The 57,671-nt window shown below is 51.0% G+C and carries 56 protein-coding genes and 2 pseudogenes (2 of these 58 only partly in view); 35 read left to right on the top strand and 23 right to left on the bottom strand.

Annotated features, from left to right (window positions below; genetic code table 11):
• Both OGY15_RS19020 and OGY15_RS19015 read right to left on the bottom strand, forming a co-directional pair.
• On the bottom strand, nt 1–213 hold the 5' end (the start) of the coding sequence (locus OGY15_RS19020; protein WP_151225443.1) for a dihydrodipicolinate synthase family protein. The gene continues 672 nt to the left of window position 1, outside the view; only the first 213 of its 885 coding nucleotides appear in the window; its start codon is at nt 211–213; the stop codon falls past the left edge of the window.
• The gene (locus OGY15_RS19015; RefSeq protein ID WP_286540653.1) at nt 206–1,375 is read right to left on the bottom strand and encodes an iron-containing alcohol dehydrogenase; all 1,170 of its coding nucleotides are present in this window, start codon (nt 1,373–1,375) and stop codon (nt 206–208) included. The genes OGY15_RS19020 and OGY15_RS19015 overlap by 8 nt, the downstream gene beginning before the upstream one ends.
• A 170-nt stretch (nt 1,376–1,545) precedes the next feature.
• Here OGY15_RS19015 and dtnK point away from each other — a divergent pair, with 170 nt between their 5' ends.
• The 3 genes from dtnK to OGY15_RS19000 are packed head-to-tail and all read left to right on the top strand — an operon-like array spanning nt 1,546 to nt 4,532.
• Nucleotides 1,546–2,790, top strand: coding sequence for a D-threonate kinase (gene dtnK, locus OGY15_RS19010; protein WP_286540652.1), 1,245 nt, complete (start codon nt 1,546–1,548; stop codon nt 2,788–2,790).
• Nucleotides 2,783–3,769 carry a D-threonate 4-phosphate dehydrogenase gene (locus OGY15_RS19005; protein WP_151219178.1) on the top strand — a complete coding sequence of 329 codons (987 nt, stop codon included), beginning with the start codon at nt 2,783–2,785 and terminating at the stop codon, nt 3,767–3,769. Before dtnK ends, OGY15_RS19005 begins: the two co-directional genes overlap by 8 nt.
• A gap of 1 nt (nt 3,770) precedes the next feature.
• Nucleotides 3,771–4,532, top strand: coding sequence for a DeoR/GlpR family DNA-binding transcription regulator (locus OGY15_RS19000; protein WP_151219179.1), 762 nt, complete (start codon nt 3,771–3,773; stop codon nt 4,530–4,532).
• On the opposite strand, the gene ptrR is transcribed toward OGY15_RS19000, so the two are convergent.
• Nucleotides 4,529–5,404 (bottom strand): putrescine utilization regulator PtrR, encoded by an 876-nt coding sequence (gene ptrR, locus OGY15_RS18995; RefSeq protein WP_151219180.1) that lies wholly within the window; start codon nt 5,402–5,404, stop codon nt 4,529–4,531. The two genes, OGY15_RS19000 and ptrR, sit on opposite strands and share 4 nt — an antisense overlap.
• A 102-nt stretch (nt 5,405–5,506) precedes the next feature.
• On the opposite strand from ptrR, the gene sad reads away from it, so the two are divergent.
• The 11 genes from sad (at nt 5,507) to OGY15_RS18940 (ending at nt 17,512) form a co-directional block, all read left to right on the top strand.
• Nucleotides 5,507–6,895, top strand: a complete 1,389-nt coding sequence (gene sad / locus OGY15_RS18990; RefSeq protein ID WP_210905067.1) for a succinate-semialdehyde dehydrogenase — start codon at nt 5,507–5,509, stop codon at nt 6,893–6,895.
• 159 nt (nt 6,896–7,054) lie between these two features.
• Nucleotides 7,055–7,981, top strand: coding sequence for a glutaminase B (glsB, locus tag OGY15_RS18985; protein WP_151219181.1), 927 nt, complete (start codon nt 7,055–7,057; stop codon nt 7,979–7,981).
• Nucleotides 7,981–8,340: a DUF4186 domain-containing protein gene (locus tag OGY15_RS18980; protein WP_151219182.1), complete on the top strand. Its 360-nt coding sequence runs from the start codon at nt 7,981–7,983 to the stop codon at nt 8,338–8,340. Before glsB ends, OGY15_RS18980 begins: the two co-directional genes overlap by 1 nt.
• 80 nt (nt 8,341–8,420) lie before the next feature.
• Nucleotides 8,421–8,948, top strand: coding sequence for a GNAT family N-acetyltransferase (locus OGY15_RS18975; RefSeq protein WP_286540646.1), 528 nt, complete (start codon nt 8,421–8,423; stop codon nt 8,946–8,948).
• A 106-nt stretch (nt 8,949–9,054) separates the two neighbouring features.
• Nucleotides 9,055–10,506, top strand: coding sequence for a tagaturonate reductase (locus tag OGY15_RS18970; RefSeq protein WP_286540644.1), 1,452 nt, complete (start codon nt 9,055–9,057; stop codon nt 10,504–10,506).
• A 601-nt stretch (nt 10,507–11,107) separates the two neighbouring features.
• The gene (locus OGY15_RS18965; protein ID WP_003843639.1) at nt 11,108–11,659 is read left to right on the top strand and encodes a fimbrial protein; all 552 of its coding nucleotides are present in this window, start codon (nt 11,108–11,110) and stop codon (nt 11,657–11,659) included.
• Nucleotides 11,660–11,864: 205 nt separating this feature from the next.
• Nucleotides 11,865–12,569 (top strand): fimbrial biogenesis chaperone, encoded by a 705-nt coding sequence (locus OGY15_RS18960; RefSeq protein WP_053088687.1) that lies wholly within the window; start codon nt 11,865–11,867, stop codon nt 12,567–12,569.
• Nucleotides 12,570–12,584: 15 nt separating this feature from the next.
• Nucleotides 12,585–15,083, top strand: a complete 2,499-nt coding sequence (locus OGY15_RS18955) for a fimbria/pilus outer membrane usher protein (RefSeq protein WP_286540641.1) — start codon at nt 12,585–12,587, stop codon at nt 15,081–15,083.
• Between the two features lie 37 nt (nt 15,084–15,120).
• On the top strand, nt 15,121–16,200 hold the full coding sequence (locus tag OGY15_RS18950) for a fimbrial protein (protein ID WP_286540639.1): 1,080 nt from the start codon (nt 15,121–15,123) through the stop codon (nt 16,198–16,200).
• Nucleotides 16,201–16,207: 7 nt separating this feature from the next.
• On the top strand, nt 16,208–16,930 hold the full coding sequence (locus tag OGY15_RS18945) for an EAL domain-containing protein (protein ID WP_286540637.1): 723 nt from the start codon (nt 16,208–16,210) through the stop codon (nt 16,928–16,930).
• A gap of 18 nt (nt 16,931–16,948) precedes the next feature.
• Entirely contained in the window at nt 16,949–17,512 is a 564-nt protein-coding gene (locus OGY15_RS18940) for a helix-turn-helix domain-containing protein (RefSeq protein ID WP_151219187.1), read from the top strand.
• Nucleotides 17,513–17,526: 14 nt separating this feature from the next.
• Here the strand turns inward: OGY15_RS18940 and OGY15_RS18935 are convergent, their stop codons facing one another.
• Nucleotides 17,527–18,414 carry an AraC family transcriptional regulator gene (locus tag OGY15_RS18935; RefSeq protein WP_151219188.1) on the bottom strand — a complete coding sequence of 296 codons (888 nt, stop codon included), beginning with the start codon at nt 18,412–18,414 and terminating at the stop codon, nt 17,527–17,529.
• A gap of 321 nt (nt 18,415–18,735) precedes the next feature.
• Between OGY15_RS18935 and OGY15_RS18930 the strand changes: the two genes are divergently transcribed.
• Nucleotides 18,736–19,650, top strand: coding sequence for a bestrophin family protein (locus tag OGY15_RS18930; protein ID WP_286540634.1), 915 nt, complete (start codon nt 18,736–18,738; stop codon nt 19,648–19,650).
• Here the strand turns inward: OGY15_RS18930 and OGY15_RS18925 are convergent.
• Nucleotides 19,647–20,024, bottom strand: a complete 378-nt coding sequence (locus tag OGY15_RS18925) for a GFA family protein (protein WP_286540631.1) — start codon at nt 20,022–20,024, stop codon at nt 19,647–19,649. The two genes, OGY15_RS18930 and OGY15_RS18925, sit on opposite strands and share 4 nt — an antisense overlap.
• 131 nt (nt 20,025–20,155) lie before the next feature.
• Entirely contained in the window at nt 20,156–20,914 is a 759-nt protein-coding gene (gene tam / locus OGY15_RS18920; protein ID WP_151219191.1) for a trans-aconitate 2-methyltransferase, read from the bottom strand.
• A gap of 110 nt (nt 20,915–21,024) precedes the next feature.
• On the opposite strand from tam, the gene OGY15_RS18915 reads away from it, so the two are divergent.
• The gene (locus tag OGY15_RS18915) at nt 21,025–21,558 is read left to right on the top strand and encodes a GNAT family N-acetyltransferase (protein WP_286540756.1); all 534 of its coding nucleotides are present in this window, start codon (nt 21,025–21,027) and stop codon (nt 21,556–21,558) included.
• 259 nt (nt 21,559–21,817) lie between these two features.
• On the opposite strand, the gene OGY15_RS18910 is transcribed toward OGY15_RS18915, so the two are convergent.
• The 7 genes from OGY15_RS18910 to OGY15_RS18880 are packed head-to-tail and all read right to left on the bottom strand — an operon-like array spanning nt 21,818 to nt 28,845.
• Entirely contained in the window at nt 21,818–22,288 is a 471-nt protein-coding gene (locus OGY15_RS18910; protein WP_279574369.1) for a YqeJ family protein, read from the bottom strand.
• Entirely contained in the window at nt 22,275–23,039 is a 765-nt protein-coding gene (locus tag OGY15_RS18905; RefSeq protein WP_151219224.1) for a winged helix-turn-helix domain-containing protein, read from the bottom strand. Before OGY15_RS18905 ends, OGY15_RS18910 begins: the two co-directional genes overlap by 14 nt.
• Before the next feature lie 55 nt (nt 23,040–23,094).
• Nucleotides 23,095–23,751 carry a fimbrial biogenesis chaperone gene (locus OGY15_RS18900; protein WP_151219225.1) on the bottom strand — a complete coding sequence of 219 codons (657 nt, stop codon included), beginning with the start codon at nt 23,749–23,751 and terminating at the stop codon, nt 23,095–23,097.
• A gap of 7 nt (nt 23,752–23,758) precedes the next feature.
• Complete coding sequence (locus OGY15_RS18895; RefSeq protein WP_151219226.1) at nt 23,759–25,102, bottom strand: fimbrial protein; 1,344 nt, start codon at nt 25,100–25,102, stop codon at nt 23,759–23,761.
• Nucleotides 25,099–27,576, bottom strand: coding sequence for a fimbria/pilus outer membrane usher protein (locus tag OGY15_RS18890; RefSeq protein WP_278237949.1), 2,478 nt, complete (start codon nt 27,574–27,576; stop codon nt 25,099–25,101). Before OGY15_RS18890 ends, OGY15_RS18895 begins: the two co-directional genes overlap by 4 nt.
• Nucleotides 27,563–28,276 carry a fimbrial biogenesis chaperone gene (locus tag OGY15_RS18885; RefSeq protein WP_247604998.1) on the bottom strand — a complete coding sequence of 238 codons (714 nt, stop codon included), beginning with the start codon at nt 28,274–28,276 and terminating at the stop codon, nt 27,563–27,565. Before OGY15_RS18885 ends, OGY15_RS18890 begins: the two co-directional genes overlap by 14 nt.
• A 14-nt stretch (nt 28,277–28,290) precedes the next feature.
• Nucleotides 28,291–28,845 carry a fimbrial protein gene (locus OGY15_RS18880; RefSeq protein WP_151219228.1) on the bottom strand — a complete coding sequence of 185 codons (555 nt, stop codon included), beginning with the start codon at nt 28,843–28,845 and terminating at the stop codon, nt 28,291–28,293.
• 698 nt (nt 28,846–29,543) lie between these two features.
• Here OGY15_RS18880 and OGY15_RS18875 point away from each other — a divergent pair.
• On the top strand, nt 29,544–29,831 hold the full coding sequence (locus tag OGY15_RS18875) for a VF530 family protein (RefSeq protein WP_151219229.1): 288 nt from the start codon (nt 29,544–29,546) through the stop codon (nt 29,829–29,831).
• 12 nt (nt 29,832–29,843) lie between these two features.
• On the top strand, nt 29,844–31,211 hold the full coding sequence (locus tag OGY15_RS18870; RefSeq protein ID WP_187259659.1) for a glycoside hydrolase family 10-like protein: 1,368 nt from the start codon (nt 29,844–29,846) through the stop codon (nt 31,209–31,211).
• Between the two features lie 96 nt (nt 31,212–31,307).
• Here the strand turns inward: OGY15_RS18870 and OGY15_RS18865 are convergent, their stop codons facing one another.
• From OGY15_RS18865 to hdeB, 4 genes are all read right to left on the bottom strand, one after another.
• Nucleotides 31,308–32,579, bottom strand: coding sequence for a type II toxin-antitoxin system HipA family toxin (locus tag OGY15_RS18865; protein ID WP_252838781.1), 1,272 nt, complete (start codon nt 32,577–32,579; stop codon nt 31,308–31,310).
• Nucleotides 32,572–32,886: a helix-turn-helix domain-containing protein gene (locus OGY15_RS18860; RefSeq protein WP_151219231.1), complete on the bottom strand. Its 315-nt coding sequence runs from the start codon at nt 32,884–32,886 to the stop codon at nt 32,572–32,574. Before OGY15_RS18860 ends, OGY15_RS18865 begins: the two co-directional genes overlap by 8 nt.
• A gap of 179 nt (nt 32,887–33,065) precedes the next feature.
• On the bottom strand, nt 33,066–35,009 hold the full coding sequence (locus OGY15_RS18855; RefSeq protein ID WP_151219232.1) for a methyl-accepting chemotaxis protein: 1,944 nt from the start codon (nt 35,007–35,009) through the stop codon (nt 33,066–33,068).
• 155 nt (nt 35,010–35,164) lie between these two features.
• Nucleotides 35,165–35,494 carry an acid-activated periplasmic chaperone HdeB gene (hdeB, locus tag OGY15_RS18850; RefSeq protein ID WP_043016321.1) on the bottom strand — a complete coding sequence of 110 codons (330 nt, stop codon included), beginning with the start codon at nt 35,492–35,494 and terminating at the stop codon, nt 35,165–35,167.
• A gap of 399 nt (nt 35,495–35,893) precedes the next feature.
• Here hdeB and OGY15_RS18845 point away from each other — a divergent pair, with 399 nt between their 5' ends.
• From OGY15_RS18845 to OGY15_RS18815, 7 genes are read left to right on the top strand one after another with little or no spacing between them, the layout of a single operon-like run.
• The gene (locus tag OGY15_RS18845) at nt 35,894–36,760 is read left to right on the top strand and encodes a MurR/RpiR family transcriptional regulator (protein WP_252838782.1); all 867 of its coding nucleotides are present in this window, start codon (nt 35,894–35,896) and stop codon (nt 36,758–36,760) included.
• A 14-nt stretch (nt 36,761–36,774) separates the two neighbouring features.
• Nucleotides 36,775–37,362 (top strand): D-alanyl-D-alanine dipeptidase, encoded by a 588-nt coding sequence (gene ddpX, locus OGY15_RS18840; protein WP_286540622.1) that lies wholly within the window; start codon nt 36,775–36,777, stop codon nt 37,360–37,362.
• 15 nt (nt 37,363–37,377) lie between these two features.
• A complete protein-coding gene (locus OGY15_RS18835; RefSeq protein ID WP_151219235.1) occupies nt 37,378–38,940 on the top strand; it encodes an ABC transporter substrate-binding protein in 1,563 nt (520 codons plus the stop codon).
• 43 nt (nt 38,941–38,983) lie between these two features.
• The gene (locus OGY15_RS18830; RefSeq protein WP_151219236.1) at nt 38,984–40,006 is read left to right on the top strand and encodes an ABC transporter permease; all 1,023 of its coding nucleotides are present in this window, start codon (nt 38,984–38,986) and stop codon (nt 40,004–40,006) included.
• On the top strand, nt 40,003–40,899 hold the full coding sequence (gene ddpC / locus OGY15_RS18825) for a D,D-dipeptide ABC transporter permease (protein WP_151219237.1): 897 nt from the start codon (nt 40,003–40,005) through the stop codon (nt 40,897–40,899). The genes OGY15_RS18830 and ddpC overlap by 4 nt, the downstream gene beginning before the upstream one ends.
• Complete coding sequence (locus OGY15_RS18820) at nt 40,896–41,882, top strand: ABC transporter ATP-binding protein (protein WP_151219238.1); 987 nt, start codon at nt 40,896–40,898, stop codon at nt 41,880–41,882. Before ddpC ends, OGY15_RS18820 begins: the two co-directional genes overlap by 4 nt.
• Nucleotides 41,875–42,810 carry an ABC transporter ATP-binding protein gene (locus OGY15_RS18815; RefSeq protein ID WP_286540618.1) on the top strand — a complete coding sequence of 312 codons (936 nt, stop codon included), beginning with the start codon at nt 41,875–41,877 and terminating at the stop codon, nt 42,808–42,810. Before OGY15_RS18820 ends, OGY15_RS18815 begins: the two co-directional genes overlap by 8 nt.
• Nucleotides 42,811–42,829: 19 nt before the next feature.
• Here the strand turns inward: OGY15_RS18815 and OGY15_RS18810 are convergent, their stop codons facing one another.
• On the bottom strand, nt 42,830–43,720 hold the full coding sequence (locus OGY15_RS18810; protein ID WP_210905091.1) for a LysR family transcriptional regulator: 891 nt from the start codon (nt 43,718–43,720) through the stop codon (nt 42,830–42,832).
• 142 nt (nt 43,721–43,862) lie between these two features.
• Between OGY15_RS18810 and OGY15_RS18805 the strand changes: the two genes are divergently transcribed.
• From OGY15_RS18805 to OGY15_RS18780, 6 genes and pseudogenes are all read left to right on the top strand, one after another.
• Nucleotides 43,863–44,570, top strand: a complete 708-nt coding sequence (locus OGY15_RS18805) for a CoA transferase subunit A (RefSeq protein WP_187259651.1) — start codon at nt 43,863–43,865, stop codon at nt 44,568–44,570.
• 2 nt (nt 44,571–44,572) lie between these two features.
• A complete protein-coding gene (locus OGY15_RS18800; protein ID WP_151219240.1) occupies nt 44,573–45,229 on the top strand; it encodes a CoA transferase subunit B in 657 nt (218 codons plus the stop codon).
• A gap of 10 nt (nt 45,230–45,239) precedes the next feature.
• Nucleotides 45,240–46,445 (top strand): acetyl-CoA C-acetyltransferase, encoded by a 1,206-nt coding sequence (locus tag OGY15_RS18795; protein WP_286540613.1) that lies wholly within the window; start codon nt 45,240–45,242, stop codon nt 46,443–46,445.
• Nucleotides 46,435–47,344 (top strand): annotated as a pseudogene (locus OGY15_RS18790) (3-hydroxyacyl-CoA dehydrogenase family protein). Before OGY15_RS18795 ends, OGY15_RS18790 begins: the two are co-directional and overlap by 11 nt.
• Nucleotides 47,345–47,387: 43 nt before the next feature.
• Complete coding sequence (locus OGY15_RS18785; RefSeq protein ID WP_210905093.1) at nt 47,388–48,782, top strand: GntP family permease; 1,395 nt, start codon at nt 47,388–47,390, stop codon at nt 48,780–48,782.
• A gap of 11 nt (nt 48,783–48,793) precedes the next feature.
• On the top strand, nt 48,794–49,564 hold the full coding sequence (locus tag OGY15_RS18780) for a 3-hydroxybutyrate dehydrogenase (protein WP_286540608.1): 771 nt from the start codon (nt 48,794–48,796) through the stop codon (nt 49,562–49,564).
• A gap of 45 nt (nt 49,565–49,609) precedes the next feature.
• Here OGY15_RS18780 and OGY15_RS18775 read toward each other — a convergent pair whose 3' ends face one another.
• Nucleotides 49,610–50,041 carry an OsmC family protein gene (locus tag OGY15_RS18775; RefSeq protein WP_005126807.1) on the bottom strand — a complete coding sequence of 144 codons (432 nt, stop codon included), beginning with the start codon at nt 50,039–50,041 and terminating at the stop codon, nt 49,610–49,612.
• Between the two features lie 227 nt (nt 50,042–50,268).
• Between OGY15_RS18775 and sra the strand changes: the two genes are divergently transcribed.
• A complete protein-coding gene (gene sra, locus OGY15_RS18770; protein WP_079937903.1) occupies nt 50,269–50,409 on the top strand; it encodes a stationary-phase-induced ribosome-associated protein in 141 nt (46 codons plus the stop codon).
• Between the two features lie 178 nt (nt 50,410–50,587).
• Nucleotides 50,588–52,285 carry a malate dehydrogenase gene (gene maeA, locus OGY15_RS18765; RefSeq protein WP_003020042.1) on the top strand — a complete coding sequence of 566 codons (1,698 nt, stop codon included), beginning with the start codon at nt 50,588–50,590 and terminating at the stop codon, nt 52,283–52,285.
• 68 nt (nt 52,286–52,353) lie between these two features.
• Here the strand turns inward: maeA and OGY15_RS18760 are convergent, their stop codons facing one another.
• Complete coding sequence (locus OGY15_RS18760) at nt 52,354–53,256, bottom strand: endonuclease/exonuclease/phosphatase family protein (RefSeq protein WP_286540601.1); 903 nt, start codon at nt 53,254–53,256, stop codon at nt 52,354–52,356.
• A gap of 455 nt (nt 53,257–53,711) precedes the next feature.
• On the opposite strand from OGY15_RS18760, the gene OGY15_RS18755 reads away from it, so the two are divergent.
• Together OGY15_RS18755 and OGY15_RS18750 are read left to right on the top strand one after the other, a co-directional pair.
• The gene (locus OGY15_RS18755; RefSeq protein WP_286540599.1) at nt 53,712–55,427 is read left to right on the top strand and encodes an ABC-F family ATP-binding cassette domain-containing protein; all 1,716 of its coding nucleotides are present in this window, start codon (nt 53,712–53,714) and stop codon (nt 55,425–55,427) included.
• 81 nt (nt 55,428–55,508) lie between these two features.
• Nucleotides 55,509–55,725 (top strand): annotated as a pseudogene (locus OGY15_RS18750) (type II toxin-antitoxin system RelE/ParE family toxin).
• 100 nt (nt 55,726–55,825) lie between these two features.
• On the opposite strand, the gene OGY15_RS18745 reads toward OGY15_RS18750, so the two are convergent.
• From OGY15_RS18745 to fdnH, 3 genes are all read right to left on the bottom strand, one after another.
• A complete protein-coding gene (locus OGY15_RS18745) occupies nt 55,826–56,428 on the bottom strand; it encodes an inorganic diphosphatase (RefSeq protein WP_151219248.1) in 603 nt (200 codons plus the stop codon).
• A gap of 132 nt (nt 56,429–56,560) precedes the next feature.
• Nucleotides 56,561–57,217, bottom strand: a complete 657-nt coding sequence (gene fdnI / locus OGY15_RS18740) for a formate dehydrogenase-N subunit gamma (protein WP_151219249.1) — start codon at nt 57,215–57,217, stop codon at nt 56,561–56,563.
• Nucleotides 57,210–57,671: the 3' portion of a formate dehydrogenase N subunit beta gene (fdnH, locus tag OGY15_RS18735; RefSeq protein WP_151225463.1), read on the bottom strand. 423 nt of this gene lie beyond the right edge of the window; the window shows 462 of its 885 coding nt (coding positions 424–885); its start codon lies off the right edge, out of view — the gene reads right to left on this strand; the stop codon is at nt 57,210–57,212. Before fdnH ends, fdnI begins: the two co-directional genes overlap by 8 nt.

The following is a 57,671-nucleotide window of genomic DNA, read 5'->3' as shown; positions in this document are numbered from 1 at the left end:
TCCAGCGACTTCCTCAACGCAGGTGCGGGTCACTGCTATTTTTTCTTCCTCGTTAAGCACAAAAAACTCACCGTTCGTACCGCCGCAGAAAATGCCGTTGCCGGCGTTTAGCTGGCGATTAACCTGATTTTTGAGCTCGTGGAGGTTTAGCGCCCCTTCGTTGTCAAAGGGGGTGACGATTGCCGTCAGTACACCACAAATTTTCTTACTCATGATTCACTCCTTTGGTAATCAGTTCTGGAAAAAGTGTTTGATAAATAGCCTTAACATCGTCATGGCTTACCTGACAGGGGGTGTTGTTAATAAGACGTTTTACGTTGAGCGCGGCATCGGCGAGAGTGGAAATATCTGTGGGTGGTACCCCGAGCGTTGCCAGGTTATCGGGGAGGTTGAGTCGTTTCACAAGTGCGGAGAAGTATTCCACCAGCGCGAATGATTTTTCTTCGGTACTCAGGGTCCGATCGGCATCAGGCAACAGATCCCAGACCTGAGCGAACTTGTCGACCACATGAGGACGGATAGCTTTCATGCAAGGGGCTAACAGAATGGCATTGGCTATACCATGAGGCAGGTGATAGCGACCTCCGAGTGGGTAAGAGAGTGCATGGACAAGATGTGTTCCGGCATGATTAATCGCGACTCCGCCATAATATGACGCCCACAGCATTTCCAGTTTAGCCAGCAAATTGTTCGGTTCATTAACCGAGGTTTCGATGTTCTTTAGCAACTTCTGTAACCCGATGAGCGCCGCATTGTCACTGATCGGATTGGCGATGGTGGCTGTAAAGCACTCAATCAGATGACATAACGCATCTATTCCGGTTGATGACGCAATATGCGCTGGCATGCTGGTCGTCAGTTCCGGCAACAGGGCAACGTAATCGGGTAATAGCACCGGAGAAATGATGCCGACCTTGGTGTTTTGTTCCGGGATCGCCAGAATCGCATTAGGAGTTGCTTCAGAACCCGTCCCTGCAGTGGCTGGAATCAGCACTGAAGCTACGCGGTGCAACGGTTTCTCGCCTGCCAGCATGGCGTCAAGAGAAGAGGATTCAGGATGACATAAGACTGAGAGCAACTTCGCTACATCCAGTACGCTGCCACCACCAATACCTATCACCATCTCTACGTTAAGACCTTTAACGCTTTCTAACAGTGCCGCAACGTCATGATGACCCGGCTCGGCAGGCACGCTATCAATAAGTGTGACCTGGCGGCCATCGTTACTGAGCAAGGTGCGGATCTGCGCCACTGCATCCAGCCTGACGATATTGCTATCGGTCACCAGCAATAGCTGGTGCTTGCCTGTCAGTATTGGTTCCAGCGCGGGGATGGCATTTGAACCGCTAATCACGGTGCTATTGATTGTTGCCACAACATTCTCCTGTAGGTGAGTGATTGAATTCGCTCATTTCGTTTCAAAAGCGATTTCATCATGGGCTGAATTTATAATTTATCTCGGAACTGAATAACTTGAGCTTGCTCACACTTAATCAAATGTGATTGAATATAATCATTATCAAAATTCAACAACCCGGAGCATGGATGAGTAGACATGTTGTAAGACCCCAGATCCTTGTCATTGCTGATGACTTTACGGGGGGAAATGATGCGGGAGTGAGTCTGGCGATGACGGGAATGACGGTGAACGTCGCTTTCACATTGCCCTGTGCCGATGATGCAGATGTGCTGGTCATAAACAGCGATAGCCGGGCACTGGATGCTCAACAAGCCGCGGCGAGGGTAAGCGATTTGGCTCTTGCCTGTCAGGCAGAACCTCAGACGCAGTGGCTGAAGAAAATCGATTCAACATTGCGGGGTAATCCGGGGGCGGAACTGGACGCGTTGATGCGAGTAACGGGCAAAAAACGTGCCATTTTAGCGGCTGCTTATCCTGCCGCAGGCCGTACCACCGAGCAAGGGCAATGCCTGATTCACGGCGTTCCGGTAACGCATACCGAATTTGCCAGCGATCCTAAAACACCGGTGATGAGTGCTGATATCTGTGAAGTGATACAGGCGCAAACAACCATTGCGTGTCGGTCGATGTCTCTAAATGACTACACGCAGCACCTGCATGAGCCTGTTGTTGAGACGCCGCAGATTTGGGTTGTGGATGCGCGGACTGACGCTGACCTGGATGTGATTGTTACTCAAGCGCTGATGCAGGATGAGCTGCCGTTGTTGGTGGGGTCAGCCGGAATCTGTGATGCACTGGCGCGCCATGTGCAGGCACCTTCTTCCCAGCGCTTGCTGGCTGTTGTGGGATCAATGAGTGAAATCGCTCAACAACAGGTTGCCGCTGTGTACCAGAACCCGCAAGTGGGGATGGTATTCATCGATATCGAGAATATTTTCAGCGGTGGTTCAACAGCGTACGTGCAGCGCATTGTTGGAATCCTCGCCTCTGGTAAACACTGCATCGTTCACACAAGTCCCGACAGTGAAGCACGCCATCATATTCCGCAGTTGTGCGTGCGCATGGAGACGAATCGCGTTCAGCTCGGTGAAAAAATCTGCCTGTTTCTTGGACAGCTTATCCGCCAGGTTTTGCAAGAGGTATCGCCAGGCGCGCTGTATCTCTCTGGTGGCGATGTGGCGATGGCGGTTGCAGACGCCCTTAAGGCAACAGGATTTCGAATTACCGACCGTGTGGCCCAGTGCGTGCCGTACGGTCATTTTGTCGGTGGCGACTGGCAACGCCCGGTTATGACAAAGGCAGGGGGATTCGGTGACGAAACGACGTTGCGTCAGGTTTTAAATTTTATCGAGGAGAACATGAGTGAATAACATTATTGCAGTAACAATGGGCGATCCTGCCGGTATTGGACCTGAGATTATTATTAAATCGCTGGTGGAGGGAGAACTCTCTGGCGCGCCGGTTGTGGTTGTGGGATGTGCCCAAACGCTGCGTCGTATCCAGTCATTAAATGTCACACCGCCAGCGGAACTTCGGGTTATCGACAGCGTAGACCTGGCGCAATTCGCCCCAGGTGTTATCAACGTGATTGATGAACCGCTTGCCGATCCTACCGCTCTTCAGCCAGGAGTGGTGCAAGCGCAGGCGGGAGATTTGGCCTATCGCTGCATAAAACGCGCTACAGCACTGGCGCTAAGTGGTGAAGTTAAGGCTATTGCTACCGCGCCGCTGAATAAAGAAGCGTTGCATCTGGCGGGACATCATTATCCCGGACATACCGAACTGCTGGCACAACTGACCAACAGCAAAGACTACGCGATGGTACTTTATACCGATCAGCTTAAAGTCATTCACGTTACCACCCACATCGCGTTGCGCAAATTTCTTGATACGCTCAGCGAGCAACGTGTAAAAACGGTCATTCAGGTGGCGAATGATTTCCTGCGTCGGGTAGGGTTCGATAATCCACGTATTGCGGTTGCTGGCGTCAACCCCCATGCCGGCGAAAATGGCCTGTTTGGCGAGGAAGAGATAACGATTGTCGGACCTGCGGTGCGTGCAATGCAAGCGGAAGGGGTAAATGTTACGGGCCCCTGTCCACCGGATACGGTATTTATGCAGTGCCACGAAGGTATGTACGACATGGTGGTGGCGATGTATCACGATCAGGGCCATATTCCGCTAAAATTGTTGGGATTTTATGATGGGGTGAATATCACCGCCGGATTGCCGTTTATTCGCACCTCTGCGGACCACGGTACGGCGTTTGATATTGCCTGGACAGGAAAAGCCAAGTCTGAGAGCATGGCGGTGTCTATCCAGTTAGCAATGCAAATTACGCGGGAATAAAATGAAGGGATATAATCGGTTAGAACAGATTATGGATTATCTGAAAGGGCATAATCTGGCGACTGTTGAACAGCTCGTCGCTGTGACTCAGGCCTCTCCGGCGACCATTCGTCGCGATCTGATCAAGCTTGACCAGGAAGGTGTCATCAGCCGTACCCACGGAGGCGTCACGCTTAACCGGTTTATTCCTTCACAACCTACCACGCATGAGAAAATGCAGCGTAGTCTGCTGGAAAAGCAGGCTATCGCCTGTGCGGCGGCAAACCTGGTGAAAGCCGGTGATGCTATTGTTCTCGACGCGGGGACGACAATGATTGAGCTGGCTCGTCAGCTCACCCATCTGCCGCTGCGGGTTATCACCAGCGATCTGCACATTGCGCTTTTCTTCTCTGAGTTTAAACAAATTGAAGTGACCATTATTGGCGGACGTATTGATGATTCCAGTCAGTCCTGCATCGGTGAACATGGACGTAAACTGCTGCAGAACGTCTGGCCAGATATCGCGTTTTTGAGCTGCAACGGTTGGGACATAACGCGAGGGATCACCGCGCCGACTGAAGAGAAGGCCGGATTGAAAAGCGACCTGATTGCTAATGCCAAACGTCGGGTACTGCTGGCGGACAGTTCGAAATACGGCGCATGGTCACTGTTTAACGTTACACATCTGGATGCGTTGACGGATATCGTGACCGATGCGCATCTCAATGAAGACGTGCGCGAGCAACTGGAACAGCTACCCTGCCAACTGACTATTGCCAGTTAATCCCTGGTCTGCGACAACTGGGGGTTCAATACCTCAATAAACGCTTCCAGTTGCCTCGTCATTGCGCCTCTGCGCCATACCAGCCACGTATTCAGCCAGCGCCAGTTTTCGCTTAGCGCCCAGGCGTTGACCTGATGATGTCCTGGCATACTCTCCAGCATCGAACGTGGGATCAGCGCGATCCCCGCGCCGGCAATCACACAGGCCAGCATCCCGTGATACGACTCCATTTCATGAATAGTGCCGGGCATGGCGCGATCGGCATGAAACCAGCTTTCAAAATGGCGGCGGTAGGAACAGTTGGCACGAAAGGCGTAAATACTGCACCCGTTAACGTCGCTGGCCCGCTGGATAGGAGGATGACCGTACGGAGTGACAATCATCATCTCTTCACGGTAGACCGGCATTCCTTCAAGGCCTGGGTGGGTAATCGGTCCGTCAACAAAGGCAGCGTTCAGCGTCCCGTCGAGCACACCATCCAGCATTGTGCCTGAAGGACCGGTCGCCAGCGCAAACTGAATTTTGGGATAACGCTGATTATATTCAGCCAGCGTCGCAGGAATGCGCACGGCAGCGGTGCTTTCCAACGAGCCAAGCGAAAACAATCCCTGCGGTTCATCCCCGGCGACAACCATTCTCGCTTCATCAACCAGTGCGAGGATCCGCTGGCTATAGCGTAAAAAGTTGTGGCCGGACGGGGAAAGCCGCAGACGCTGGTTTTCACGAATAAACAGATCGACGCCAAGGTCGGCCTCAAGCTGGCGGATGCGGGTGGTGAGGTTGGATGGCACACGATGCACCTTCGCGGCAGCCTGGGTAATACTGCCCGTCTCCGCGACGGCATTGAACATTTCCAGTTGCGTCAGGTCCATAATATTCTCTATTCGTGAATGGAGTGGTTAATATTATTCATTTTTCAGAAAGAGTAAATATGCGCATGATATAACCATACCCTGCGATAAAGAGAGGCAACTATGACTATCACTGCAGCAACACATGCGATTTCTGTCAATCCTGCTAATGGCGAAATGTTAACGGCGATGCCGTGGGCCAGCGCGGAAGAGATTACTCATGCACTGACCCTTGCCGCGAATGGTTACAGCGAATGGAGACACACTTCCGTTGAGCACCGTGCGCAATCGCTGCGTGATATCGGGCAGGCTCTGCGTAATCGCGCGGAAGAGATGGCGCAGTGTATCTCACGTGAAATGGGGAAACCCATCAAGCAGGCGCGTGCTGAAGTGGCCAAATCAGCCGCATTGTGTGACTGGTACGCCGAACATGGACCGGAGATGCTCAATCCGGAACCCACGCTGGTGGAAAACAATCAGGCGGTGATTGAGTATCGCCCCGTAGGAACCATTCTGGCGGTCATGCCGTGGAACTTCCCACTCTGGCAGGTACTGCGTGGCGCCATTCCAATTCTGTTGGCCGGAAATGGCTATCTGTTAAAACATGCGCCTAACGTAACCGGCTGTGCTGCGATTATCGCGCAGGTTTTGGCTGATGCCGGCGTACCTGCAGGTGTGTACGGTTGGGTGAATGCCGATAACGCCGGGGTGAGTCAGATGATCAATGATCCGCGTATCGCAGCCGTAACGGTGACGGGCAGTGTTCGTGCTGGTGCGGCGATTGGTGCTCAGGCGGGCGCAGCGCTGAAAAAATGCGTGCTTGAACTGGGTGGTTCCGATCCGTTTATTGTCCTTAATGATGCCGACCTCGAGCTGGCCGTTAAAGCTGCGGTTGCCGGACGTTATCAAAATACCGGGCAGGTTTGTGCGGCAGCCAAGCGTTTTATAATCGAAGAAGGGATTGCGGCAGAATTTACCTCACGCTTTGTGGCGGCCGCGAGCGCGCTGAAAATGGGCGATCCGTTAAATGAAGAAAACGATCTGGGTCCGATGGCGCGATTTGATCTGCGTGATGAGTTGCACCAGCAGGTCGAAGCCTCCCTTGCTGAAGGGGCGCGGTTGCTTCTCGGCGGGGAAAAAATTGCCGGTAAGGGCAACTATTATGCCGTGACGGTACTGGGTAATGTCACCCCGGAGATGACGGCGTTCCGTCAGGAGTTGTTTGGTCCGGTCGCGGCGATTACCGTGGCAAAGAATGCGGAACATGCCTTAGCACTGGCTAATGACAGTGATTTCGGTTTATCAGCCACGGTATTCACGGCGGATGAAGCGTTGGCTCAGAAGATGGCGGCACGCCTGGAATGTGGGGGCGTATTCATCAATGGCTACAGCGCCAGCGATGCCCGCGTTGCGTTTGGTGGCGTTAAGAAAAGTGGGTTTGGCCGCGAGCTTTCACACTTTGGTCTGCATGAGTTCTGTAACGTGCAAACTGTCTGGAAAAACCGTCTCTGATGGTGTGGTGCCTCCGTCGGGGGCACCTTTCGAAATTGTATATTATGAATCTCACCAGCTTATGCAGGCTATAGCCAGATTCCGCCTTCCGGCCTGACGCTGCGTATTCAGCTCTGTTATACTCGCAGGCCTTTCATACCTGCGAGCAAGGAGCATGTTGTGGCCAGGGCCATGAACAATTCAATTTTAGAGACCATTGTGCAGCAGGTTCGTCCGCTGATTGGTCAAGGTAAAGTCGCTGATTACATTCCTGCATTAGCCTCCGTCGACGGTTCAAAACTGGGTATTGCCATTTGCACCGTTGATGGACAGCACTACCAGGCGGGGGATGCGCAAGAGCGCTTTTCTATTCAGTCAATTTCAAAGGTGCTCAGTCTGGTCGTGGCGATGCGTCACTATCAGGAAGATGAGATCTGGCAACGCGTCGGTAAAGATCCTTCCGGTCATCCTTTTAACTCCCTGGTGCAGCTGGAAATGGAGCAGGGGATCCCACGTAATCCCTTCATCAATGCAGGGGCGCTGGTGGTTTGCGATATGCTGCAAGGGCGTCTGAGCGCACCGCGTCAACGGATGCTGGAAGTGGTACGGGCATTAAGCGGCGTGTCGGATATCGCCTATGATGCGACGGTGGCGCGCTCTGAGTTTGAGCACTCAGCACGTAACGCGGCTATCGCCTGGCTAATGAAGTCCTTTGGCAATTTCCATCATGACGTGACCACCGTATTGCAAAATTATTTTCACTACTGCGCCCTGAAAATGAGCTGTGTGGAACTGGCGCGTACATTCGTCTTTCTGGCAAATCAAGGGCATGCTTTTCATCTTACGGAGCCGGTGGTTACACCCATGCAGGCCCGGCAGATCAACGCGTTGATGGCGACAAGTGGCATGTATCAGAACGCAGGGGAATTTGCCTGGCGGGTTGGCTTACCGGCGAAATCTGGCGTCGGTGGCGGTATTGTGGCTATCGTTCCCCACGAGATGGCGATTGCCGTCTGGAGTCCTGAGTTAGATCCGGCGGGAAACTCACTGGCCGGCATCGCGGTGCTGGAGCAATTAACGCAACAGCTGGGGCGCTCGGTTTACTGATGAATAGGCTCGATCCTCTTTTTGCACGGCTGGCGAAATCAACGTTCCGCTCGCGCTTTCGTCTTGGTCACAAAGAGAGACAATATTGTCTGGATAAAGGTGCGCCGGTTATTGAACAACACGCTGTGGATTTTATTGCTAAACGACTGGCTCCGGCGTTTCCTGCCAATGATGGCAAACAGACCCCCATGCGCGGACATCCGGTATTTATCGCTCAGCATGCCACGGCAACCTGCTGTCGGGGATGCCTGGCGAAATGGCATGATATCCCTCAGGGTGTGGCGTTAAGCAACGAACAACAACGTTACGTTGTTATGGTGATTTATCACTGGTTAGTGCTCCAAATGAATAAGCCATAGATAACATAATCCTATGATACGACTCCTTGTGTTGTGTTTTTGTTAAAAGCAGTATGAAGGCGTCAATCTAAGGAGAAAAAATGGTTTCCTCTACCCCCTGCTTTGTGCTGAGCGCGGCACAGATTCTGTCGAGAGTCGACGAGCTCAGCGATATCCTTGAAACATGCGTCAATAACGGCGCTTCCGTTAGCTTTATGTCACCTTTTAATCGTGATAAATCACGGCCATTCTGGTTGGACGTCGCACAAAGTGTTACTCGTGGTGAAAGGATTGTTCTGGGCGCGGAGGACGCTCAGGGGGCGCTTGTCGGTGCCGTCCAGCTTATTCTCAATCAACCCGAAAATCAGCCTCATCTTGCGGATGTCGCTAAACTGCTGGTGCACACCTCGGCACGGCGGGGCGGCGTTGCCAGAAAATTGATGAGCGAACTGGAAAGCTGCGCACGTGAGCAAGGTAAAACGTTGCTGGTGCTCGATACAGCGACGGGCAGTGGCGCTGAGTTGTTCTACCACAATTGCGGATGGCAAAAAGTAGGCGTGATACCCGATTATGCCAAAATGCCAGACGGGACGCTGACCGGGACCACACTTTTCTATAAATACCTCTAATTTGTTGCTGGGGATTGATCAAAACAGGGTTTCAATGTATTAAAGTTTGATAACCTATTGTACCAATTCAATCAGGTTGTATGACTAATTAAAAAGGGAACCCATTGTGCAAACACTAAATCGTCGCGATTTCCCCGGTGCTCAGTATCCTGAACGCATTATTCAGTTTGGTGAAGGTAACTTCCTGCGCGCTTTTGTTGACTGGCAGGTAGATCTGCTGAATGAACATACCGATCTGAACGCCGGTGTGGTCATTGTTCGTCCTATCGAAAGTACTTTCCCGCCATCGCTGAGTACCCAGGATGGTCTCTATACCACCATCATTCGTGGTTTGAATGAGCAGGGCGAAGCCGTGAGCGATGCCCGTTTGATTCGTTCGGTTAACCGCGAAATCAGCGTCTATAGCGAATACGATGAGTTCCTGATGCTGGCGCATAATCCGGATATCCGTTTTGTGTTTTCTAACACCACTGAAGCAGGCATTAGCTATCACGCGGGCGACAAGTTTGAGGATGCGCCAGCAGTAAGTTATCCGGCTAAACTGACCCGACTGCTGTTCGAACGCTTCCGCCATTTTAATGGCGCGTCAGATAAAGGCTGGATTATCATTCCGTGCGAACTGATTGATTACAATGGTGATGCGCTGCGTGAACTGGTTCTGCGTTACGCTCAGGAGTGGATGCTACCGGAGGCGTTTATTCAGTGGCTGGATCAGGCCAACGCATTTTGTTCCACGCTGGTGGACCGCATTGTTACCGGTTATCCGCGTGACGAGGTGGCGAAACTTGAAGCTGAGTTGGGTTACCACGATGCATTTCTTGATACGGCAGAACACTTCTATCTGTTTGTTATTCAGGGACCGAAGTCGTTAGCTGCGGAACTGCGTCTGGATAAATATCCGCTCAACGTTCTGATTGTTGATGACATCAAACCGTATAAAGAACGGAAAGTGGCGATTCTCAATGGCGCACACACCGCACTGGTTCCTGTTGCCTGGCAGGCAGGGCTCGACACCGTGGGTGAAGCAATGAATGATGCGGAAATTTGTGCCTTTGTTGAAAAAGCCATTTATGAAGAAATCATTCCGGTACTGGATTTACCGCGCGATGAGCTGGCGTCCTTTGCCAGTGCGGTGACGGGGCGTTTCTGCAACCCGTACATCAAGCATCAGTTGTTGTCGATTGCCCTGAACGGCATGACTAAATTCCGTACCCGCATATTGCCGCAACTGCTGGCCTGGCAACAGGCCAGCGGTCAATTGCCCGCACGTCTGACGTTTGCGCTGGCGGCATTGATTGCGTTCTACCGCGGGGAGCGTAACGGTGAGTCTTATCCGGTCCAGGATGATGCGCACTGGATTGAACGTTTCCAACAACTGTGGAGCCAACATCGCGATCGCCAGATAAGTACTGAGGCGTTGGTGCGTTCTGTACTGGCGGTCAAAGAACATTGGGAGCAAGACCTGACCCAGGTTTCTGGGCTGGTGGAGCAGGTTTCTGCCGATCTGGATGCCATCCTGGCAAAAGGCATGCGTGAAGCCGTGAAACCACTGTGCTAAAAAATGCTTAATATTCATTTATAAGCTTTTTATTTTAGCAGGCCGCAAAGGTGTTTAATTCAGGGAGAGGTTACTCTCCCTGAGCTATTTTATTTTGTAATACAAATTATGTTTTTTTCCGTAGTTCACCCGTGCAAACTATACTTTTTTTAATTATAAAACTATAGAATTACACCACACACCATAATAGCATCATGATGAAAGTAGTCCCCATGGGTATTATCACCACCATTATCTCTAACGACATATAAAACTAAGTGCATTTTACCTGTTTCTGCATATAACATTTTTGATCCAATCTGTAAAAAAAGTTATAAATAAAGCTATATAAAAACCATGAAAAAATGAAGGCTTTTAGTGGATGGGGATTACAAAAATTTCATTAAACGATACCAATTGAAATTTTTGATGAGATATTTGTCGCGTAAGTTATTATCAGTGAGGAAATCTTAGGAAATAATTATGTTTTCAGTTTTTTTCGTTGATTAAATAGTTGTTGATTTAATTTTTAGCCTGTTGATAATCGATTCAGCTTCTCAGAGAGACTCTGTTCTTTTTGAAATGCACAACAACTCGTTATATTTTTATCAGGAACAACATAATGAAAAAAATCGCCGCTATCGTTGCATTCAGCAGCGTATTTGCTGTCTCTGCTGTTCAGGCAGCCGGAAATGGTACTATTAATTTTACCGGTGCGGTAAATAACCAGACCTGTAGTGCTACGATTAATGGCGCAACAGGTAGTACTGCGGCGGCTGTGACGCTGCCAACTGTTCAGGCAAATATTTTAGGTACCGCAGGTAATGTCGCGGGTCAGACATCTTTTAAAATGGATGTCACTGGGTGTGCGTCGACTAACCCAGCAGGCGCGGGCACTGTTAAGGCCTTTTTTGAAAGAGGAGCAAATGTAGACAGTAATGGTCGTCTTGTTAATACCAATACAACAGGTGCGTCCAATGTTGTGCTGGAGCTTGTTGACGGTTCCGGGAATACGCCAATTAAGGCTGGCGACATTGCGCAGAACACGGGTAACTACGTGCCTATTAGTGGTGGTAATGCAACTCTGCCATATGCCGTACGCTATTATGCAACGGGGGCAGCTACTGCTGGTGCGGTTGCGTCTAGCGTAACGTATTCGTTGATCTATAACTGATATCAGAATATTACTTAAGAAAATTTGGTAAAAGTATTTCTCCGAATAATATAGATAAACATTTTCAAAGTGTTCTATAAACTCCAGTAATTTTCTTACTTCGTAACAAGCCGGAGTGGAAGGTTTTATGTCGAACCTTCCTCTCCGGATTTTATAAAAATAAAGAGCATATCGTTAAATATTCTGTTTTAAAGGCAATAATACTATGAAACTGCACCGATTCTTTTCTGCTACAGCGCTTTTACTGGCTACGGGAATACCAGCGACGTATGCCAGTATTCAAATCAATACCACCCGAGTCATTTATCATGCTGCGGAAAAAGATATCAGCGTGCAAATTACGAATCCAGGAAAATATCCGGTATTGCTGCAAAGCTGGACCGATGACGGTAATCCAGAAATTAAACCTGACGCAATGCGCACTCCTTTTGTGCTGACTCCTCCATTGACGCGGGTGAATGCCGACGCAGGACAAACGTTACGCCTGTCATATACCGGGACTGCTTTGCCCGCCGACAGAGAGAGCGTTTATTGGTTAAACGTGCTGGAAATCCCGCCTGTAGGTGAGAAAGGGACAAATCAGGTACAGGTGGCCTTTCGATCACGGATCAAGCTGTTTTATCGCCCTGTCACACTTGACGACAAAGGCGCTCGTACGGCAATCGCGCAGCTGCGCTGGCAGGCGCAGGGTAATCATATCATCCTGAGTAATCCGACGGCGTACTACGTTTCTGCCGTGGCTGTAACCGCGACGCACGCAGGCAAAAAAACAACGATCCCCGCCGATATGCTGGCACCGCACGGCAGTCTCGATCTGACGCTTCCCTCTGGTGTAGTGGCGGATGGCCTTACCGTGGAAGCGATTAACGATTACGGCTCATCGGTTACAGAACCTGTAAACCGGTTGTAATACCAGGGGATACTCATGCGTAAAACTTATCTTGCTGAAATGCTGTCGGCAGGGCAGCCCGTTGCCTGGATATATGCGTCATTACTGATCATACCTGTTATGGCAATGGCAGCGCCAGACGATGATGTTGAGTTCAACACCACATTTCTTGACAGCGCGTATACAGCGGGTATCGACCTGCAGCAGTTCAGGCAGGGGAACAACTTGCCGGCGGGAGAGTATTTAGCGGATATCTGGCTAAATGATGAGTTGGTGACAACGCAGAAAATGACATTCAATAAAACGTCTCAAGGGACGGTTGTTGCCTGCATGACTCCAGAGTTGCTGGCTCACCTGAATATTATGCCGTCCGCTTTGCACGACACGGATAAGCTGACCCGCGGCAACTGCGTGCCCGTAGAGCAGGTGATCCCATCAGCAAAACTCACATGGAATAACAGCGAGCAAAAGCTGGTTATTGCCATACCCCAGCAGGATCTCGCGAAAACGGCGCGCGGTACCGTGTCGCCATCGCTCTGGCAGGATGGCAGTCTGGCGGCATTTATGGGTTACAACGCCAGTGCCTATCAATCATCGTCTGGCGGTGAAACGTTTAACTCACAGTATTTGAGTCTGAACAGCGGGCTTAACGTTGGAGGCTGGTATCTGCGACATAACGGTAGCCTGACCAATCAGACCGGAAGCGGCAATCGTTATCAAAGCATTAATACTTACCTCCAGCATGATGTCAGCTCTGTTCGCGGTCGTTTCCTGGTGGGTGAAGCTAATACCTCAGGACGTCTTTTTGATTCGTTGTCATATACCGGCGTCTCGCTATTCAGCGATGATCAAATGTTGCCTGAATCACAGCGCGGTTATGCACCTGAAATCCGCGGGATCGCCCGCAGCCATGCGCGCGTCACCGTACGGCAGAGCGGGAATGTGATTTATGAAACTACCGTTCCGGCAGGGGCTTTTGTTATTAACGATCTTTATCCTACCGGTTATGGTGGCGACCTCAGCGTGACCGTACGCGAAGCGGACGGTAGTGAAAGCACATTCCTTGTGCCTTACGCCTCGGTAGCAGATTTGTTGCGCCCTGGCGCATCGCGTTATGAAGCGGTGGCAGGAAAATACCGTCAGTCGAATGGGCGTGACGGTCAGCCTTTTTATCAGGCGACCTGGCAGCAGGGTATTACTAACTTCTTGACGTTGTATGGTGGAACCCAATTTAGCGATGGCTATCAGGCGTATCAGGCCGGCAGCGCGGTATCGACCCCGCTGGGTGCCGTGGCGCTGGATGTGACCCAGGCTATGACCTCCACGAGCAGAGACAAACTGAGCGGGCAAAGTTATCGCATTACCTACAACAAACTCATTTCTGACACGCAGAGCAATATTGCGCTGGCCGCATATCGTTTTTCCACGCGTGATTATCTGGATTTTGCTCAGGCCATGGAATACCAGAACTTGCAGAAAGGGGATGCGATTTATGCCGGGTTACTGTACCGGACCAAAAACCGATACAGCCTGACGTTAAGTCAGGGGTTGGCGGAAGGTTGGGGGACATTCTCTGCCACCGGGCTTTCGCAGAATTACTGGAATCGCAATGGGAACGACATGCAATACCAGTTTGGTTACTCAAACCGCTGGAAACGATTGAGTTATACCCTGACCGCTACGCGTAACCGTGCCCCAGAGGGAAACATGGAAACCAGTTGGCTGGTTTCCTTCAGTTTGCCGCTGGGTGAGGAGCGCCCTGTCACGTTTAGTAGTTCGGTTTCCCATGATAACGGTGGCCTGGCTGAGCAGGTGGCGCTGGCCGGAACTGCCGGAGATAAGCAGCAGATGAGCTGGGGCGTTTCGGGAACCCACAGTGAACAAAGTGGCAGTACCGGTAGCGTAAGCGGTCAGTACCTTTCACCATGGACATCCGTCAATGCGTCTGTAGGTGTAGGTCGGGATAACCATACCTTGTCTGGTGGGTTGTCAGGTTCGATAGTGGCGCATCCACACGGAGTAACCTTTACGCCTTATACCAGTGACACTTGGGTGGTAGTGAATGCCCCAGGTGCTGCAGGTGCGGAAGTGCTGAGTTATCCGGGATTAAAATTGGACCGCTGGGGCAATGCTGTCATGCCTGCCTCAATGCCTTATCAGCGAAATTCGGTCAGCCTCGATCCGAAAAATCTGTCTCACCAGGTTGAACTCGAAAATACCACTCAAAATGTGGTGCCGCGCGCAGGTGCGGTAGTGGTGGCGGAATTTGCCACGCATCAAGGCTATGCCCTACTGCTGACGCCAGCGCGACCAGAAGTAAGTTTATCCTTCGGCGCGACGGTAACGGATAGTCAGGGCAATACCGTCGGCATGGTAGGGCAAGGTGGAATGGTCTACGCCCGGGTAAATACAAAAACAGGCCAGCTGTTTGCCACCCATGATGTAACAGGCAAAGCCAGTACCTGCATTATGCCGTTCAGCGTGACGGATGAAGCGAAAGCGATGCAGCAGATAACCTATTCGTGCGGACGCTAAGACAACAGCCGCTTTGATTTACGATCATGGAGAATACATGTTCAGTTTGATTCGTTCCAAAATACATCTGCGGATAGTTCAGTTGCTCGTTGCGACGAGCGGGCTGTTATTTGCTGGCCATAGTCTTGCCGTCTGCTCGACGAATAATCAGTACACCGTCCAGGTTGCGTTGCAGTCGGCAACATTCAGTGCTGGAGAGGACTTTCCTGTCGGTAGCAATATCCGAGTGCAGCAGGTAAGAGGCTATGCCACCGTAACCGTGAACTGCACACAGGGAGGGGCCGCGGTGCGAATGGGTCTGTCTGGCGGTTCGCTGTATCCAGGTCAGAGTAATATTTATCAGACGGGCATTAATGGCCTGGGGATACGCTTTCGTAATCCTTTTGAGAATAAATACTTACCATTCAATACCACTTCTCTTACTGGTGAGGTCAATCCGGGAGGGTGGCTAGATTTTACTATTGAGCTGGTCAAAATGGGGCCAATTACTGCCGGAACAGTGAATAGCGCACTTTTTCCGCAAGTGAGAATTGATGCGATAGATGCCGATAATAATCCGACTCGAGTGGCATGGCATACGATTACCGGCGGTTTTACGCTGCAAACGCCAACGTGTACGACGCCCAACTTTAATTGGGATCTGGGAACGACTAACACCACACTCTTACGAAATCAGGGTGACGCCAGTGTGTGGGTGGATACGCCAGTGACATTGACCGGGTGTTCTACATTCCTGGGTAATAACAGTAATGGAAGCTATACCCAGTACAATATTCAAGGTTTTAATTCTGGCAACGTATCCCAGTCAGGCAGTATTGCGCCCAACAAACTTACTATGACGCTGACACCGAACACCTCCGCTATTGATTCCGTAAATGGAATTGTCGCTCTGGATAATACGGCCACCGCATCAGGATTTGGCGTACAGCTCGCCTCGAAACAATCAGGAACCTACGTTGCGCAGAATCTCGCGGGCAGTATGGTTGTCACGCCGACGGTTGGAGACAGCAGTGGTTCAGTCCGTTTTCCGTTGGGCGCGCGTATCATCCGAACCAGCGATTCGGTGCAGGGCGGGTCGATCAAAACTAGCCTGACTTACACTATTAATTACCAGTAATCGCAGCATGATAAACAGCTATAAGCAACGTTATGTTTGTGAGCCGGTTTATACCATGGCGGGGCGTCTGGTTGCCATGGAAGTGCTGACATCGTTTACGACGCCTGAAGGGAATACGGTCTCGTACAACGATGTGACCGATATTCTCACGCCGGAGTATAAATGGCTAAATTTTGTGCGCCAACTGCACGGTGTTAGCTGCTGGCAAAATTGGTTGGTTCGCCACCACATCGTTATCTCACTGAATGTGGATGCTGATACGGCTGTATGGCTTCTTCGTGACAAGGCCGTACTTTCTATGATCGCTAAAATGCCGTTTATTCGTCTTGAGGTACATGAGCATTTCCCCACCTCAGACAAAGAAAAACGGGGATTACTGCATCATTTACGGCCCCATGCCTCAATGTGGCTGGATGATGTTGGCTCCGGAAGCCATAACAATTTTGGTTTGCTGATCAGGGGATATTTTAGTGGGGCGAAGATTGATAAGTCTTTTTTCTGGCAACACCATGTCAGCGATGAGGCATGGCTGGGAAAGGTTATCCGCGATCTGACTCGTTTTGCAGGAAATGTCATCGTGGAGGGAGTAGAACACACCGGCCACACAATGGCTCTGATGACGACCCCGCATTGCTGGCTTCAGGGGCATCTGTTTCAGCGTACCGATATTGATCGCATTCCAGAAGTTCCATTATGGATTAACTCCGTCTTAACCGCGCCATCAGGCTAATTTTCACAGGATAAAAAGGTGTATCTCGTCATTACTCAGGATCGTTTTTTATTTTATTCAATTTCCTGTATTTTGGGTCCGGATATGACAGAGCATATCCGTTGTGTAGAAGATATTTGTCTGCAACGTCATCGGCATGCTCATGTGATATTAGATACTTTTAAAAACAATGTCATTTATACGCCATTGGCCGAGCGGATTGCGTTGATTGAACCTGAACGCATGTATATTATGTCACCTTTTGGGATTAAAAAATGCTTTCCTGGAATGAAGGTTAGGTTTATCCCACGAGCAATTCAGGTACAAGATTTAAGAGAATTGGTTGTTCATGGTAGGTTCTATGAATGGCAACCTAAAATATATTTAACCAGAAGACAACATCATATCATAACAATGACATTATTGCATAAGAGTCAGCGTGTGATTACGGATGACTTGAATATTGCCATAAAAACGCTCTTTAGCCACAAATATAATATTATGTTATTGCTCAACCTTAAAAAGTTTAGTGGGTTATTGAGCCATCCGTTTTCACTATACCTGCGTTATGAACAGCATGACATGCACGGTATGGCAGAGTAGTTTTGCATTGATAACTAACGTGCTTTCCAAAAATCAGCGGGTGTGCTCGACGTGATTTTTCGAAAGGCTTTATTAAATCCGGATAATGACTCATAGCCCACACGTGATGTTACTTCTTCAACTTTGTAGCCTCTGCGCAATAAGTTAATGGCGATGTTAATACGCAGTCGGGTTACCAGCTCATTAGGAGTATAACCGCATATATCATCTATCTTTCTGATAAAGGTTGAGCGACTCATATTTACTTTACCGGCCATCATATCAATTGACCAGTCGAGTGTAGGGTTATGCATAATCTGCAATAAAAGATCAGAGAAGGGGGCGTGTTGTGAAATATCCAACAGTTTTATATCGACAAGATGTTCATCAACAATTTGCTCAACAATGTAAACCAATAAAAGATCGGTGAGTCGTGCGAGAGCCAGTTCGCACCCTGACTGTGAGACTGAACACTCCAGCTGTAAAATAGCAACCAGTTGGCTTATTTTCTGGCTGGATGTATCATCTTTTTTGATTATCATGAATTCCGGCAGTAGAGCAAAAAGAATTTCACCCTGTATGGTTTTTGGGTGCAAAAAACCGCACAGAAGGGCGGTATCGCCATCTTTAGGTTCACTGATGGAATACATCGATTTTTTTGGAATATTCTCGGTATTCGCCTCGGGAGAAGAGACTAAATAAAATGGCATATTAAAGAAAAAGAATACAATATCACCTTCGGACAGGTTTACGACAGTGTTACGATCGGTGAAGCGAAGCCAGCATTGCCCTTCCAGCACCAAATGAAAACTGGGCATACCGGTTGGGTATGTTGAGGCTTTCCAGTCGTCGCAGTACCTACCGAGATGAAAAACGGAGGTGGCAACATGCGTCTGATTCGCGAGCCATTCTTTAATGTACATAATTTATTCTCTGATTTTATGTAATTTATATCCCAATGAATGACTGTAATGACCACTAAGAAACTGAAGATACAATACCCGTCCGGTCATTCAATATAAAGTTAGCATACGTTATCTGTTTCGAATGTGAGGTATTTTCCGAATGGTAATGATAAATCTTATTTAGTTACAACATACAATAAGCACTTTCAAAAAACACCGTTCCGTAACAACGGAGTTGACTAAGTTTTTAGCAGGGAAGAAGCTGGTGTGGTCAGAAGCTTGCAACATTGATCACAATCAAGTTTAATGCGTTGGCTCCCAACCATTTCTAAGATAACCATGATCGTTAGACCTCAACAACACTGGATACGCCTGATATTTGTCTGGCATGGCTCCGTATTATCAAAAATCTTTACCCGGCTGCTTCTTAATTTCCTTCTTTCTATTGTGGTTATTATCATCCTGCCATGGTATACGATGCTGGGTATCAAATTTACCCTGGCACCGTTCAGCATTCTCGGCGTGGCGATAGCTATTTTTCTGGGATTTCGCAATAACGCCTGCTATTCACGTTACGTTGAGGCCCGACACCTGTGGGGGCAGTTGATGATAACTTCCCGCTCATTACTGCGAGAGGTTAAAACCACCTTACCGGACGACGCTGATCTGAGGCATTTTGTTCATCTGCAAATCGCATTTGCCCACTGTTTACGCATGACTTTACGCCGACAGCCTCAGGCAGAGCCGTTAGCGAAGTACCTGAGCGAGAAAGATATACAGACGGTATTTGCCTCACAATCACCGGCAAACCGCATCTTGTTGCTGATGGGCGAGTGGTTGGCCGTACGCAGACGTAATGGTCAACTGACTGACATATTATTTCACAGTTTAAACAATAGGTTAAATGATATGTCTGCAGTACTGGCCGGTTGTGAGCGGATTGCTAATACCCCGGTGCCGTTTGCTTATACCTTAATCCTTCATCGCACGGTGTACCTGTTTTGTATCATGTTGCCATTCGCATTGGTGGTAGATCTGCACTATATGACACCGTTTATTTCAGTGCTTATTTCCTATACTTTTATTTCGCTCGATACGCTTGCCGAAGAGCTTGAAGATCCATTTGGCACTGAGAACAACGATCTGCCGCTGGATGCGATTTGCAATGCAATCGAAATCGATTTGCTGCAAATGAATGATGAAACAAATGTGCCAGCAAAGCACATGCCGGATAAGCATTACCAATTAACCTAGTTGCGCTCGTTTTGCCACCAGATCGGCCGTATCTCGTAGAACGAATGAAACTCTGGCGCCAGGTCTTCATCGTTAGGATCGTCAAAAGCCCCGGCTAAAAGCGCAATTACCGGGGCGTCATCAATAGCGCCCACAGAACTGCCGCACTGGGAGCAAAAGGCTCGACTGGCTGTCTCTGATGAGCGCCAGATTGTTGGTCTTCCGGCTTTTCCCGTCCATTCAACATTTTCCGCATCAAACTCAATCCAGACGACGGTCGGTGCGCCAGTATGTTTCTGGCATATATTGCAGGAACAGGTATGGGAATTATTAGGGCTACTGGCAGTGAAGCGGATAGAACCACACAGACACCCACCAGTGTAGATTTTAGACATAACAACCCCCGTCATAATCACGTTGCAAGACACTAGCAGATGCCCGACATTGCCACTAGATACTTATGATAAAAAGGCGAGGGCGCTCATAGACGATAGTTCATTCCTGTGATCTATCTGATGATAAATGCTTAATTATTGCGTCTGGCAACAATAAACAAACGTGGAAATGCCAGCAAAATTTTGCCATTTTCCTGTAGTGGATATTGCTCCTGAAGTAATTCATGATAGCGCGCCAGGTACTGACGTTGCTCGCTTTCACTCAAATCCTGCAACCAGGGACGCAGGCCTGTAGAGCTTACCCAGTCGATAATCGCCTGATGAGAATCCATAATGTGATAATACGTCGTACGCCAGATATCCACCTCACAGCCCGCCTCGGTCAAAATATCATAATAGGCATGTACGCCAGGTAGCGGCGCTCGGCCCCGATCGGGGTAACCCTGTTCATAAGCCACTTCGCGCATCAGAACGTGCGTAGGTTCCAGCCAGTTATCCGGCATTTGCACCGCCAGAACGCCGTTGTGACCCAACAGCGATACCAGATTTGGGAACAGATCATAGTGTTCGGGTACCCACTGTAACGATGCATTGGCATAAAGCAGATCCACGGGTTGCTCTGCCTGAAACGTACTGATATCCGCTTCAATAAAATGGCATTTTGGTAATGTGTTGCGCGCTTCATTCAGCATCGCGGGTGAGGTATCAACCCCAGTTATTTGAGCTGAAGGCCAGCGCTGATGCAGTAATGCTGTACTGTTTCCCGGACCACAGCCAAGATCGACAACTGAACGAACACTTTCTAACGCCACTCTGCTAAGTAATTCCGCTGCGGGCCTTGAACGTTCAGTTTCATATTGCAAATAAAGCGAAGGGTTCCAGTCGGCCATGTATGAATCTCCAGTATAATAAGAAAAGGCGGAAAGGGGGTTCATTAGTCCTTGCCGATGAGCAGCTTCTTTTAGAAGATTATATGAAAATGAATGATAAGGGCAGATTTATGCTGGAAACATCGAGACTGATTCTCCGTCAGTGGGAAGCGAAAGACAGAGCGCCATTCGCCGCGTTAAATGCCGATTCCGATGTGATGCGTTTTTTCCCGGCTCCATTGCTACGCACGGAAAGCGACAATCTTGCCGCAAGATTCCAGGAAGGCATTACAGAGCGCGGCTGGGGATTTTGGGCCGTTGAACTACAAGAAACACACCAGTTTGTGGGCTGCGTAGGTTTACATCCACAACCTGATAAGTTTCATTTTTCACCCTGTACTGAAATAGGCTGGCGTCTTGCGAGATCATTCTGGCATCAGGGGTTGGCATTGGAAGCTGCCGAAGCCTGCCTGACTTTTGCTTTCGAGGAACTGGCGTTAACTGAGGTGGTTTCATTTACTTCGGTGCTGAACAAACCGTCTGAGAACCTGATGATACGCCTTGGCATGAGTAAAGTAGAAGAGTTTGTGCATCCCGCGTTGCCGCCAGATCATCGATTAGCACAACATGTCCTGTATCGTCTGATTCGCAGCAGCGCCGTTTAACACTATGTTTCAGCTGCACAAGGACGACCAAAAAAACTCAGGTTCTTTCTTACTCTATCTAAGTGCGCATAATGTATATTATGTTAAATGGAATTTATACCGCATTAGGCTTCTAACCCCATGGACCTGTCCACCCTTCGCCCCGTCTGATTTCTCTGTCTAATAACCAATCATGAACAAAGTTCGCTCTCCTGCAGTTGAGATGCTTTGAGCAAAGCACTCTGTATGCAAACGCTATACAGAGTGCAATCTCAGTGGTTTAACGCTGACAAAATACCGACGGCGAACGGCTGGTATAGAACTGCCATGTACTGCTATTGAGTCGCAATATGCTGAAATAAAATGGCTCTTTGGGTTTAAGGAAAAAATCTGGCAACGTTCTCGCTAACAATGGATGAATGTTAGTGCCACCGGAACTTGAAGCGACATTTCCGGATTCCATAAAGTAATCATCATCCTTGCGGGTAAAGGTAAACCAGACATTTTGATTTACCGCCAGATTTTCACCGTTATTATCAGTGATTTTTCCGCGTAAAATAGCCACCCCATTGCTGCCATTAAAAACGTATCTGACTGAAATATCACCACGAATATCTGGATACTCCATTACTAATTCTCCAGAGCAATCGAAATGCGACCGCTGCCAGTTTTGTAACGTCACCGTGGCTGCAATTGTTAACGCTACTGCTAAGATGATGCCTAGGCACCATTTTATATTACGTCCCCACATGTCTGGACTCCGCGAAATAATAATGGGTCACACAATCATTATCCCGCCAGCGACTAAATTGCTTTCGACAAGTTAATGCGGAGATCCGCGGGAAATTGGGATACAGCGTGAGATAAACCCAGGGATAGCTTTGACAATCCAGCGTACTTGTTTTGATAAACTGCTGGTGCTGATCAAATTTAAGCACATCCTGATTGGCGTACCAGTGACATCCCTCCCCTACGCTTAATGGCACATAACGACTGAGTCTGGGATCAAACTGTGCCTCCCAGGTCACTATTGCGGCGAAAACGCAGCACACCACACTCGCCAAAATCCAGCACAGTGTGCGCATACGCAGTGATTTTGTCACTGTGTTTACCGACGTTACCGATGGCGTGACGGGGTGATCGCTGAGCGGCTCTTCTATCTTCTGTTCCAGCACTTCCAGTTGCGGCTCCAGACGGATCCCGACTTTCGGTACGGTTACGATAAGTTCTTCATTCAGGCTAAGTTCTTTAAAAGCGCGACGTAACAAGGAGATATTCTGATAGAACGTATTATTGGTGACCTGCGCACCGTTAATATACCAGACATGCTCAAAAAAATAATCACGGCCAATAACTTGACCCTGTTGTTGAATTAATAATAGTAAACAACGGGTTGCCGGATTGCTTAATGTTATACGTTTGGTCTCATCTGATTTCGCGTAGAGTACGTTCCGCTCTGGCCAGAATACAACGGTACTGTTAAGCAAAAACACGTGTGCCATTATGTTCCCTGAATATGGATTTTTGTCATTTTAGCTGGTGCGAGCACTGCCAGCGTTAATTTACGACAGTTGAAAATCCCCAACGATTTCCTTCATCGTTAATCACAGTGAAGTTTATCTTATTATTCAGCATTTCAGGAGGCGCGGATTTAAAAATTACCTGCCGGGAACGTGGTGAAACCACTATTCCAGTTATGGAATAGTCTCCTGAAGATACATTAGCCAGAGTTATGTTCCAGGAACTCTGATTAACAGCATAAATTTCCCCACTTTCATGGTGAAAACTCAGAAGATTGATGCTTTTTTCAGTCAACACGCCTGTGTTTTTCGGTCTCCATAGGACTTTTAGCTGATTTCTTAACGTTAAGCGCACTTTTTCACCAGTTGAGCTACTTTTCACCTCCGCTGGAACCTGGTACACGTTGAGCCAGAATAATGATTCGCGATCGTTGGCAAGCCCCGCACCGGTCGTCATAACCTTTATCTCGCGTTGTTCGCCGGGGAGAATTTTTAGCACCGGGGGAAGCACGATAAAAGGCGAACTGGCCTGTGATGGCCCTTTCTCTGGGGTGCCGTCATCTACCCAACTTTGAACCACCACGGGATATTTACCGTCGTTGACTAACATCACCGAGCGTTGAGTCTCTCCGTGGTTGAAAATGACCCGAGTAGTACTGATGTTAACCGCCGCATGTAGGCCAAATGCCAGCATCCAGAGGCTACTGAATACGCAATAAAACTTGTACATGTGACTGGTAGCTCCCCGCCGTTAACGTATCCGCGCCAAAACTTGCCAGACGAGCTTCGAAGCTTTCGCTGTAGTAATTGATGCCATCCTGGCTGCCATTTTGCTGCGTATTGCTGCCAATGACTGGCATCCAGCCGCCTTCGCTACCGCTACCGACAGTCGACACCGCCATAAAATTCACCGGATTACCCGCACGGTAAACACGCACGCCAACGCCGCGAGCACGCCCGGGAGCGCCATATTGCGTATCCAATAGCCAGGTTACTGTTTTACCGGTAATCAAATTAAAACCCCATGCGCTGTTGACGCTGCTTTCCGGCGCAAGCAGCCCCATTGCGACATTGCTCTTCCCGGTCGCAACACCGGAAACCACCGTTGATTCGCAGGCAAATCCTATCTGGAAGGGGGCTGAGGAATATTCCCCTTGCTTAAGCTGAGCCACGGAAATTGGCGGCAGATGCACTACCGGCGTAAAATCAGTGACCTGACACATTGCTGCACGTTTGACGAAGATCCCGTTGTTGTACAGGCTGATCACTGATGGCCAGTCATTCGCCCAGCCAGCCCAATTTCCACCACGGTGCGGCTGACCTATCTTGATACCCCACGAAGTTGTACCTGGCCCACGAAAAACCACGTAAGCATTGGGATTCACATAGCTATTATAAGTAGCAGACTGTGCCTGGTTGGCGTAATAGCGTGTATCCAGCGTTTTAATCAACTCGGCACTTATCGTCGAGAAGTTCTTGGCCTTAATCAGGAAGTTGCCATTGGTGTCAAGATCCAGGTTCTCCAGTGGGCGTTGCTGCCAACTGTCGGTAAAGACGCTACCTGTCGCGTCATGCGTCAAGCGTAATGCGACGTTTTTCATTATGGTCAGATACGCGCCAGGTACATCCGTTGCTTCATACCAGCCAGCCACGATGTCATCGCCGTTCGTTGACCAGGCTTCATAAAGTTGCCCGGCAGTGTCCGGTGTACAACGGAAAAATACCTGCTCAGGATCGTAACCACCGCCTTTATGGGCATATGTAGTAAAAGGGATCCCGCCGCTGGAAGTCAGGATCGTCCCTGCTGGCTGAAAGCTGCTATTACTTGTGATATCAACAGACTTACTCAATCCCGGCAATAATCCGTTCCAGGCATCGTTGCCGCCGCCGGAGCGCCAGTCATTGGCGATGCCGTCCGTACTTGCACTGAGTCTGTGGGTGCCTTGTGCACCACTACTCCCTGATTTGTATGGATAAATAATGTATTCACAGGCGGCCTGCGTTTGGCAAGAAAACAGCGCCAGCACCAGAAAAAATAGTCTCATGAGCGCCCTTTTATTACGCAATCCACCGTTAATGCAATTAATGGTTCTGTACGTTGTTGTGGGTTAAGTTTCCACGGCAACGAACAATCACTGCTTTCCAGCATCAATAGTCCCTCTTCGTCTTCAACGCGGGCATATACCTGATTAGCCTGGGCAACCATCCCCACTACCCGGCCTCGACTGTCGGTCACTGCCGCTCCCATCGGTAACGTCACGTCACTCTTCACAGTGATGAGTAACGGATAGCCAGAGAGCGTTGCAAAACGCAGTTTTACTGCGGCCCCTGCCATTGGCGCAATGCGGCGTTGACTCTCCTGAAGCTCTGCGTTGGTGTTCATTCCGCTACCGTCGAGAGTCACGTTGTTATAGCGATAAGGTGTCAACGAGGGGACCAGCGCATAACCCCCACTGTTCACGGTTGCACCCTGTCCACCCCCTACTCTGGCTCCCGCAGCGCCTGGCGCTTCTACCAGAGCAAATGTGTCGCCAACCCACGGGCCGGCAACGATGCCATGGCGATGTACAACGAGTGCCCCGCGAACACCAGCAGCCCATTGTTGATAGTTTTGTGACTGTGAAACGCTGCCGTTTAGCGTGCCGAAAGCAGTATTTTTTTGCAGCGAACCACTCCAGTCGGTCACGCTGTTCGATTCCTCTTGCCCTTGTTGCCAGCCCGTGGACAGCGCGTAATTGAGGGTTTCATCCTGATCAAGCGCACCAGACAATGCCAACTGTGCATTGCGCCCTGCATGTTGAGCCTGACTCGCCGACAGCGCCAGCGTATGCTCACGTTCGCCTATACCGAAAGGCATTGAGACGGTAATCGTTGCCATGTTTTCTTTTTGCACTTGTGACCGATCGCCGTTACGCCACCAGGTATCCTGTCTGCTGAATGACATACCTAACGTTATTCGTCCAAAGGTGGTGTTATAACCAGCCTGCAATTGTGTGCTGTTGCCACGGTCACTGTAGTAATCCATCATTGATCCCGACAGCCATAGGTTTCCGTAGCTGTTCAGTGTTTGGTTCACCGTAACGGAGAACTGGTTTTTTTGACGCAGTGTATCCGAGCGCCACTGCGCATTGCTCCCACTGACGCTTCGCTCACCCAGGACGTCACCGTAGTCACGATACCCTTCTGTGGAATAGCGATACCCCGCCAGCGCGACGTGAGTGCCTGTCGGGTTGAACGTTTTGCTCCAGTTGGTTTGCAACCGCCAGCCACTCATAGTTTGAGAAGAAATCTGGGCCCGCGAACCGGTAATATCGACACCAAAAGCGCCCATCGATGTAGCCAGAACGCCTCCCATCAGCAGTGCCTGATAGTCGTCGCCGATCCGCAAAGCGCCATTAGCGGTCAGGAGATTCGTCATCCCGCGCTCCAGCGTGAAATCGGTAAACAGACCATCGGCAGCGCTGTAATCCCGGGTCTTCCCTGCCACCAGACCGTAGCGCCAGACGCCAGGACGCAGTGATAAAGGTACGCTGGCATATGGCACGGTATAGCTACTCTTTTTGTTATCGGCGCCGGTGATTTCAACTTGTAAATCACCGTCCCAGGCTGTATTCGGCAAATCATCAAGTACAAAGGGGCCTTGTGGCACGCTGGTTTCGTAAAGCGTTCGACCATTCTGCTTGACCACGACACGTGAAGGTGTCGATGCCGTGCCACGAATTTCTGGGGCGTAGCCGCGTCGCGACTGCGGCCACATCCGTTGATCGGTTTCCAGTTTGACACCTGTAAACGCCATACTGCCAAGCAGATTTCCCGAGGTGTAGCTTTCGCCTACAGTCAGTAAACTCTCCAGTGTTGCAACAGGATGTTGAAGCCAGGTTTGCAGCGCATCCCAGCGTTGGCTTTCACGATCGCCATCGCGCCGCCAGTTGGCAGATGACTGTTGGCGAAATTGCCAACTCCCCATATTGAAGCCGCTGCTCAGACCCAGCCAGCCGTAATCACTTTGCTGACCGTTATTTTTATTGTGATAAGCGTGCAGATTGTAGTTACTGAACAGCACACTCTCGCCACTTTGCCACTGCGACGGCGGTACATAATCCATTGGGGTACGTTTTAATGCGGCCTGAGGCACGCTGAGATTCAGACGCAACAGGCTCTGGTCAAAATCCCACCGTCCACCGCTGATCCGAGCTTCAGGGGCGAAGCATTCCTGCGCTTGTTCCGGTGCTGCTGTTACGCCCTGTTCATCCCAAAATTTAGCCGGAAGACAAGGTTCGGTACGCCCTGCGGTATTCTGGCGAAACAACACATCATCCCGCCCTACATATTGTCCATTGAGCCAGATATCCACGCTATAACGTCCCGCAACCACGGCATCCGGATCGTTGAGCATTGCCAGGCCTTTCTCGTAGCCACTTCCAAGCAACAATGTTTCATCAAAGGTGTAATCGCTGGCAAAAACAGGCATCGCAATGGGCAAAAACAGCCACCACCAACGTGGATTAGTCTCGGACATTGTCCTGCTTCTCCAGCGCCACACGCCCGCTTAATGAGGCTCCTTGATCGTTAATCCAGCGCATTTGCGCGTCGTTCAATTGCGAAATTTTTGCAGGCCATGACATCGTCGTCCACGGTGCGATCGTTTCGCTCTGAATGCGCTGTTTTTTTCCCGTGCCGCTGACGTCAAGTGACGAAAGTGCGAGATAGTAACCACTGTTATTGCGGAAATGCAGCTTGCCATTCTGCAGCCAGACCCGGCTGGTGTTCGCCATCTCCAGCGGTGAACCCACCAGCCCTTTCGGTCTGACCAATACTTTTACGCGGCTACGCACCAGCACCAGAAGCTGGTTATCGGTTTGCGCGTCCTTATTTGTGGGCGGGATCTGAATGAAGTTAAACCACCACAGTGATTCCCTGTCCTGTGCGACGGGTTTACCGATGTAACGCAACCGCACAGTTTGCCCCGCGTGGGCCGCCATCCGAAAGACCGGTGGTGTGGTGACAAAAGGAGCGGCCGCAGTTTGTGGTACTGATTGTGCATCGCCATCATCAAGCCAAACCTGAACAACGCCGGGGACGTCGCCGCGATTAGTTAATTGCACGCTGACTTCCCGACTGTCTGCCGGATAGATTATCCGGTTGCCGGTCATCACTATGCTTGCCTGCGCGCAGAAGCACATCATCATTACTGCCAAACTAATAGCCAATCCTTTCATCACGCAGATCTCGCTTACAAATAGGAAATGGCGTATTGCACAGTGCCAACAACTGTCCCGGCGGTTGCCCCACCGTTCGGGCTATAATACTGCACGGCAAAGTCGTGCTCACCGGATGTATTTCCGGCCGCAACGGTAATTCCTGCAACCGGAGTTCCAGTACGTAAATCGATCGGCGTAGTACCCGCGCTATCGGTCAGCAGTTGTAATTCAACATTTTGCGCGGTACCTGTATTAGCCAGGTTACCGCGCTCGGTCATATTATTTGCAACGAAGACGGTTTTAATATCCAACGCGTTAGAATCAACTGTACAGCCGGTCACGCCGAGGGTGAATGTTGTCAGGCCTGCTGAAGATGCTGCTGACGCGAGATCGCTTTTCGCAACAGATGGCAGTAATACTACTGGCCGTGCATTTACACCGTTAACCGTGACTTCGCAAGTTTGTTCGGTCACTTCGCCTTTAAAGGTGATGGTATTTGCTGAATCAGCATACGCTATCTGCGCAAACAATAATGCAAGGCCACCAGCTGCAAATATATAACTGGCATGAGGAATATTGGTTTTCATATTGTCTATCCTTAATTAATAAATACACTGGCATCGTAATAAAATGATGCAATAACCCTTCTCCGCTTAGCGTGGAGTATTTATTCAGGGATGCGGCGACATCAGTAATGTCTTATAACACCGTAAGAGTAACCCTACGATGACGGCTAGTTTAAGAATAATCCCAGAAATTAAAACCTTTGTTTTCTCAAATCATATTAGGTCGATCTTAAATAAGATCTTAATTTCGATATTTCCATTCTAACTAATTGCTTTTATTGAGTTTTAATGATAATGGTAATTTCCATAAGAAAAATTTTCTTAACCTGAATTAAATACAATAATAACGATGTTCATCACAAATTAATGCAGCAACAGTCATCCAGATGACTGAGATGATGTTATATTTCCCTCATGAATTGAAGCTTCAATTAACATTGCCAAACTGAAATCCCCACAGAACGAATTAAAAATTAAAGCGGGAATGCCCGCCAGCGTGACGATCAAGACCGGTGAACGAACCTTGATGAGTTACCTGTTTAAACTGTTAATTGCCCGTCTGAAACTGGCCTTTAAAGAGTATTGAACCCTCCATTGCCGGTATGGCGTTCTGCTTGCGCGTCATACCGGTTTCTGCCATTGCTGGCAGCTTTGCTTTCTTGTAACCTTCTTTCCGTCGCACTACTGACAAAATCTGGAACCACTGAACTGGACTTCATATGAATGCTCATATTTCTAAAGACCCTTTACATGGCGTAACGCTTGAAATGCAGGTCAATGCACTGGTTGATCGTTACGGTTGGGCTGAGCTGGCACAACGCATTAACATCAACTGTTTTAAAAATGAACCGAGCGTTAAATCCAGTCTGAAGTTTCTGCGTCGTACGCCGTGGGCGCGGGCAGAAGTTGAAGCGCTGTACCTTGATTCTCTGGATGACCAGGCCTCAAATAACACCGCCGAACCGGCCATTGATCCCTGGGCTAACAGCCGCAACAAGAAGAAATAAGAGCCAAATCTGATGTCTGCATCCGGTTTTATTTCAGGAAATTATCAAAAAAAATTGGCGAATTTACTCGCCCGTTCCCGAGCCAGACTGCCGCTCACCAACATGAAATGGTTCACGCTGCTGGTAGGTAGTATGTTGCTACTCGGCAGTTGTTCTTCACAGCCGCCAGGTTCCAAAATCACCCCACAGACTCCGGTAAACAAATCACAGCAGAGCAAAGAGCCAGTGCGCGGTATCTGGCTGGCAACGGTTTCGCGTCTGGACTGGCCACCGATTTCATCTGTCAACATCAGTTCGCCTGGCGTTCGCATCAGCCAGCAGCAAAAAGCGCTGACTGACAAGCTGGACAATCTGAAACGTCTTGGTATTAATACCGTTTTTTTCCAGGTAAAGCCTGATGCCACCGCGCTATGGCAATCAAAAATCTTGCCGTGGTCAGATACTCTGACGGGAACGATTGGTCAGGATCCGGGCTACGATCCGCTCCAGTTTATGCTTGATGAAGCGCATAAACGCGGCATGAAAGTCCATGCGTGGTTTAACCCCTACCGCGTATCCGTGAACACCAAACCTTCGACAATCACCGAATTAAACAATACGTTGTCACAGACGCCTTCCAGCGTTTATGTTCTGCATCGGGACTGGATCCGCACCTCGGGCGAGCGTTTTGTGTTAGATCCCGGCATTCCGGAAGTTCGCGACTGGATAACCAGCATCGTGGCTGAAGTGGTTGAGAATTACCCGATTGACGGCGTGCAGTTTGATGATTACTTCTATACCGAGTCTCCCGGTTCTGCGCTCAACGACAGCCAGACTTTCAGACGATACGGCCAGGAATTCGCATCCAAAGCAGACTGGCGGCGTGATAACACGCAACGTCTGATCGCCCAGGTTTCACAAACCATCAAGAAACTCAAACCTGAAGTCGAGTTTGGCGTCAGCCCTGCGGGTGTGTGGCGCAACCGTTCGCACGATCCAGCGGGGTCCGACACGCGCGGCGCGGCAGCGTATGATGAATCATACGCCGATACCCGCCGCTGGGTGCAACTGGGGCTACTGGACTATATCGCCCCGCAACTGTACTGGCCCTTCGCCCGCGATGCGGCACGATACGATGTGCTGGCAAAATGGTGGGCAGATGTCGTGAAATCAACCAACACTCGCCTCTATATAGGGGTGGCGCTTTACAAAGTCGGCGAGCCGTCGCGAAAAGAACCAGACTGGACGGTTAAAGGCGGTGTACCAGAGTTAAAAAAACAGCTCGATCTGAACGAGTCGGAACCGCACATTAACGGCACTATTCTGTTTCGCGAAGATTATCTTAATCAACCGCAAACGCAGGAAGCGGTAACTTATATTCGCAACCGTTGGGGACGTTAATGGTTGTCCTCTGGTCTGTTTAGCGGGGAAATGTAGCGGGGAAATTTTTCCCCGCTCAGGCCGACGTCTTCAGTCCACGTGGCGACTGTCTCGGCATCACCTGGACATTAACCTGCGGACATTATCATTAATCTGTTTCTGTATCGTATTCAGCGTAGTTTGTGTTATCTGATCGGCGTATTTGTCTTTGGCTGTAACGCTTAGCGCTGTCGCATAGTGGCAGATCTTGTCGATTATGGCGTTCACATGCTCAGCTGATAGCTCGGCTTCCTGTTCGCCAAGCTGCTGCAGGTGCTTTCTTTCGATATCCAGCGCTTCTCCCAGCACGTCCATTTGGTGATATCCGCCTGGCCCTTCGCACCAGGTCACGTCGTAAGCCGGGGCCAAAGTCCAGTTTCCGTCGGCTGACATTAAATAGGCAAAGTTTTTGGGATGATCATCGCGGTTGTTAAATGCCACGTTGAAAACCACGCGTTCGAACGCTTTCGCTTTTTCTCTGACATCATTGGTACAAATCTGTGTGGCGCGCAGAAAATCCCGGTAATCTAAAGCACCGGGTATCTGGTAATTTGCACCGGTAAATGCCGCCAGACTCTGCATAGGAATACGGACCGACTGCTCACGGTCGAAACGGCGGGTAGCAAACGCCGCCTGCTCGTCAGGCAGATTGAAATACGCTGTATCTGGCGTGGTAATCCCACATTGCCGCAAACATTCTGCGTATACTGCTTCGATGGCACATACCTCGGCATGCTCGTGCCTGGCAGGAAATTTAATCAACCAGCTTTCGCTCCCCGGGAGGGGCACAGTGGTGAATTTTGACGTGACACTGTCACGATAAAGTAACGCTTTTGGCCTTGCCCCTTGTGGTGAACCTCCCATCTGGAGAAGTTTTTGCAAGAATTCCCCGCCTTCTCCACTCAGGACTTCCTGAACCTCAGATGCCAGTTGTTCAAGAGGAACATCCTCTTTTGAAAGTTTCTCGACATCTGACTGAACGGGCCGGAACGTCATGGCACCCATTGCGTTATTGCCGACCCAGGTTAACCTCTCCAGAGGTCCTATGCGCGCTGCGTTGAGTCCACGGCGTTTAAATAACCGATCCATCAACAGCATCCCCCAGCCATCAGGTAGCGAATCGTACACGGGACCAGGTAATCCCAATTGATGAGCCGGGAAATCCCTGCGTAAACGGGGACCGTTCAGCGGTAACGTTAGCCGGGACAGCTCCAGCCCCTTACGTATGGCGTCTTCACTGTATTCAAAAGCGATCAACGGGCGTCCGGTCAGGGCTGTGGAAGACACCAGTTTTCCCCACAACCATTTTTCACCCCAGCCTTCATAAAAGACATCGACTTGCTCAGGCATCAGTATTTTTCCTTTTCACCCGCTGGCGTGCTGCGCTCTTCTCGTAACGCAAAATATCATCCAGACTGTCAATCCTGGGTTTAAATAAGCCCTCCAGCGCCTCACCATAGCCTAACACCATCGCGACTTTGACCAGATTCTCAAATCCTACATTCTTACCCGCTTCCAGATTTGAAACGGTATTCACACCGACCCCTGAACGCGCGGCAACATCAGCCTGCGTCATTTGCCGCGCGAGTCGTTCCTTACGCAATCTGTCGCAAAGTAGTTTGACGATATCGGCTGCTGTATTGAGCATTAAATCCATAATATTGGCTCTTATAGGGATAAAATAGACTTTACACCCAATATTATAGAGTTAAGCGAGGAATGATTCAAAGTTTTGTAAGACACAATAAAAAGGAGTTAAATCGATAATTCGTGGTTAAGCATCATTATACTGGAGTTATCCGGGCACAACGTTTGCACCCGGATATCGTGTCGTTATCAGGCAACTGAAGGCTCAGGCAATCTGAATGACGAGACCAACAACGCCAACTGTTCCGCCTCCTCTTTCAATGCCTGCGTACGTGCGGCGGCATCATCAATTAACGAGGCGTTTTGCTGAACGGTGCTGTCCATTTCGGTAACGGCCAGCGTAACTTCTGAAACGCCCTTACGCTGTTCTTCACCCGCCACACGAATTTCCCCCATCAGCTGACGTACCTGACGTACATTGCTGACCAGTTCTCCCAGACGTTCGCCCGCATGGTGAATTTGCTGGCTTCCGCTACCAACATGAGAAACGGATTCATCTATCAACGCTTTTATTTCCTGTGCAGCGGTGGCACTTCGCTGGGCCAGCGTGCGCACTTCGGAGGCCACAACGGCAAAGCCTCTGCCTGCATCACCCGCTCTGGCGGCTTCAACCGCAGCGTTGAGGGCGAGGATATTGGTCTGGAACGCAATGCTGTCGATGACTGCAACAATTTCTACCATTCTGCCGGATGACGCGCTGACGTTGTCCATCGTAGAGATAACGCCCTGCATCACATCGCCGCAGCGGTTGGCCGTTTGCGCTGTGCTATCGGAGAGTTCATCCGCCAGTTGTGTATTACTGGCATTTTGATGAACGGTTGCGTTTAATTGTTCCATCGCCGCTGAACTCTCTTCCAGCGCCGCGGCCTGCTGCGTTACGCGAGATGAAAGTTCCATATTACTGTCTGCCAGACTGACGGCGTTATTCGCCACTACCACGCTACTGCTTCTGACGGTGATCAGGACGGCTGCGATTTTATCGACGAACAGGTTAAACGCTTCGGCGATGGCTGAAATCTCATCTTTACCACGCACATCCAGGCGACGGGTAAGATCGCCTTCTCCCTGTGCAATGTCATCAAGTGCCTGACGAGTATCATCGAGACGCGAAATCAGTCGGCGAACCACTAGCCAGGATCCCACCAGCAACAGCGTCATAATCGGGATCAAAACTTCCAGTACGTCCTGCATCATCACTTTAGCAAGGCCGACGATACGTGATTCAGGCGTCACCAGTCCCACTACCCAACCGGTATCTGCCATCGGGAACAGCATCACCCGGGACGCCGTATTCAGGACGTTGTCGTTTGCAAGCGTAATAGTCTTCACCCCATCTGTCGGGCGGAGAGATTTCAGGCCGTTTTCCACCGGGATAAGCCATTGCGCGCTTTGCGCCAGTTCATTAATGGTTTTATATTTTGCCAAATCGGCCTGCGGGAAGTAGAGAATTTGCCCCTGTTTGTCCACCACAAACGCGTAACCTCCGGTGCTGTTTCCCTGCTGTTGCATAAAGGTGGCGACGTTATCCAGACGAATATCGGTGGTAGCAACCCCGGCAAACTTGCCCGCCAGTTGATATGGCACGCTGCACGTTACCATGTTGACGCCCGAACTGGCGTCCTGATACACATCAGACCATAGGCAGCTGTTTTGTGAATGGTTTTTGGCGTGCTGATACCAGCTTTCATTATGGTATCCGCTTGATCCTTCGACGTTATAGTCGTTGGAATACACCAGTTTTCCTTCCGCATTACGCGCCCAGAAAAAGCTGCGCTTCTCCACGCCAGCGGTAAAGGCGCCTGGTTCTGGCCAAATGCCGCCGCCGGTAATAATCGAGTCTTTACTTTCGCCAATCAGATGTGGAACGACGCTTTGGTAGAGGGATTCATCGTTGGGCAATACTTCAGCCAGTCGTGACAGGCTGACGGTCTCGCCTTCAATTCGGGACAACACGGTACTCAGTTGACGGGTTAAACCTTGCCCTGTTTCTTCGATCAGTGCTGTGTTGATTTCAACAACGCGCGGCTGACCACGCCAGAGCATAATCGCCACAATAACAAGCGTCGTGACTGCAAGCAGCAGAATGCCGCCGATGGTTAAACGCGTTGAAATACGAGTGGGATACCAGGCCATACAAACTCCTTGTGCGAAAGGCTAAGTTTTATCCAGTATCGGCACAGGCGTTTATATCTTTATAAAGTTTTCTTAAGTATCACAAAATAAATAAGTGACGTTGTCACGAATAGCAAAACCCAGCACTTGGACTGGGTTTAAATAACAACTTAATCTTATTTTGATAATTCTTTTTTGATTTCGTCTTTTATTTTACTTAATTCACTCTGCGGATGTTTTTTACAAAGTTCAACGGTCAGAGGAACTGCGGTAGTGACGGTTTCGTTATAGTCCACGTAATCACCACCTTTGAAGTCTTCGTCTTCATTGAGCACCCAGAAAGCCACTGGAGCCATAGTTTGCGGGTTCAAATCAATAAACTCCTGGCAGCTCATGCCTTTCGGAGTCACTTCAGTTTTAGCGTTATCAGTTGCTGCATTGACGCTGACACTGGTTAACAGCGCTGCGACCAGAATACCTGCTGTAGAAAGGGAGAATTTATTCATTGTAGTACTCCATTTATAATATAAATAATATCTACACTTGCGCTTCAAACCGTTAATGTAGTTCGCAAAAAATAATACCCCTACCTTCATAAGAATAAAGATCAACACCATGGATATGGCTGAAATTTATATTTCACATTACTGATTCTGATGTTCGAGCGCAAAACGTGGCCACAATGTGATCGTTCCGACGAAATCAGTAGATTCATACTCCATACCCCTGTCACTGCACCAAAACTGAACTACGCTGCACAAATGTTGATCATTGGTTAACGAATTTGAGTTGAATTTTAACAAAAACAGCCAGCATGCCGCTGTTACCAGCCTGGCACGCGTCCTGCATTGTTAATTCGCTAACAGTGAGCCGTAATCTGACAGACAACTAACAGCGAGAAAGTAATGACAGCGAAACCTGAGTTATTTACCCGCATAGAGCAGACCTTTAGCCAGCTGACGCCTAGCGAAAAGCGCGTGGCCGGATGGCTGTTAGCCCATGCTGTACAGATCCCTTTTGAGACGGCGGATGGTATCGCGAAAGCGACCGGAACCAGCGGCATTACCGTTGGACGCTATCTGCGTAAACTGGGCTTTCGCAATCTGGAAGATGCAAAAGCCAGCCTGCGAGAACTACCCGTAGTTCCCTATCAGCCCTGGGGTATGAACGAGCGGTTGGACTCCTGGCACCAGCAACAAAGTCTGTCCGATCGCGCGCAGCAGTCGCTGTTACTGGAAATCGACGCTATTACCCACGTTTATCAGCTTGCTCAGGGCGAGACATTTTTACGCATTGCGCAACAGCTGGCGCATGCTGAAGCCGTGTTTATCCTTGGGATCCAGTCTACCCGCGGGATCGCCAACGCTTTTTTCAGCCATCTGGAATACCTGCGGCCTAAAGTCAGCTACTCCGAAGGGCTTTCAGGCAGTTGGGTGGAATCACTGAATTCGGGTTTCACCCAGCCTTACGTAGTGATCACCGATATGCGCGCCTACTCTGCGGTCTCCAGACAATATTGCCGTATCGCCACAGAGCGCTGCATTCCGCTGGCGCTGGTCACCGATGTGTGGTGCCCGTGGGCCAGAGACTATTCCATTGATTTGCTTCAGGTGAAAACTGACACCGGGCATTTCTGGGATTCACTGGCGCCGGTGAGCTGTCTGTTCAACTTATTACTCTCTGCGGTGGTGGCACAACTGGGTGACTCCCTCACAGAACGCCTGCAAACCAATCGCCAGTTACAACAACAATTTGGTCAATTTGAACAATAAACAGGAAACGTGCTATGTCAGAGACCCCAGAACTGGTCGATCTGTCGGTGATATTCCCGTCACTGCATATCGATCTTAAATACGCTACTGCAGATAACATTACCGGTGCGCCAATTTACCGGGAAGCACGTTGTCTGTTGCACACCGAGGCGGTAACCGCGCTGGCTAAAAGCATCAGTATTGCGCAACTGGCGGGCCTGAAGCTTGTTGTGTACGACGCGTATCGCCCGCAGCAGGCACAGGCGGTGCTGTGGAATGCGTGTCCGGATCCTCAGTACGTTGTCGATGTGGCGATTGGTTCTAATCACAGCCGCGGCACGGCTATTGACGTTACGTTAATGGACGATCGCGGCAAGGTCCTTGATATGGGAGCCGGTTTTGATGAAATGCACGACCGTTCCCATGCCTGGCATCCGTCTGTTCCTCCGATTGCACAGCGTAATCGCCTGCTGCTCAATGCCATTATGTTCGGCGGCGGCTTTGTCGGTATCAACAGCGAGTGGTGGCATTTTGAATTACCTGATGCCGCCCGCTATCCGCTGCTTGACGATCAGATGGATTGTTACACTGTCACTCCCACAGCAACACAACATCCCCTTTGATTCTGGAGCCTGGTTATGAAGACTACACCTGCGTTAAACGCGTTTTTTCGCCCCGCTCTGATTGCCGTTGCGCTGGCGTTTGCCCTGCCCGCCGCACAGGCCGCCGTTCCCAAAGATATGTTGGTGATTGGTAAAGCAGCCGATCCTCAAACGCTCGATCCCGCCGTGACCATCGATAACAACGACTGGACGGTCACCTACCCCTCTTATCAGCGACTGGTTCAGTACAAAACCGACGGCGGTAAAGGCTCCACGGAAGTTGAAGGTGATTTAGCCAGCGGCTGGAAAGCCTCTGACGACCAGAAAGAGTGGACGTTTACCCTGAAAAACGATGCCAAATTCGCCGACGGGACGCCGGTAACGGCTGATGCGGTAAAGCAATCTTTTGAACGCTTGCTCAAAATTGGCCAGGGCCCTGCAGAAGCATTCCCGAAAGATCTGAAGGTTGAGGCTATCGATAACACGACGGTGAAGTTTACCCTCAGTCAGCCGTTTGCGCCGTTCCTGTATACGCTGGCGAATGACGGAGCCTCAATCATTAACCCGGCCATTTTAAAAGAGCATGCTGCAGACGATGCCCGCGGATTCCTGGCGCAAAACACGGCAGGCTCTGGTCCGTTCATGCTTAAAAGCTGGCAAAAAGGACAGCAGTTGGTGCTGGTTCCTAACCCGTATTATGCCGGTGAAAAACCTTCGTTTAAGCGGGTTTCGGTAAAAATCATCGGTGAAAGCGCCTCCCGCCGACTGCAATTGTCACGTGGCGATATCGACATTGCCGATGCGCTTCCAGTTGACCAGCTTGCCGCTTTAAAACAGGAAGGCAAAGTTAACGTAGCGGATTATCCCTCACTGCGCGTGACCTATCTGTATTTGAACAACAGTAAAGCGCCGCTCAATCAGGTGGATTTACGCCGCGCCATCTCGTGGGCCACCGATTATAAAGGCATGGTAAATGGGATCCTCAGCGGCAACGGGAAGCAAATGCGTGGTCCGATCCCTGAAGGCATGTGGGGTTTTGACGACAAGGCCATGCAGTACAGTTTTGATGAGGCCAAAGCGAAAGCGGCGTGGGACAACGTTGCCAGCAAACCTGAAAGCCTGAGCTTCCTGTACTCTGATAATGACCCTAACTGGGAACCTATCGCGCTCGCCACTCAGGCAAGTCTTGGCAAACTGGGTATTAAGGTGAAGCTGGAGAAACTGGCAAACGCCACCATGCGTGACCGTGTAGGTAAGGGAGATTACGACATTGCCATTGGCAACTGGAGCCCGGATTTTGCCGACCCGTACATGTTTATGAATTACTGGTTTGAGTCAGACAAGAAAGGTTTACCCGGTAACCGCTCCTTCTACGAAAACAGTGAAGTCGATAAGCTGCTGCGTAGCGCCCTGGCGACCACCGATCAGGCGGCCAGAACCAAGGATTACCAGCAGGCGCAAACCATCGTAATTGATGAAGCTGCCTACGTTTATTTATTCCAGAAAAATTATCAGTTGGCGATGAACAAAGACGTTAAAGGATTTGTATTCAACCCCATGCTGGAACAGGTCTTCAATATCTCCACCATGAGTAAATAAGCCACGTTGATGCGGAGCCGCTCGGCTCCGCAAGGGGAAGCTAATGACGTTCTGGAGCATTTTACGCCAGCGATGCTGGGGACTTATTCTGGTGGTGATCGGTGTTTGCGTAATCACCTTTATTATTTCACACCTGATACCTGGCGACCCCGCACGGCTGCTGGCAGGCGATCGCGCCAGTGATGAAATTGTCGAAAATATTCGCCAACAGCTAGGGCTGAACCAGCCGTTGTATGTTCAGTTTTTTCGCTACGTCAGCGATATTTTCCATGGCGATTTAGGCACTTCCATTCGTACCGGCCGTCCGGTACTGGATGAGCTACGCATCTTCTTCCCCGCCACCCTTGAGCTGGCTTTCTGCTCCTTGTTGCTGGCGCTGCTCATCGGTATTCCGTTGGGCATTTTATCTGCGGTCTGGCGCAACCGCTGGCTTGATCACCTCGTTCGCCTGATGGCGATCACCGGCATCTCTACGCCTGCATTCTGGCTGGGGCTGGGGGTTATTGTGCTGTTTTATGGTCATCTGCAAATTTTACCCGGCGGCGGGCGTTTAGACGACTGGCTGGATCCACCCGCTCACGTCACCGGGTTCTACCTGATTGATGCACTGCTGGAAGGCAATGGCGAAGTCTTTTTCAATGCGCTTCAGCATCTGATCCTGCCGTCGCTGACGCTGGCTTTTGTGCATCTCGGAATCGTTGCCCGCCAGATTCGCTCTGCCATGCTGGAGCAACTCAGTGAAGATTACATTCGTACCGCTCGCGCCAGCGGGTTACCGGGCTGGTACATCGTGCTGTGCTATGCATTGCCTAACGCACTCATTCCATCAATCACTGTCCTCGGCCTGGCGCTGGGCGATCTGCTCTACGGTGCGGTGCTGACCGAAACGGTCTTCGCCTGGCCGGGGATGGGCGCCTGGGTAGTGACATCAATTCAGGCGCTCGACTTCCCGGCGGTAATGGGATTTGCCGTGGTGGTCTCCTTCGCCTATGTGCTGGTCAACCTGGTGGTGGACTTGCTCTATTTGTGGGTGGACCCTCGAATTGGACGTGGAGGCGCACAATGATGCTCACACAAGAAACGCCCGCGGCACCGCAGACCGTTCGCCGTCGCACGGACTGGGCCAAACTGTTCTGGATGATGAAAAACAGCCCGCTGACGTTGGTTGGCGGGGTCATCATCGTATTGATACTGCTGTTGATGGTGCTGTCGCCGTGGATAACCCCTCACGACCCAAACGCCATCGATTTAAGTGCGCGCCTGCTGCCCCCGTCAGCAACTCACTGGTTTGGTACCGATGAAGTTGGCCGCGATCTGTTCAGCCGCGTTCTGGTGGGGAGCCAGCAGTCGGTCGTTGCGGGTCTGGTGGTAGTGGGTATTGCCGGAGGAGCGGGTTCACTGCTGGGCTGCCTGTCAGGTGTTATGGGCGGACGTGCAGATGCGATCATTATGCGCATGATGGACATTATGCTGTCTATTCCCTCGCTGGTGCTGACGATGGCGCTGGCTGCCGCGCTGGGTCCAAGCTTGTTTAACGCCATGCTGGCGATTGCGATCGTAAGAATTCCTTTTTATGTGCGCCTCGCCCGCGGTCAAACGTTAGTGGTGCGTCAGTTCACCTATGTACAGGCGGCGCGCACTTACGGGGCTTCACGCTGGCATCTTATTAGCTGGCACATTTTACGTAATTCTCTGCCCCCACTCATCGTGCAGGCTTCGCTGGATATCGGCAGTGCGATCCTGATGGCTGCCACGCTCGGGTTTATTGGTTTGGGCGCACAGCAACCGAGCGCTGAATGGGGCGCGATGGTCGCAATTGGCCGCAATTATGTGCTTGATCAGTGGTGGTATTGCGCTTTCCCCGGCGCGGCCATTCTGATTACCGCCGTGGGCTTTAATCTCTTTGGCGATGGCATTCGCGATCTGCTGGATCCGAAAGCCGGAGGAAAACAGTCATGACACAACCCGTGCTGGAAATCGAAGATTTACATTTGAGTTTCCCCGGCTATAAAGCTGAGGTGCATGCGCTGAACCATGTCTCGTTACACATCAACCGCGGAGAGATCGTTGGCGTGGTGGGTGAATCCGGTTCCGGTAAGTCCGTGACGGCCATGCTCACCATGCGTCTGCTGCCGGAGGGGAGTTATCATATTCACCAGGGACGCGTTTCGCTGCTGGGTGAAGATGTGCTCAATGCCAGCGAGAAGCAAATGCGTCAATGGCGCGGCGCACGCGTCGCGATGATTTTTCAGGAACCCATGACGGCACTGAATCCAACCCGACGTATCGGTCAGCAAATGGTAGAGGTTATCCGTCATCATCAGGCGTTGAGCCGCACGGATGCCCGTCAGAAAGCCATCGCTTTACTCGAAGAGATGCAAATCCCGGACGCGTCGGAAGTCATGAAACGTTTCCCGTTTGAGCTTTCCGGCGGGATGCGCCAGCGTGTCATGATCGCGCTGGCCTTTTCCTGCGAGCCAGAGCTTATTATTGCCGATGAACCAACCACCGCGTTGGACGTCACGGTGCAACTGCAGGTGCTGCGGTTACTGAAATTAAAAGCGCGAGCCAGCGGTACTGCCGTGTTATTTATCAGCCATGATATGGCTGTGGTTTCACAGCTATGCGATCGGTTATACGTCATGTATGCCGGAAGCGTGATTGAGAGTGGCCCGACGCAAACCGTTATTCAACACCCGACGCATCCTTATTCTATTGGCCTGTTGAAATGCGCCCCCGAACACGGCGAGCCGCGCGCATTGCTACCTGCGATCCCCGGCACCGTGCCGAATTTAACCTGCTTGCCGGCGGGATGCGCATTTCGCGAGCGCTGCTTTGCCGCTGGTCCTCGCTGTGAAGAAACACCCGCATTAAGCAGTCAGGGAGGCGCGGAGCAACAATCTGCGTGCTGGTACCCGCAACTGGAGACAACACATGTCTGACTTATTACTGGATCTGCAGGATGTCCATGTCAACTTCCCTGCGCGTAAAAACTGGCTCGGCAAAGTAACGGAGCGAGTACATGCGCTCAACGGTCTGGATTTACAGATCCGACAAGGGGAAACGCTGGGAATTGTTGGCGAGTCTGGTTGCGGAAAAAGTACGCTGGCACAACTGCTGATGGGCATGCTGAAACCCAGTAAGGGAAACTATGGCCGCCGTGGTGACACGCAACATAACGGTATGCAGATGGTATTTCAGGATCCTCTTTCATCGCTGGATCCTCGCTTACCGGTGTGGCGAACTATCACTGAGCCGGTATGGATCCAAAAACGGAATCCGGAACGTGAGCGCCGCATGCTTGCCGAAGATTTGGCCCAACAGGTGGGAATCCGCCCAGAATATCTCGATCGTCTGCCGCATGCGTTTTCCGGTGGACAACGTCAGCGTATTGCCATCGCCCGGGCGCTATCGTCAGAGCCGGATGTTATCGTACTTGATGAACCCACTTCGGCACTGGATATCTCCGTACAGGCGCAAATACTTAACCTGCTGGTGTCACTGCAGGCGCGCAGAAACCTGACCTACGTGCTGATCTCGCACAATGTGTCGGTGGTCCGCCATATGAGCGACCGCGTGGCGGTAATGTACCTCGGGCAAATTGTTGAGCTGGGCGATGCGCAGCAGGTTCTCACTCAACCCGCCCATCCCTACACGCGATTATTGTTGGACTCCGTCCCTAAAACGGGAGCGCCGTTGGCGGAAGATTTAGTGTTGCGGAAAACCGAACTTCCGGGAAATCGAACTCTGCCAGAGGGCTGTTTTTTCCGTGACAGATGCCCGCTTGCGACCAGCGGTTGTGAGAAGAAACAGGCATTATTGAAAAGTGATACCGGATGTGACGTTCGCTGCTGGCGGGCGGTTACATGACCTGAGCCGTTGAGAAAAGTCAGGTGCGATACGCCTTTTTCAGTGAATCCACCAGCACTTCAGAGGCGGTAGATAACTTATGATGTGCCGAACGCAAAACGCCGATCCGACGTTGGATCACCGGCGTATCCAGATCGATACAGATTGCGCCCAGCTCGGTCATTTGCGTACGGCACAATGCTGGCACGGCGCTGCCGCCCAATCCACTCGCCACCAGGCGACCAACTGTTACCAGTTGATGGCTCTCCAGCGCCACCTCCAGCGTATGCCCGCTTTGTACCAGCTGTTCTTCCAGCATCAGACGCACGGCGGAAGGTCGTTGCAGGGTGATGAAATCCAGCGTCAGCAGTTCGCGCCACGCAATACGATCCCTCCCCGCCAGTCGGCATGTCGGCGGCACAATCGCAATAAAACGATCCACGCCGAGCGGCGTGAAATGCAGATGACCTGAGTAGTCAGGCTCAAAGGCGATACCCATCTCTACCCGCCCTTCGCTGACCATCTCAATCACCTGTTCGTTGATCACATCGTGTACCGTTACGTTGATACCAGAGTAAGAGTCACGAAACGTTTTCAGTACCGATGGCAGGACGTTAGCGGCAAATGAAGGCATGGCGGCAATCGAGATTTTACCGCGCTGTAGCGTAAAGTGTTGGCGCATTGCCTCTTCCGTATTCTCCCAGTCCGCCAGCAGTTGTCGTCCCATGTTCAGCAGCGTTTCTCCCTCCTGCGTCAGGGTCACTTTGCGGGTGGTTCTCAACAATAACGCCCCGCCCAGGGAATCCTCCAGTCCTTTAATCGCCAGGCTTAATGCGGGTTGCGACATATTCAGTCTTTCACTGGCATGAGCAAAATTCAGAGTGTGAGCTACCGCTAAAAACGCGCGTAACTGTTTGATGCTCATTCCCATTTCGCATTCCCTTAACTTGTTGAATACCTTTAATTAACATTAAATTGATAAAAAAACCCAATGATTGAGTCACAAATTTAAAATTAACAAATCATTTTTCACCCCCAATGATGTCGGCAAGGACAACTGGAGGGGCAAGTGTATGGCTGGACTGGATAAACGGGTTGCCACTTATCAAGAGGCGCTGGAAGGACTGACCGATAACATGACGCTGCTGGCGGGCGGATTTGGCTTATGTGGGATCCCTGAGAACCTGATTGCCGAAGTACGCCGTCGGAAAGTTCAGGGGCTTACGGTGGTGTCAAACAATTGCGGCGTGGATGGTTTTGGCCTTGGTGTACTGCTGGAAACGCGGCAGGTGCGTAAAGTTGTCGCATCCTATGTGGGTGAAAACGCGCTGTTTGAGCAGCAGGTACTCAACGGCGAACTGGACGCTATCCTGACGCCGCAAGGCACGTTGGCGGAGCAACTTCGGGCAGGCGGCGCGGGGATCCCGGCATTCTTTACCGCAACCGGCTACGGAACCCCGGTCGCACAAGGAAAAGAAGTTCGTGAATTTGCCGGACGCCCGTACATCCTGGAGCAGGCAATTACTGGTGATTTTGCCTTGGTTAAGGGCTGGAAAGCCGACTGGTACGGCAACGTTATTTACCGTCACACCGCACAGAATTTTAATCCACTGATGGCCGCGGCCGGGCGAATCACCGTCGTGGAAGTCGAAGAAATTGTCCCTCCCGGAGAGCTTGACCCCGCCGCTATTCACACCCCAGGAATTTTTGTTAACCGCATTATTCAGGGGCAATTTGAAAAACGTATTGAACAACGCACCCTTCGCCACAAAGGAGCCTGACCATGTTAACGCGTGAACAAATGGCGATGCGTGTCGCCCGCGAGCTGCGCGACGGTTATTACGTCAACCTTGGGATTGGTATTCCCACTCTGGTGGCGAACTACATTCCCGATGGCATGGACGTCATGCTGCAATCAGAAAACGGTTTGCTGGGTATGGGCCCGTTCCCCACGGAAGACGAAATTGATGCAGACATGATCAATGCCGGAAAACAGACCGTTACAGCGCGCAAAGGCGCGGCGATCTTCGACTCGGCGCAATCCTTCGCCATGATCCGCGGTGGCCACGTCGATCTGACGGTACTCGGCGCGTTTGAAGTGGATGTTAACGGCAATATCGCCTCATGGATGATCCCCGGAAAAATGGTGAAAGGCATGGGGGGCGCGATGGATTTGGTTGCTGGTGCTGACAACATCATCGTGGTGATGACGCATGCTTCCAAAAGCGGTGAGTCGAAACTGCTTCCCTCCTGCACCCTGCCGCTGACCGGCGTGGCCTGCATTAAACGCGTGCTTACCGATCTGGCGCTGCTGGAGATCGCCGATGGCGCGTTCATTCTGCGTGAGCGTGCGCCGGGCATCAGCGTGGATGAGATTGTCGCCAGAACAGCCGGCAAGCTGATCGTTCCCGAAAACGTCCCCGAAATGCAATTTAGCTGAGGATCTGACCATGCAGGATGTTGTTATTGTCGCCGCAACGCGTACTCCGATTGGCAGTTTTCATGGCGCGTTGGCGCCACTTTCCGCCGTTGAGTTAGGCTCGGTAGTGATCCGTTCTCTGCTGGAAAAAACCAACCTGGCGCCTGAACAAATTGATGAGGTGATTTTAGGTCAGGTACTAACGGCAGGCTGCGGCCAGAATCCGGCCAGGCAAACGGCGTTACGCGCAGGACTGCCGGCAACCACGCCCGCGTTAACCATTAATCTGGTGTGCGGTTCGGGCCTGAAGGCGGTGCATCAGGCGGTCCAGGCGATTCGCTGCGGCGATGCGCAAATCGTAATAGCCGGTGGTCAGGAGAGCATGAGCAATGCGCCCTATTTTCTCGACGGTGCGCGAGCCGGTCTGCGGTTGGGCCATGCCAGTATGAAAGACAGCGTGGTACATGACGGCTTGTGGGATGCGTTCAACGATTATCACATGGGAATTACCGCGGAAAATCTGGCGGATAAATTCGTTATCAGTCGCGAGCAGCAGGACGCCTTTGCTCTGCGTTCCCAGCAAAAAACGGCTGCCGCCATGGAAGCCGGTCGTTTTATCGCGGAAATCACGCCGGTCATCGTCCCGCAGGGTAAAAAACCGCCGCGCGTTGTGAACCATGACGAACAGCCTCGCCCGGATACCCAGGCTGAGAAGCTGGCGCTGCTCAAACCAGCGTTTCGCCCTGGTAACGGCACAGTGACCGCCGGGAACGCCTCTTCAATCAACGATGGTGCCGCCGCAGTGATGTTGATGAGCGCCGCCAAAGCAGCAGAACTCAATCTGCCGGTTCTTGCCCGGGTGGCGGGCTACGCCGTTTCCGGCGTCGACCCTTCCATTATGGGCATTGGGCCGGTAGAGGCCACACTCCAGTGCCTGAAGCGAGCGGGCTGGACGTTGAATGATGTCGATCTCATTGAAGCCAACGAAGCCTTCGCCGCACAAGCGCTGGCGGTTGGTGAATCCCTGAACTGGGACAGCGACCGGGTGAACGTAAACGGCGGTGCGATTGCGCTGGGCCATCCCATCGGCGCATCAGGTTGCCGAATTCTGGTGACGCTGCTGCACGAAATGGCGCGTAGTAACGCGACCAAAGGGCTGGCTACGCTGTGCGTAGGCGGCGGTCAGGGCGTAGCCCTGGCGGTAGAGCGTTTGCAGGAGGTCCCTCATGCAAAGTAAATATGTCTGCGTATTGGGCGCGGGTTTAATGGGCGTCGGTATTGCCACCCACTTTGCTCGTTATGGTCACGATGTCTGGCTGTATGACACCGATAGCGACCGAATTGCTGAAATTGGCGCCGTTGCCAGCGGTATTCTGGATGAACTGATCACCGCCGAAAAGTTTGCCGCTGACGAAAAAGGACAGGTTGTGAGTCGTCTGCATGGTACGACTTCGCTACCGGAGATTGCTGCGTGCGGATTACTGATTGAAGCCATCCCGGAGCGGCTCGGGCTCAAGCACGCGTTGTATGCGCAACTGGAAAAACTTATCGCACCGGAGGCCGTCATTGCCAGTAATACCAGCGGCCTGCCGCCGGATGCGCTGGCAGAAAAGCTCGCCCATCCTGAGCGGCTGCTCATCGCCCATTTCTGGCACCCGCCACATTTTATCCCGCTGGTCGAAATTGTCCCCGGCACCGCCACGAAACCGGAATACCTGCGTGAGCTGCAACAGCTGCTGCTCTCGATGCAACTGGAAGCCGTCGTCCTCGACCGCGCAGCACCTGGTTTTGTCGGTAATCGCCTGCAATTTGCGCTGCTGCGTGAAGCATTACATATCGTAAAAAGCGGTATCGCCAGCGCAGAGGCGGTGGATCAGGTCATGCGCGCCTCGCTCGGTCGCCGCTATGCGATGGTTGGCCCGCTGGAGGCGGCAGATATGACCGGACTTTCTACGGTGCAGGACATTTGTCGGCATCTGCTGCCGGAACTGGCCACCGGTAGCGACATGATGTCGCTGGTCGCGGATAAGGTTGCCTCTGGTGATACCGGCCTGCGCAGCGGCCAGGGGTTTTATCGCTGGGATGATTCTCCAGCAACGCCGAGAGCATCAGCTGCGCTTTGCCCTGAAACCGTAACTTCTCTTTCTGTACCCCACTATAACAATGATATTGAGGAGTCATGATGAGTGTATTAATCGCCCTGGCAGCGCTGGGCCTGCTGATGCTGGCAGCCTATCGCGGGTACAGCGTTATCCTGTTTGCCCCCATCGCGGCATTAGGTGCTGTATTGCTGACCGAACCCAGCGCCGTTGGCCCTGCCTTCACCGGCCTGTTTATGGAAAAAATGGTCGGTTTTGTGAAGCTTTACTTCCCGGTATTCTTACTGGGAGCGGTATTTGGCAAGTTAATTGAGTTATCCGGTTTTTCTCGATCGATCGTTGCCGCCGCCATCAACATTCTCGGGCGTCGTCACGCCATTCCGGTGATTGTGTTGGTGTGTGCGCTATTGACCTACGGCGGCGTGTCGCTGTTCGTGGTGGCGTTTGCGGTGTATCCGTTTGCGGCGGAACTGTTCCGCCAGAGCAATATTCCGAAGCGCCTGATCCCGGCAACCGTGGCGCTGGGCGCGTTCTCATTCACCATGGATGCGCTACCTGGCACGCCGCAAATCCAGAACATTATTCCAACCAGCTTCTTCGGGACTAACGCCTGGGCCGCGCCTTGGCTGGGTCTGATCGGTTCCGTGTTTATCATCGTTGTCGGTCTGGTTTATCTCGAACGCCAGCGCCGTAAAGCACAGGCGAAAAACGAAGGCTATGGCACTGAACTGTTAAATGAACCGGAAACGCCGGATAACATTAACCTGCCGAACCCGATAATTGCTATCTCGCCGCTGATCCTGGTCGGGGTATTTAACCTGCTGTTTACCCGCTGGATCCCCCAATGGTATGGTGCCACGCATCAACTGGAACTTCCGGGTCTTGCCAAACCGATTACCACCGAAGTCGGTAAAATCACCGCTATCTGGGCGGTAGAAGCAGCGCTGATCTCTGGGATCTTGCTGGTGGTGGTGTTCGGCTATCGCAACATTAAAGGTCGCCTGGCGGAAGGCAGCCGAACGGCGGTTGGCGGCGCAATCCTCGCGGCCATGAACACTGCGTCAGAATACGGTTTTGGCGCGGTGATCGCCGCCCTGCCCGGATTCCTCGTACTGTCAAAAGCGCTGGCTGCCATTCCCGATCCATTGCTCAATGAGGCAATTAGCATCACCACGCTTGCCGGGATCACCGGTTCAGCATCTGGCGGCATGAGTATTGCGCTCGCCGCCATGTCGGACACCTTTATCGCTGCCGCTCATGCCGCAAATATCCCACTTGAAGTCTTCCACCGCGTCGCCTCTATGGCCAGCGGAGGCATGGATACTCTGCCGCATAACGGGGCGGTGATTACGCTGTTGGCTATTACCGGTCTCAGCCACCGTCAGGCGTATGGTGGGATTTTCGCCATTACCATAATTAAAAGTCTGGCCGTGCTGTTTGTGATCGGCGTTTTCTACACCACCGGAATTGTTTAAGGAGAATCATCATGAACTTAACGGGAAAAGTAGCCCTGGTTACCGGCTCTACCAGCGGTATCGGATTAGGCATCGCGCAGGTGCTGGCGCAAGCAGGCGCTACGCTGATCCTCAACGGATTTGGTGATGTCGATGCCGCCAAAGATGCCGTTGCGCAGTATGGCAAAACACCGGGCTATCATGGCGCAGACTTAAGCGATGAAGCACAAATTGCCGACATGATGCGTTATGCCGAAAGCGAATTCGGTGGTGTGGATATTCTGGTCAACAACGCCGGGATCCAGCATGTTTCACCGGTAGAGACCTTTCCGGTTGATAAGTGGAACGCGATTATCGCTATTAACCTCTCTTCTGTTTTTCACATCACGCGTCTGGCACTTCCCGGCATGCGCACGCGTAACTGGGGGCGCATCATTAATATCGCCTCTGTTCATGGTCTGGTGGCGTCAAAAGACAAATCCGCTTATGTGGCAGCGAAGCATGGCGTGGTGGGTTTAACCAAAACCATTGCGCTGGAAACCGCGCAGACGGGAATCACTTGCAATGCGCTGTGCCCCGGCTGGGTGCTGACCCCGCTGGTCCAGCAGCAGATTGATAAGCGTATTGCCGACGGGGCTGAACCTGATGCGGCGCGTGACGCTCTGCTGGCGGAAAAGCAGCCGTCACGCGAATTCGTTACGCCGGAACAGCTGGGTGAGCTTGCGCTGTTTTTGTGCTCAGACGGTGCGGCGCAGGTACGTGGCGTCGCGTGGAATATGGATGGCGGCTGGGTGGCGCAATAAATTACATTGGCCGGATAAGACCCCGTCGTATCCGGCGCATACTTATTAAGACTTCAGTTGATAATCCAGTGTAATTTCCGCGTTCAGCACCTGGGATACCGGACAACCAGCTTTCGCTTTCTGGATGATGCCGTCAAATGTGGCGGCATCTATCCCCGGGACGCTTACCTGGCTGTGCAACGCCACTTTGGTGATAGCAAACCCGGCATCCACTTTATCCAGAGAAACGTCGGCTGTAGTATCAATGGCATCTGGCGTAAAACCTGCTTCGCCCAGCATGAGCGAGAGCGCCATTGAGAAGCAGGCTGCATGGGCCGCGCCAATCAACTCCTCAGGATTGGTGCCTTTCACTCCTTCAAATCGTGTATTAAACCCATACGGTTGCTGATTCAACACCCCACTTTCGGTCGACACGGTACCTTTCCCGCGCTTGATGTCGCCTTCCCAGTGTGCCTGACCTTTCTTATGGATAGTCATTATCGCTCTCCTGTGTTGTCGTTGGAGTTACAAGTATAGGACGGCTGAGAAAAAGCATGACACATAAGGGATAGTTCTCATTTCCTGCTTAAGCATTGACCTTTCAGATAAAATGACCGACCATCCAGAAAGCCGTTATGTTGAACATCGGCTTTCTATCAGGTTGTATTTCGTCCGTTCTTATACGGGCTCGCCCTTGAAACCAGTAACAGGATAAAGGAGTTAGAATGAAATCGAACCGTCAGGCCCGCCATATTCTTGGACTGGACCACAAAATCTCAAATCAACGCAAAGTCGTGACCGAAGGTGACAAAACCAACGTGGTCAATAATCCTACCGGAAGAAAGCGCCGCACTGACGGCAAATAGCCTTTCGCACGTATGACTGAGTAACGAGATAAACACCATTGCAACCGCAGTGGTGTTTTTGCTTATAAAACCCCTTAACCCATTCACAATGCTTTATACTTCGCCTGTTTCCCTGGCGGACAGGCCCGATACGATCATAAGAGTGCCAGGGACGGTTATTCAAAAAAGAGTGAGTGACATGGAAAACGAAACTAAAAAATTGCGTTCCCTTTACATCCCTTACGCTGGCCCGGTACTGCTGGAATTTCCTTTACTGAATAAGGGGAGCGCTTTCAGTGTGGAAGAACGCCGTAACTTCAACCTGCTGGGGTTACTGCCGGAAGTGGTCGAGACGATTGAAGAACAGGCCGAACGTGCCTGGATCCAATATCAGGGATTCAAAACCGAAATCGATAAACATATTTACCTGCGCAACATCCAGGACACTAACGAAACCCTGTTTTACCGACTGGTGCATAATCACCTTGATGAGATGATGCCGGTTATCTATACCCCAACAGTAGGCGCGGCCTGTGAGCGTTTCTCTGAGATCTATCGTCGCGCACGCGGCGTGTTTATCTCTTATCAGAACCGCCACAATATGGACGATATCCTGCAAAATGTTCCTAACCACAATATCAAGGTTATCGTCGTCACCGATGGGGAACGTATTTTGGGTCTTGGCGATCAGGGGATCGGCGGGATGGGTATTCCAATCGGTAAACTGTCGCTGTATACCGCGTGTGGCGGGATTAGCCCGGCTTACACTCTGCCAGTGGTACTGGACGTCGGGACTAACAACCAGCAATTGCTGAACGATCCACTGTATATGGGTTGGCGTAATCCGCGCATCACCGATGATGAATACTACGAATTTGTTGATGAATTTATCCAGGCTGTGAAGCATCGCTGGCCTGACGTGCTGTTGCAGTTTGAAGATTTTGCGCAGAAAAACGCCATGCCGCTGCTGACCCGTTATCGCGACGAAATTTGTTCATTTAACGATGATATTCAGGGCACCGCGGCGGTTACTGTCGGTACGCTGATTGCGGCCAGCCGTGCGGCGGGTAGCCAGCTGAGCGAGCAGAACATCGTTTTCCTCGGTGCGGGTTCCGCCGGTTGCGGGATTGCCGAGCAGATCATTGCGCAAATCCAGCGAGAAGGTTTAAGCGAAGAAGCGGCGCGTCAACGCGTATTCATGGTCGATCGCTTTGGCCTGTTAACCGACAAAATGCCGAACCTGCTCTCCTTCCAGACCAAACTGGTGCAAAAACGCGAAAATCTGCAGCACTGGGATACACAAGAAGATGTCCTGTCGTTGCTCGATGTGGTTCGCAACGTTAAACCTGACATCCTGATCGGGGTTTCCGGACAGGTTGGTCTGTTTACCGAAGAGATCATCCGCGAAATGCATAAGCATTGTCCGCGTCCGATTGTCATGCCGCTGTCTAACCCGACTTCTCGCGTAGAAGCCACGCCGCAGGATATCATCGCCTGGACCGAAGGTAACGCGCTGGTTGCGACCGGTAGCCCGTTTGCACCGGTACTGTGGAAAGAGAAAACTTACCCGATCGCCCAGTGTAATAATGCGTACATCTTCCCGGGTATTGGCCTTGGCGTGATTGCTTCTGGCGCGTCGCGCATCACTGATGAAATGCTGATGTCGGCCAGTGAAACGCTGGCACAGTATTCACCGCTGGTGCTCAACGGTGAAGGACTGGTGCTACCGGAACTGAAAGATATTCAGACGGTTTCTCGTGCCATTGCCTTTGCCGTCGGTAAAATGGCCCAGCAGCAAGGTGTGGCGGTGAAAACGTCCGCTGAAGCGCTGCAACAGGCGATTGACGATAATTTCTGGCAGGCAGAATATCGCGATTACCGTCGAACCTCTATCTGACGCTTTGCCCGGTGGCACGTTGCTGCCGGGCAATTTTTATCATTCAATTAACAAAGGCGTTATATCGACTATTGCTCTGAAAGTTCAAGCTCTGCAATAACCGGCAAGTGATCGCTCGCAGTAGACCACGTGAACTCTGGCGAATTATGTGGGATCTCCAGATTTTTAACGTTCCACTTCTGGCCTTTAAATGTGAAAATATGGTCAATATCAATCGCCGGGTTTACGGCTGGCCAAGTACGAGTATCCATCCCTTCTTTTGTGACTTCATTGAAAAAATAACGTATTTCTTTAAGTGGCTGCTCATCCCGGGTCGAATTGAAGTCCCCTGCCAGGATCTTGATTGAAGATGCAATATCCTGGAAATCAGATGTTGCATCACCAATGCTGATATCTAACAGGTAACGCGCCTGCTCTGTCCGCATTGTGGGATCTTTTTGCCAGTCGAGATGTGTCACCATAATAATAGGCGCGGAATCAAAGCCGGGTACGTCAACCTGCGCCAGGAGCGCCACGCGTTGTTCCGCGTTTCCCGAGGGTAGTTTCACGACCTGCGAATGCAGGATTTTATATTTGGAGAGAAGACCTAAGCCGTACTCACCACCATCGAAATCAAGGGCTTTACCGAAGGAATAATGTAGGTTATTGGCCTCAGCGATTTTTTTGAGTTGATCAATCTTTTGGCTACGTCCCGTTTTGTTATCAACCTCTGGAACAGCAATAATATCGGCATCAATTCTTTTAATCGCCGAATTAAGTGCTGTAAAATCCTTTACATCAGCAGAGGTTTCATTTTTACCAATGTTATAGGTGGCAATCTTTAAATGCGGTTTTTGTTGTGAGTAAATTTTGTCAGGCACCCCACCTTTTTGAACTTTAAGTATTTCATTTCCATCAAGTTTCTCATTTGCCTGAGCATTTGCAAGTAAACATCCCAGCGCAATCATCGTGAATGTAATTGTTTTTTTCATATCATCTATTCTCCAAAAAATAAAATAGTGAGAAGAGGATACTGGAGAATTTCGACTGTTGTTGTGATCGTTAACTCATGCTTTTGACGCGAAGAAAATTAACTTTTGAATAATTATCCTGTGTTCATGGTTTCTGCATTAACGTAACGTCCAACATGCCAGGTTTCACGGCCATACGTTCGAAACTTGCACTACTGCGTAACTTGCGATTACACTTTCACCATCGATTAACATTCGGAAATATAAAAGGAGGATACTTATGCTGTACTGTGAACGTTTCATCGTTTCACATGCTTTTGGCGATCGCCAGTGCTCAAGCGTTATCGGTATCGTGCTGCGATAACTTCTGCTTGAGCGAAGCTAACTTCTAAACCCCCTTCTCTCGGGCTTACCGGGTTATCGTCAGCGATGTTTGACGAGGCGTTTTTACGCCTGTAACTCTTGAGTAAGCAACAATGAGCACATTACTAACCGCACAATCCTTACACGTTGATACGGCATTTGGCACGCTATTCGACGATCTCACATTTACCCTGAAAAAAGGCGACCGCATCGGGCTTATCGGCTATAACGGCTGCGGCAAAAGCACGTTGTTAAAGCTGCTTGATGGCACCATTTCTCCCACCAGTGGCGTAATCGCGCAGGCGAATTACTGTCAACTCGCCCGTGTAGAACAACATTTACCCGACGATGTACTGCCGCTAACGTTGCAGGAGGCGGTTCTTGCTCAACTTCCCGAACATGAGCGCGCCAGCCAGCAGTGGCGAGTTGAAGCGTTACTCGCCGAAATGGGTTTTACGTCGGAGAATTTGCACCTCACTGCACAGACGCTGAGCGGTGGGCAGCACACGCGGCTTTTATTAGCGCGGGCGCTGATGCGAAATCCCGATCTGCTGCTGCTGGATGAACCGGGTAACCATCTGGATTTGCCAACATTACTGTGTCTGGAACAGTTCTTACAGAACTGGTCTGGCAGTTTTGTGGTGGTTTCTCACGACCCGCAATTGCTGGATGCGGTGACGCAGGGAACCTGGATCCTGCGCGATCGTACTCTCCACGCCTTCGATCTACCCTGCAGCGAGGCGCGTCAGGCTCTGGCAGAAAGAGACGCCAGCGATGCTCTGCGCCATAAGGCTGAACAAAAGGAGATAGACCGGGTTACCGCCAGCGCTAAACGGCTGGCAACCTGGGGGCGGGTCTACGACAACGAGGATTTGTCCCGCAAAGCGAAGCAGATGGAAAAGCAGGTGCAACGCCTGAAGGACGTTCAGACGGAAGTGACCGCAGGAAGTCAGTGGACACTAACATTGCATGGCGATGCCCTGCGTGCAGATCGTTTACTGGAGATGACTAATTTGTCGGTGGCCCCTGCTCCCGGCGCAGATACGCTGTTTTCCATTGCCGGAATTCGGTTAAAAAGCGGCGATCGGGTGGCGATTGTCGGACGCAACGGTTGCGGGAAATCTTCGCTGTTAAGGCTTATCTGGCAACAGTTTCAGTCACAGCTGGTATCACCTTCGCTGGTGTTGCACCCGCGCGTTACGTTGGGGTATTACGACCAGACGTTGCATCAGCTTGCCGATAGCGATTCGCTATTTGACGCGCTGGAGCCTTTTGCGCCTCAGCCTGATATCCGCAAAATGGCGCTGATTAGCGCGGGTTTTCCGTGGATCCGCCACGCGCAGAAAGTCAGTGTTTTAAGTGGTGGTGAGCGCTCCCGGCTGCTGTTTGTTGGGCTCTCGCTAGCTCGCTACGGCCTGCTGATGCTCGACGAACCGACCAACCATCTGGATCTGGAAGGTAAAGAGGCGCTGGCAGCAACGCTGCAAAGCTACCACGGCGGCGTGTTGCTGGTCAGTCATGACCGTCAGCTTATCAGCCAAAGCTGCAACCGGTTTTGGTTTATCGACGAGGGTGAGCTTAGCGAATGGCATGACCTGGAGGCAATCAACGCGCGTATTCAGGGCGCCACCAGTGAGTTAATGGTGCATAACAGTGTGGCAAAGGTTGTTCCTGCTCCCCATCGCAGTGGAGATGAAGTACTGGAAAAACTTCTTGAGCTGGAGCAGCGGCTGGCCGACGACCTAGCCCGCAAACCGAAGCATCAGAAACCGCAATTACAGGCGCAATGGCGGAAGGAGATTGCGCGTCTGAACTCACAACTGGAGTAAACCCATTGCCGGACAGCGGCGTTGTGCCCTGTCCGGCAAATCTTGCGTGACTTGTTTCTTCATGGAAGAACATCTGGCGTTATGGCGAAGCATGTCCGACGATTGCGTGCGACACAGACTCGCTGTTATCGATGCGGCCAGCCATGTTACTGATATCAATATGCCCGGTTATAGGTTGCATCCACTGGCGGGCGATCGCGACGGCATATGGGCAATTTCTGTTTCAGGTAACTGGTGCATTACCTTTGAATTTGTCAATGGCGACGCGTACATATTGGACTACGAGGATTATCATTAATGAAGATGGCAAAAAAACGTGGATATTTCACGCCTGCGTAAGCTGGCAGTGCAGTGATAAAAGTGAATGCCGGATACGCTAACACCATCCGGCATTTCATTTACTGCTTCGGCTGTTTTTCTTTCCAGGCATCCCATGCCTGCTTGATCTCTTGTTTCGCGGTGGCTGCATCGTTAAAGCCATTTAACTCTACTTTTTTACGCCCTTCCGGCAACTCTTTATACACACGGAAAAACGACTCCAGTCGTTGCACTTCGATCTTTGGCAAATCGCTCAACTCTTTGATGTCGTCATAGGTGGGGTCAATTTTGCTGGCCGGTACGGCGACAATTTTATCGTCCTTTTCCCCGCCATCGATCATCTTCAGCACGCCGATCGCGCGCAACTTGATCAGCGTTCCCGGGGCCAGCGGTGCCCGGGTATAGAAAATCACATCCAGCGGGTCACCGTCACCTGCCAGGGACTGGGTCAATGAACCGTAGTTTGCCGGATAGACAACCGGCATCGACTGGAAGCGATCGGCGACGATAAAGCCGGTTTTCGCATCGGTTTCATATTTTATGATCCCGCCTGCCGGGATTTCAGTCACGGCATAAAACTCTTCCGGGTTATTCTCCGGCTGCGGAAAGTCGAGGATATTCTGCGCCTGAACGGACGCACAGAGAAATACGCTGACTGCGAGTAATGTTTTCACCAGATGCATTGTCTTTTAACTCTTCTCTTAATGGAAAGACAACACCTTACGTTTACCAGATGACAGAAACATGACGTTTTTTTGGCAAAAGAAATGGCGCTACGTCGGTAGCGCCATTTTTATCAGCAGAACGTTAATGGATTATTGTAACCCTTCCTCGTTCTCTTTTTTGGCTTCGGCCTTTTCAACTTCACGATACCAGCGCGGGTGGTGTTTCTTCGCCCAGCGGCGACTCACCTTCCCTTCGACCATGCCCTTAATCGAACCTTTCACCCAAAATGCCATATACATATGGATGAGGATCGCGTGCATCAGAATGATGCCCGCCGCAGCATGGATTAACAGGCTGTAGCGGACAACCTGCATCGGGAAAAACTGCGCAAAGTACGGACGCCAGATAATGATGCCGGTAATCAGCAGCACGAAAATCATGCTCATGATCGACCAGAACATCATTTTTTGTCCGGCGTTGTATTTGCCCACATCCGCCACCTTGTGTTCATTGCCCTTCAGCACTTCGACAATGTTTTTCAGCCACGGAATATCTTTCTTATCCGGGATGTTGTGGTGCACAAAGCGTACAAACATGAACATTAGCGCGACGAAAATCAGCAGACCGAAGAACGGGTGCAAAATGCGCCCCATCTGTGGCGTACCGAAGGTTTGCGTCAGCCATTGCAGCGTCGGGAAGAAAAACGAAATCCCCGACAGTGCCACCAGAAAGAAGCAGATCACCACCGTCCAGTGACAGGCGCGGTCGATAAACTTCGTGCGCACAATCATTTTCGACTTACTCATGATGATCCTCCTCGTCGTCGTCCACTTCCTTATTCGGACCAATACCAATGTAGTGATAAATCAGTCCGGCGAAGGTGGCGATAAATCCGGCAGCGGCCAGCGGTTTCAGCGCTCCTTTCCACAGATTGATAGAAGTATCGATCTTAGGTTCTTTCGGCAGACCGTGATACAGCTCCGGCTGGTTGGCATGATGCAGAACGTACATGACGTGCGTGCCCCCCACACCTTCCGGGTTGTAGAGACCGGCGTGTTCAAAACCACGTGCTTTCAGTTTTTCCACACGCTGCTCGCCCATTTCCAGCATTTCCTGCTTGGTGCCGAAATGTATTGCCCCGGTTGGACAGGTCTTCACGCAGGCAGGTTCCTGCCCAACGCTGACGCGATCCACACACAGCGTACATTTATACACGCGGTTATCCTCTTTATTGAGGCGCGGAATATTAAATGGACACCC

Origin of the sequence: Citrobacter sp. Cu231 (assembly GCF_030332265.1) — a bacterium.
Classification (GTDB): domain Bacteria; phylum Pseudomonadota; class Gammaproteobacteria; order Enterobacterales; family Enterobacteriaceae; genus Citrobacter; species Citrobacter meridianamericanus.
This window is presented reverse-complemented; position numbering and strand designations above follow the sequence as displayed.

Bases quoted from the DNA above. Each gene is read 5' to 3' on its own strand.
- dtnK (WP_286540652.1), top strand. From the start codon at position 1,546: ATGAGTAGACATGTTGTAAGACCCCAGATCCTTGTCATTGCTGATGAC.
- OGY15_RS19000 (WP_151219179.1), top strand. From the start codon at position 3,771: ATGAAGGGATATAATCGGTTAGAACAGATTATGGATTATCTGAAAGGG.
- ptrR (WP_151219180.1), bottom strand. From the start codon at position 5,404: ATGGACCTGACGCAACTGGAAATGTTCAATGCCGTCGCGGAGACGGGC.
- sad (WP_210905067.1), top strand. From the start codon at position 5,507: ATGACTATCACTGCAGCAACACATGCGATTTCTGTCAATCCTGCTAAT.
- OGY15_RS18980 (WP_151219182.1), top strand. From the start codon at position 7,981: ATGAATAGGCTCGATCCTCTTTTTGCACGGCTGGCGAAATCAACGTTC.
- OGY15_RS18975 (WP_286540646.1), top strand. From the start codon at position 8,421: ATGGTTTCCTCTACCCCCTGCTTTGTGCTGAGCGCGGCACAGATTCTG.
- OGY15_RS18965 (WP_003843639.1), top strand. From the start codon at position 11,108: ATGAAAAAAATCGCCGCTATCGTTGCATTCAGCAGCGTATTTGCTGTC.
- OGY15_RS18960 (WP_053088687.1), top strand. From the start codon at position 11,865: ATGAAACTGCACCGATTCTTTTCTGCTACAGCGCTTTTACTGGCTACG.
- OGY15_RS18955 (WP_286540641.1), top strand. From the start codon at position 12,585: ATGCGTAAAACTTATCTTGCTGAAATGCTGTCGGCAGGGCAGCCCGTT.
- OGY15_RS18950 (WP_286540639.1), top strand. From the start codon at position 15,121: ATGTTCAGTTTGATTCGTTCCAAAATACATCTGCGGATAGTTCAGTTG.
- OGY15_RS18945 (WP_286540637.1), top strand. From the start codon at position 16,208: ATGATAAACAGCTATAAGCAACGTTATGTTTGTGAGCCGGTTTATACC.
- OGY15_RS18935 (WP_151219188.1), bottom strand. From the start codon at position 18,414: ATGTACATTAAAGAATGGCTCGCGAATCAGACGCATGTTGCCACCTCC.
- OGY15_RS18930 (WP_286540634.1), top strand. From the start codon at position 18,736: ATGATCGTTAGACCTCAACAACACTGGATACGCCTGATATTTGTCTGG.
- OGY15_RS18925 (WP_286540631.1), bottom strand. From the start codon at position 20,024: ATGTCTAAAATCTACACTGGTGGGTGTCTGTGTGGTTCTATCCGCTTC.
- tam (WP_151219191.1), bottom strand. From the start codon at position 20,914: ATGGCCGACTGGAACCCTTCGCTTTATTTGCAATATGAAACTGAACGT.
- OGY15_RS18915 (WP_286540756.1), top strand. From the start codon at position 21,025: ATGCTGGAAACATCGAGACTGATTCTCCGTCAGTGGGAAGCGAAAGAC.
- OGY15_RS18910 (WP_279574369.1), bottom strand. From the start codon at position 22,288: ATGTGGGGACGTAATATAAAATGGTGCCTAGGCATCATCTTAGCAGTA.
- OGY15_RS18905 (WP_151219224.1), bottom strand. From the start codon at position 23,039: ATGGCACACGTGTTTTTGCTTAACAGTACCGTTGTATTCTGGCCAGAG.
- OGY15_RS18900 (WP_151219225.1), bottom strand. From the start codon at position 23,751: ATGCTGGCATTTGGCCTACATGCGGCGGTTAACATCAGTACTACTCGG.
- OGY15_RS18895 (WP_151219226.1), bottom strand. From the start codon at position 25,102: ATGAGACTATTTTTTCTGGTGCTGGCGCTGTTTTCTTGCCAAACGCAG.
- OGY15_RS18890 (WP_278237949.1), bottom strand. From the start codon at position 27,576: ATGTCCGAGACTAATCCACGTTGGTGGTGGCTGTTTTTGCCCATTGCG.
- OGY15_RS18885 (WP_247604998.1), bottom strand. From the start codon at position 28,276: ATGAAAGGATTGGCTATTAGTTTGGCAGTAATGATGATGTGCTTCTGC.
- OGY15_RS18880 (WP_151219228.1), bottom strand. From the start codon at position 28,845: ATGAAAACCAATATTCCTCATGCCAGTTATATATTTGCAGCTGGTGGC.
- OGY15_RS18875 (WP_151219229.1), top strand. From the start codon at position 29,544: ATGAATGCTCATATTTCTAAAGACCCTTTACATGGCGTAACGCTTGAA.
- OGY15_RS18870 (WP_187259659.1), top strand. From the start codon at position 29,844: ATGTCTGCATCCGGTTTTATTTCAGGAAATTATCAAAAAAAATTGGCG.
- OGY15_RS18865 (WP_252838781.1), bottom strand. From the start codon at position 32,579: ATGCCTGAGCAAGTCGATGTCTTTTATGAAGGCTGGGGTGAAAAATGG.
- OGY15_RS18860 (WP_151219231.1), bottom strand. From the start codon at position 32,886: ATGGATTTAATGCTCAATACAGCAGCCGATATCGTCAAACTACTTTGC.
- OGY15_RS18855 (WP_151219232.1), bottom strand. From the start codon at position 35,009: ATGGCCTGGTATCCCACTCGTATTTCAACGCGTTTAACCATCGGCGGC.
- hdeB (WP_043016321.1), bottom strand. From the start codon at position 35,494: ATGAATAAATTCTCCCTTTCTACAGCAGGTATTCTGGTCGCAGCGCTG.
- OGY15_RS18845 (WP_252838782.1), top strand. From the start codon at position 35,894: ATGACAGCGAAACCTGAGTTATTTACCCGCATAGAGCAGACCTTTAGC.
- ddpX (WP_286540622.1), top strand. From the start codon at position 36,775: ATGTCAGAGACCCCAGAACTGGTCGATCTGTCGGTGATATTCCCGTCA.
- OGY15_RS18835 (WP_151219235.1), top strand. From the start codon at position 37,378: ATGAAGACTACACCTGCGTTAAACGCGTTTTTTCGCCCCGCTCTGATT.
- OGY15_RS18830 (WP_151219236.1), top strand. From the start codon at position 38,984: ATGACGTTCTGGAGCATTTTACGCCAGCGATGCTGGGGACTTATTCTG.
- ddpC (WP_151219237.1), top strand. From the start codon at position 40,003: ATGATGCTCACACAAGAAACGCCCGCGGCACCGCAGACCGTTCGCCGT.
- OGY15_RS18820 (WP_151219238.1), top strand. From the start codon at position 40,896: ATGACACAACCCGTGCTGGAAATCGAAGATTTACATTTGAGTTTCCCC.
- OGY15_RS18815 (WP_286540618.1), top strand. From the start codon at position 41,875: ATGTCTGACTTATTACTGGATCTGCAGGATGTCCATGTCAACTTCCCT.
- OGY15_RS18810 (WP_210905091.1), bottom strand. From the start codon at position 43,720: ATGGGAATGAGCATCAAACAGTTACGCGCGTTTTTAGCGGTAGCTCAC.
- OGY15_RS18805 (WP_187259651.1), top strand. From the start codon at position 43,863: ATGGCTGGACTGGATAAACGGGTTGCCACTTATCAAGAGGCGCTGGAA.
- OGY15_RS18800 (WP_151219240.1), top strand. From the start codon at position 44,573: ATGTTAACGCGTGAACAAATGGCGATGCGTGTCGCCCGCGAGCTGCGC.
- OGY15_RS18795 (WP_286540613.1), top strand. From the start codon at position 45,240: ATGCAGGATGTTGTTATTGTCGCCGCAACGCGTACTCCGATTGGCAGT.
- OGY15_RS18785 (WP_210905093.1), top strand. From the start codon at position 47,388: ATGATGAGTGTATTAATCGCCCTGGCAGCGCTGGGCCTGCTGATGCTG.
- OGY15_RS18780 (WP_286540608.1), top strand. From the start codon at position 48,794: ATGAACTTAACGGGAAAAGTAGCCCTGGTTACCGGCTCTACCAGCGGT.
- OGY15_RS18775 (WP_005126807.1), bottom strand. From the start codon at position 50,041: ATGACTATCCATAAGAAAGGTCAGGCACACTGGGAAGGCGACATCAAG.
- sra (WP_079937903.1), top strand. From the start codon at position 50,269: ATGAAATCGAACCGTCAGGCCCGCCATATTCTTGGACTGGACCACAAA.
- maeA (WP_003020042.1), top strand. From the start codon at position 50,588: ATGGAAAACGAAACTAAAAAATTGCGTTCCCTTTACATCCCTTACGCT.
- OGY15_RS18760 (WP_286540601.1), bottom strand. From the start codon at position 53,256: ATGAAAAAAACAATTACATTCACGATGATTGCGCTGGGATGTTTACTT.
- OGY15_RS18755 (WP_286540599.1), top strand. From the start codon at position 53,712: ATGAGCACATTACTAACCGCACAATCCTTACACGTTGATACGGCATTT.
- OGY15_RS18745 (WP_151219248.1), bottom strand. From the start codon at position 56,428: ATGCATCTGGTGAAAACATTACTCGCAGTCAGCGTATTTCTCTGTGCG.
- fdnI (WP_151219249.1), bottom strand. From the start codon at position 57,217: ATGAGTAAGTCGAAAATGATTGTGCGCACGAAGTTTATCGACCGCGCC.